Annotated in this window: 46 protein-coding genes and 2 tRNA genes; 33 read left to right on the forward strand and 15 right to left on the reverse strand. The window is 64.1% G+C overall.

Features of this window, described 5'->3' with window-relative positions; translation table 11 throughout:
* Nucleotides 1-136: 136 nt before the first annotated feature.
* The 4 genes from Q7O19_RS06600 to Q7O19_RS06615 all read left to right on the forward strand — a co-directional run bounded on the left by Q7O19_RS06600 (nucleotide 137) and on the right by Q7O19_RS06615 (nucleotide 3,874).
* Nucleotides 137-1,138, forward strand: coding sequence for a Ppx/GppA phosphatase family protein (locus Q7O19_RS06600; protein WP_303809408.1), 1,002 nt, complete (start codon nucleotides 137-139; stop codon nucleotides 1,136-1,138).
* The gene (locus Q7O19_RS06605) at nucleotides 1,135-1,839 is read left to right on the forward strand and encodes an RlmE family RNA methyltransferase (RefSeq protein WP_303809409.1); all 705 of its coding nucleotides are present in this window, start codon (nucleotides 1,135-1,137) and stop codon (nucleotides 1,837-1,839) included. The genes Q7O19_RS06600 and Q7O19_RS06605 overlap by 4 nt, the downstream gene beginning before the upstream one ends.
* Before the next feature lie 141 nt (nucleotides 1,840-1,980).
* Nucleotides 1,981-2,955, forward strand: a complete 975-nt coding sequence (locus tag Q7O19_RS06610) for an agmatine deiminase family protein (RefSeq protein WP_303809410.1) — start codon at nucleotides 1,981-1,983, stop codon at nucleotides 2,953-2,955.
* Nucleotides 2,956-3,010: 55 nt separating this feature from the next.
* Nucleotides 3,011-3,874: a nitrilase-related carbon-nitrogen hydrolase gene (locus Q7O19_RS06615; RefSeq protein WP_303809411.1), complete on the forward strand. Its 864-nt coding sequence runs from the start codon at nucleotides 3,011-3,013 to the stop codon at nucleotides 3,872-3,874.
* A gap of 12 nt (nucleotides 3,875-3,886) precedes the next feature.
* Here Q7O19_RS06615 and Q7O19_RS06620 read toward each other — a convergent pair whose 3' ends face one another.
* Nucleotides 3,887-4,513 carry a uracil-DNA glycosylase gene (locus Q7O19_RS06620; RefSeq protein WP_303809412.1) on the reverse strand — a complete coding sequence of 209 codons (627 nt, stop codon included), beginning with the start codon at nucleotides 4,511-4,513 and terminating at the stop codon, nucleotides 3,887-3,889.
* A 29-nt stretch (nucleotides 4,514-4,542) separates the two neighbouring features.
* Here Q7O19_RS06620 and folK point away from each other — a divergent pair, with 29 nt between their 5' ends.
* From folK to Q7O19_RS06675, 11 genes are all read left to right on the forward strand, one after another.
* The gene (folK, locus tag Q7O19_RS06625) at nucleotides 4,543-5,031 is read left to right on the forward strand and encodes a 2-amino-4-hydroxy-6-hydroxymethyldihydropteridine diphosphokinase (protein ID WP_303809413.1); all 489 of its coding nucleotides are present in this window, start codon (nucleotides 4,543-4,545) and stop codon (nucleotides 5,029-5,031) included.
* 30 nt (nucleotides 5,032-5,061) lie between these two features.
* A tRNA-Lys gene (locus tag Q7O19_RS06630) sits at nucleotides 5,062-5,138 on the forward strand.
* A 131-nt stretch (nucleotides 5,139-5,269) separates the two neighbouring features.
* Nucleotides 5,270-6,061, forward strand: coding sequence for a dienelactone hydrolase family protein (locus tag Q7O19_RS06635; protein ID WP_303809414.1), 792 nt, complete (start codon nucleotides 5,270-5,272; stop codon nucleotides 6,059-6,061).
* 56 nt (nucleotides 6,062-6,117) lie between these two features.
* Nucleotides 6,118-6,540, forward strand: coding sequence for an FKBP-type peptidyl-prolyl cis-trans isomerase (locus tag Q7O19_RS06640; RefSeq protein WP_303809415.1), 423 nt, complete (start codon nucleotides 6,118-6,120; stop codon nucleotides 6,538-6,540).
* Nucleotides 6,540-7,379, forward strand: coding sequence for a metal-dependent hydrolase (locus Q7O19_RS06645; RefSeq protein ID WP_303809416.1), 840 nt, complete (start codon nucleotides 6,540-6,542; stop codon nucleotides 7,377-7,379). Before Q7O19_RS06640 ends, Q7O19_RS06645 begins: the two co-directional genes overlap by 1 nt.
* Before the next feature lie 9 nt (nucleotides 7,380-7,388).
* A complete protein-coding gene (locus Q7O19_RS06650) occupies nucleotides 7,389-8,489 on the forward strand; it encodes a patatin-like phospholipase family protein (RefSeq protein ID WP_303809417.1) in 1,101 nt (366 codons plus the stop codon).
* A 121-nt stretch (nucleotides 8,490-8,610) separates the two neighbouring features.
* Nucleotides 8,611-9,969, forward strand: a complete 1,359-nt coding sequence (gene gdhA, locus Q7O19_RS06655; RefSeq protein WP_303809418.1) for an NADP-specific glutamate dehydrogenase — start codon at nucleotides 8,611-8,613, stop codon at nucleotides 9,967-9,969.
* Nucleotides 9,969-10,406, forward strand: a complete 438-nt coding sequence (locus Q7O19_RS06660) for a DUF4188 domain-containing protein (RefSeq protein ID WP_303809419.1) — start codon at nucleotides 9,969-9,971, stop codon at nucleotides 10,404-10,406. The genes gdhA and Q7O19_RS06660 overlap by 1 nt, the downstream gene beginning before the upstream one ends.
* A 3-nt stretch (nucleotides 10,407-10,409) precedes the next feature.
* The gene (locus Q7O19_RS06665) at nucleotides 10,410-12,056 is read left to right on the forward strand and encodes an acetolactate synthase large subunit (RefSeq protein ID WP_303809420.1); all 1,647 of its coding nucleotides are present in this window, start codon (nucleotides 10,410-10,412) and stop codon (nucleotides 12,054-12,056) included.
* 71 nt (nucleotides 12,057-12,127) lie between these two features.
* The gene (locus Q7O19_RS06670; protein ID WP_303809421.1) at nucleotides 12,128-12,628 is read left to right on the forward strand and encodes a hypothetical protein; all 501 of its coding nucleotides are present in this window, start codon (nucleotides 12,128-12,130) and stop codon (nucleotides 12,626-12,628) included.
* Nucleotides 12,625-12,885 carry a hypothetical protein gene (locus Q7O19_RS06675; RefSeq protein ID WP_303809422.1) on the forward strand — a complete coding sequence of 87 codons (261 nt, stop codon included), beginning with the start codon at nucleotides 12,625-12,627 and terminating at the stop codon, nucleotides 12,883-12,885. Before Q7O19_RS06670 ends, Q7O19_RS06675 begins: the two co-directional genes overlap by 4 nt.
* Here the strand turns inward: Q7O19_RS06675 and Q7O19_RS06680 are convergent.
* From Q7O19_RS06680 to pgsA, 4 genes are read right to left on the reverse strand one after another with little or no spacing between them, the layout of a single operon-like run.
* A complete protein-coding gene (locus Q7O19_RS06680; RefSeq protein WP_303809423.1) occupies nucleotides 12,882-13,463 on the reverse strand; it encodes an NAD(P)H-dependent oxidoreductase in 582 nt (193 codons plus the stop codon). The genes Q7O19_RS06675 and Q7O19_RS06680 overlap by 4 nt on opposite strands.
* A 30-nt stretch (nucleotides 13,464-13,493) precedes the next feature.
* Nucleotides 13,494-13,937, reverse strand: coding sequence for a molybdenum cofactor biosynthesis protein MoaE (locus Q7O19_RS06685; RefSeq protein WP_303809424.1), 444 nt, complete (start codon nucleotides 13,935-13,937; stop codon nucleotides 13,494-13,496).
* On the reverse strand, nucleotides 13,934-14,191 hold the full coding sequence (moaD, locus tag Q7O19_RS06690; protein WP_303809425.1) for a molybdopterin converting factor subunit 1: 258 nt from the start codon (nucleotides 14,189-14,191) through the stop codon (nucleotides 13,934-13,936). The genes Q7O19_RS06685 and moaD overlap by 4 nt, the downstream gene beginning before the upstream one ends.
* Nucleotides 14,188-14,739 (reverse strand): CDP-diacylglycerol--glycerol-3-phosphate 3-phosphatidyltransferase, encoded by a 552-nt coding sequence (pgsA, locus tag Q7O19_RS06695; RefSeq protein WP_303809452.1) that lies wholly within the window; start codon nucleotides 14,737-14,739, stop codon nucleotides 14,188-14,190. Before pgsA ends, moaD begins: the two co-directional genes overlap by 4 nt.
* A 57-nt stretch (nucleotides 14,740-14,796) precedes the next feature.
* Between pgsA and Q7O19_RS06700 the strand changes: the two genes are divergently transcribed.
* Both Q7O19_RS06700 and Q7O19_RS06705 read left to right on the forward strand, forming a co-directional pair.
* Entirely contained in the window at nucleotides 14,797-15,468 is a 672-nt protein-coding gene (locus tag Q7O19_RS06700) for a nitroreductase (RefSeq protein ID WP_273463104.1), read from the forward strand.
* Nucleotides 15,465-16,307: an EamA family transporter gene (locus tag Q7O19_RS06705; RefSeq protein ID WP_303809426.1), complete on the forward strand. Its 843-nt coding sequence runs from the start codon at nucleotides 15,465-15,467 to the stop codon at nucleotides 16,305-16,307. Before Q7O19_RS06700 ends, Q7O19_RS06705 begins: the two co-directional genes overlap by 4 nt.
* Here Q7O19_RS06705 and Q7O19_RS06710 read toward each other — a convergent pair.
* Both Q7O19_RS06710 and uvrC read right to left on the reverse strand, forming a co-directional pair.
* Nucleotides 16,304-16,990 carry a glutathione S-transferase family protein gene (locus tag Q7O19_RS06710; RefSeq protein ID WP_303809427.1) on the reverse strand — a complete coding sequence of 229 codons (687 nt, stop codon included), beginning with the start codon at nucleotides 16,988-16,990 and terminating at the stop codon, nucleotides 16,304-16,306. The genes Q7O19_RS06705 and Q7O19_RS06710 overlap by 4 nt on opposite strands.
* 17 nt (nucleotides 16,991-17,007) lie before the next feature.
* Nucleotides 17,008-18,924: an excinuclease ABC subunit UvrC gene (gene uvrC / locus Q7O19_RS06715; RefSeq protein ID WP_303809428.1), complete on the reverse strand. Its 1,917-nt coding sequence runs from the start codon at nucleotides 18,922-18,924 to the stop codon at nucleotides 17,008-17,010.
* Between the two features lie 68 nt (nucleotides 18,925-18,992).
* Here uvrC and Q7O19_RS06720 point away from each other — a divergent pair, with 68 nt between their 5' ends.
* From Q7O19_RS06720 to Q7O19_RS06730, 3 genes are read left to right on the forward strand one after another with little or no spacing between them, the layout of a single operon-like run.
* The gene (locus tag Q7O19_RS06720; protein WP_303809429.1) at nucleotides 18,993-20,240 is read left to right on the forward strand and encodes an ectonucleotide pyrophosphatase/phosphodiesterase; all 1,248 of its coding nucleotides are present in this window, start codon (nucleotides 18,993-18,995) and stop codon (nucleotides 20,238-20,240) included.
* A gap of 46 nt (nucleotides 20,241-20,286) precedes the next feature.
* The gene (locus Q7O19_RS06725; RefSeq protein WP_303809430.1) at nucleotides 20,287-21,048 is read left to right on the forward strand and encodes an SDR family oxidoreductase; all 762 of its coding nucleotides are present in this window, start codon (nucleotides 20,287-20,289) and stop codon (nucleotides 21,046-21,048) included.
* Nucleotides 21,045-21,473: a dihydroneopterin aldolase gene (locus Q7O19_RS06730; RefSeq protein WP_273434777.1), complete on the forward strand. Its 429-nt coding sequence runs from the start codon at nucleotides 21,045-21,047 to the stop codon at nucleotides 21,471-21,473. Before Q7O19_RS06725 ends, Q7O19_RS06730 begins: the two co-directional genes overlap by 4 nt.
* Here the strand turns inward: Q7O19_RS06730 and Q7O19_RS06735 are convergent.
* Entirely contained in the window at nucleotides 21,470-22,285 is an 816-nt protein-coding gene (locus Q7O19_RS06735; RefSeq protein WP_303809431.1) for a hypothetical protein, read from the reverse strand. The genes Q7O19_RS06730 and Q7O19_RS06735 overlap by 4 nt on opposite strands.
* A 291-nt stretch (nucleotides 22,286-22,576) precedes the next feature.
* Here Q7O19_RS06735 and Q7O19_RS06740 point away from each other — a divergent pair, with 291 nt between their 5' ends.
* From Q7O19_RS06740 to Q7O19_RS06760, 5 genes are all read left to right on the forward strand, one after another.
* Nucleotides 22,577-23,200, forward strand: coding sequence for an energy transducer TonB (locus tag Q7O19_RS06740; protein ID WP_303809432.1), 624 nt, complete (start codon nucleotides 22,577-22,579; stop codon nucleotides 23,198-23,200).
* Nucleotides 23,201-23,267: 67 nt separating this feature from the next.
* Nucleotides 23,268-23,993: a MotA/TolQ/ExbB proton channel family protein gene (locus Q7O19_RS06745; RefSeq protein ID WP_303809433.1), complete on the forward strand. Its 726-nt coding sequence runs from the start codon at nucleotides 23,268-23,270 to the stop codon at nucleotides 23,991-23,993.
* 32 nt (nucleotides 23,994-24,025) lie between these two features.
* Complete coding sequence (locus Q7O19_RS06750) at nucleotides 24,026-24,499, forward strand: biopolymer transporter ExbD (protein ID WP_303809434.1); 474 nt, start codon at nucleotides 24,026-24,028, stop codon at nucleotides 24,497-24,499.
* Nucleotides 24,500-24,573: 74 nt separating this feature from the next.
* Nucleotides 24,574-24,996: a biopolymer transporter ExbD gene (locus Q7O19_RS06755; protein ID WP_303809435.1), complete on the forward strand. Its 423-nt coding sequence runs from the start codon at nucleotides 24,574-24,576 to the stop codon at nucleotides 24,994-24,996.
* Between the two features lie 264 nt (nucleotides 24,997-25,260).
* Nucleotides 25,261-26,025 (forward strand): SDR family NAD(P)-dependent oxidoreductase, encoded by a 765-nt coding sequence (locus tag Q7O19_RS06760; protein ID WP_303809436.1) that lies wholly within the window; start codon nucleotides 25,261-25,263, stop codon nucleotides 26,023-26,025.
* A gap of 6 nt (nucleotides 26,026-26,031) precedes the next feature.
* Here Q7O19_RS06760 and Q7O19_RS06765 read toward each other — a convergent pair whose 3' ends face one another.
* Nucleotides 26,032-27,822 carry an ABC transporter transmembrane domain-containing protein gene (locus Q7O19_RS06765; RefSeq protein WP_303809437.1) on the reverse strand — a complete coding sequence of 597 codons (1,791 nt, stop codon included), beginning with the start codon at nucleotides 27,820-27,822 and terminating at the stop codon, nucleotides 26,032-26,034.
* Between the two features lie 196 nt (nucleotides 27,823-28,018).
* Here Q7O19_RS06765 and Q7O19_RS06770 point away from each other — a divergent pair, with 196 nt between their 5' ends.
* Nucleotides 28,019-29,314, forward strand: a complete 1,296-nt coding sequence (locus Q7O19_RS06770) for a polyhydroxyalkanoate depolymerase (RefSeq protein ID WP_303809438.1) — start codon at nucleotides 28,019-28,021, stop codon at nucleotides 29,312-29,314.
* A gap of 37 nt (nucleotides 29,315-29,351) precedes the next feature.
* Here Q7O19_RS06770 and Q7O19_RS06775 read toward each other — a convergent pair whose 3' ends face one another.
* Nucleotides 29,352-31,139, reverse strand: coding sequence for an ABC-F family ATP-binding cassette domain-containing protein (locus Q7O19_RS06775; RefSeq protein WP_303809439.1), 1,788 nt, complete (start codon nucleotides 31,137-31,139; stop codon nucleotides 29,352-29,354).
* Nucleotides 31,140-31,215: 76 nt separating this feature from the next.
* Nucleotides 31,216-31,338 carry a hypothetical protein gene (locus Q7O19_RS06780; protein WP_303809441.1) on the reverse strand — a complete coding sequence of 41 codons (123 nt, stop codon included), beginning with the start codon at nucleotides 31,336-31,338 and terminating at the stop codon, nucleotides 31,216-31,218.
* Here Q7O19_RS06780 and Q7O19_RS06785 point away from each other — a divergent pair.
* The 3 genes from Q7O19_RS06785 to Q7O19_RS06795 all read left to right on the forward strand — a co-directional run bounded on the left by Q7O19_RS06785 (nucleotide 31,337) and on the right by Q7O19_RS06795 (nucleotide 33,728).
* The gene (locus tag Q7O19_RS06785; RefSeq protein ID WP_303809443.1) at nucleotides 31,337-31,627 is read left to right on the forward strand and encodes a PepSY domain-containing protein; all 291 of its coding nucleotides are present in this window, start codon (nucleotides 31,337-31,339) and stop codon (nucleotides 31,625-31,627) included. The genes Q7O19_RS06780 and Q7O19_RS06785 overlap by 2 nt on opposite strands.
* Before the next feature lie 84 nt (nucleotides 31,628-31,711).
* Nucleotides 31,712-32,374: a response regulator transcription factor gene (locus Q7O19_RS06790; RefSeq protein WP_273462024.1), complete on the forward strand. Its 663-nt coding sequence runs from the start codon at nucleotides 31,712-31,714 to the stop codon at nucleotides 32,372-32,374.
* Nucleotides 32,375-32,414: 40 nt separating this feature from the next.
* Nucleotides 32,415-33,728, forward strand: coding sequence for a sensor histidine kinase (locus tag Q7O19_RS06795; RefSeq protein ID WP_303809445.1), 1,314 nt, complete (start codon nucleotides 32,415-32,417; stop codon nucleotides 33,726-33,728).
* Between the two features lie 7 nt (nucleotides 33,729-33,735).
* Here the strand turns inward: Q7O19_RS06795 and Q7O19_RS06800 are convergent, their stop codons facing one another.
* Entirely contained in the window at nucleotides 33,736-34,014 is a 279-nt protein-coding gene (locus Q7O19_RS06800; protein WP_022678682.1) for a chorismate mutase, read from the reverse strand.
* Nucleotides 34,015-34,124: 110 nt separating this feature from the next.
* On the opposite strand from Q7O19_RS06800, the gene Q7O19_RS06805 reads away from it, so the two are divergent.
* Nucleotides 34,125-35,132 (forward strand): polyprenyl synthetase family protein, encoded by a 1,008-nt coding sequence (locus tag Q7O19_RS06805; RefSeq protein WP_303809446.1) that lies wholly within the window; start codon nucleotides 34,125-34,127, stop codon nucleotides 35,130-35,132.
* 131 nt (nucleotides 35,133-35,263) lie between these two features.
* Here the strand turns inward: Q7O19_RS06805 and Q7O19_RS13495 are convergent, their stop codons facing one another.
* Nucleotides 35,264-35,425 carry a putative quinol monooxygenase gene (locus Q7O19_RS13495; protein WP_369692455.1) on the reverse strand — a complete coding sequence of 54 codons (162 nt, stop codon included), beginning with the start codon at nucleotides 35,423-35,425 and terminating at the stop codon, nucleotides 35,264-35,266.
* Nucleotides 35,426-35,475: 50 nt separating this feature from the next.
* On the opposite strand from Q7O19_RS13495, the gene Q7O19_RS06815 reads away from it, so the two are divergent.
* From Q7O19_RS06815 to Q7O19_RS06825, 3 genes are all read left to right on the forward strand, one after another.
* Nucleotides 35,476-35,754 carry an NADH dehydrogenase ubiquinone Fe-S protein 4 gene (locus Q7O19_RS06815; protein ID WP_303809447.1) on the forward strand — a complete coding sequence of 93 codons (279 nt, stop codon included), beginning with the start codon at nucleotides 35,476-35,478 and terminating at the stop codon, nucleotides 35,752-35,754.
* Nucleotides 35,754-35,951: a hypothetical protein gene (locus Q7O19_RS06820; RefSeq protein ID WP_303780464.1), complete on the forward strand. Its 198-nt coding sequence runs from the start codon at nucleotides 35,754-35,756 to the stop codon at nucleotides 35,949-35,951. The genes Q7O19_RS06815 and Q7O19_RS06820 overlap by 1 nt, the downstream gene beginning before the upstream one ends.
* Before the next feature lie 41 nt (nucleotides 35,952-35,992).
* A tRNA-Arg gene (locus tag Q7O19_RS06825) sits at nucleotides 35,993-36,069 on the forward strand.
* Between the two features lie 67 nt (nucleotides 36,070-36,136).
* On the opposite strand, the gene Q7O19_RS06830 is transcribed toward Q7O19_RS06825, so the two are convergent.
* The gene (locus Q7O19_RS06830) at nucleotides 36,137-37,939 is read right to left on the reverse strand and encodes a phosphodiester glycosidase family protein (RefSeq protein ID WP_303809449.1); all 1,803 of its coding nucleotides are present in this window, start codon (nucleotides 37,937-37,939) and stop codon (nucleotides 36,137-36,139) included.
* A gap of 8 nt (nucleotides 37,940-37,947) precedes the next feature.
* The gene (locus Q7O19_RS06835; protein WP_303809451.1) at nucleotides 37,948-40,485 is read right to left on the reverse strand and encodes a TonB-dependent receptor; all 2,538 of its coding nucleotides are present in this window, start codon (nucleotides 40,483-40,485) and stop codon (nucleotides 37,948-37,950) included.
* Nucleotides 40,486-41,147: the final 662 nt, after the last annotated feature.

Genomic DNA, 41,147 nt, shown 5'->3' on the forward strand with positions numbered 1-41,147 from the left:
AGTTCAGGTTCCGCTGCAGCGGCGTCCCTTGGGGGCGCATGGTCAAGGCGGTATGTGAATGTGACTGGACTTGCCGATGCCGGCCCTGCTTGAATCTGCTGACGGCCCCCGCCTCGGCACCGCCGCCCGAAGCCGGATGCACCCATCCCAGCAGCGTCGCGCGCCAGCCTATGGCGCGCTTGATCTGGGCACCAACAATTGCCGATTGCTGATCGCCCGGCCATCGCCCGATGGCTTCACCGTGGTGGATGCCTATAGCCGCGTGGTGCGGTTGGGGGAGGGGCTGCTGGAAGCCGGTCGGCTGTCCGATGCCGCGATGGACCGCACGCTGGCCGCACTTTCGGCCTGCTCCGAAAAACTGGCACGCCGTGATGTGCGGTTGACCCGTAATGTCGCCACCGAAGCCTGCCGACGCGCCAGCAATGGCCTGGCCTTCGTGGAGCGAGTCTATCAGGAAACCGGCATCGCGCTGGATGTGATCAGCGCTGCCGAAGAGGCACGGCTGGCGGTGCTGGGCTGCCATGTGCTGATTGATGGCGATGGTCCGCCTGCGCTGGTGTTCGATATCGGCGGCGGTTCGACCGAATTGATGCTGGTAGCGCCTTCGGGAGTAGGCGACGCGCCCCCGGCCATTATCGAGTGGATTTCAATGCCGTGGGGCGTGGTGTCTCTGGCCGAAACCGAACCGCAATGGCCGCAGGTTGCCGATCGCGTTGACGCCTACGACCGAATGCTGGCCGAGATGTGGCCCAGGCTTGACCGGTTTGCCGTGAAGCTGGCAGCGCGCGGCGTGAGCGAGGTGCAGTTGCTGGGCACATCTGGCACCATCACCACGCTGGCCAGCGTGCAGCTGGGCCTCCCCGGCTATGATCGGCGGCGGGTGGATGGCTGTGCGGTGGATACGGCGGCGCTGGCGGCATTGTGCCGGTCGATTGGGCACAGCAGCGTGGCTGAACGCGCCCGCATCGCCTGTGTGGGGCCGGATCGCGCCGAATTGATCGTGGCCGGCTGCGCCATATTGGAAGCCATTCTTACCCGCTGGCCGGGCGGGCAGGTGCGGGTGGCCGATCGCGGCATCCGCGAAGGCATATTGCGCACTTTGATGACGCGCGACGGCGTATGGGCGGCTGGCAAATGAGTGGTGCAGGACCCAGTGGCCCCGGCAGCCGCTCGCGTGGCGGCAAGGTGAGGGTGAAAACCGCGCGCAAGCGCACGCCGCAATCAGCGGCCTGGCTGGAACGGCACCTGAACGATCCCTATGTTGCGGCTGCCAAGGCGCAGGGCTATCGCAGCCGCGCCGCCTTCAAGCTGAAGGAACTGGATGAACAGTTCGGCCTGCTGGCCGGCGTTGATCGCGTGGTCGATCTGGGCGCCGCGCCCGGTGGCTGGTGCCAGGTGGTGAAGCAGAAACGGCCAAAGGCGCGGGTGGTGGGCATGGATCTGCTGGCCATCGAGCCGCTGGCCGGCGTCGATCTGTTCCAGAAAGACATTACCGATGACGACAGCGAAGCGCTGATCCTCAGCGTACTGGGTGGCCCAGCCGATCTGGTGATGAGCGATATGGCCGCCAATACCGTGGGGCACAAGCAGACCGACCATCTGCGTACCATGGGCTTGATCGAGGTTGGGCTGGACATGGCCACGCGGCTGTTGCGGCCAGGCGGCAGTTTCCTGGCCAAGGTGCTGGCCGGCGGCGGCGATGGCCAGTTGACCGCGCTGCTGAAACGGCATTTCACCACGGTGAAACATGTGAAGCCACCCGCCAGCCGCAAGGGATCGAGCGAATGGTATGTGGTGGCGCAGGGTTTCAAGCCGCCCACCGACGCAGGCTCTGCCTGAGGCCAAGGGTCGCACTTCGCAGTTGCCAGCACCGTAATTGGCTGGCAATCAATCGCGACAGCAACAGGTTAGGCCGGTTCATCCCCGCGAGTGAAAAGCGAGGCATGAGTGGGCTATGGCAAGTGGGAGCGTGGGAACGACATGACGGCGCGACAACCGGCAGAATGGGCTGCCCACGCCGCCACTTGGACGGCATTTCCGTCCCATGCGGAGCTGTGGGAGGATGATCTCGCCGCGGCACAAGCGGAAGTCGCCGCGATGGTGCGCGCCATTGCCAAGGGCGAGCGCGTCGAACTGCTGGTGGCCAATGATGAAGCCATGGCCGTGGCCCGCGACATGCTGGGCGATGTGGATGTGCGGCTGCATGCCTATGGTTTTGGCGATATCTGGCTGCGCGATACCGGGCCCTTGTTTCTGCAATCGCCGCACGGCATGGCGGCGGCCGGCTTCCGCTTCAATTTCTGGGGCGGCAAATATGATCTGCCCGGCGATGAGGGCGTTGCCGCCTTTGTTGCCAATATGACGAAAACGCCGCTGGCAAAACGCGGCTGGGTTCTTGAAGGCGGCGCTATCGATGTGGATGGCACTGGGCTGGTGGTGACCACCGAGCAATGCCTGTTCAATCCCAACCGCAACCCCAAGATGGACCGGGTGGAGGTGGAAAGCCATCTGCGCCGCGATCTTGGCCTGGATCGAGTGTTGTGGCTGGGCGAGGGGCTGCTGAACGATCACACCGATGGCCATGTCGACAATCTTGCGCGTTTCGTGGCGCCGGGCCGGCTGGCGCTTCCGGTGGCGGCGGGCAAGGATGACCCCAACAAGGATATCTATGAAGACGCCTGGGATCGTGCGCGCGATTTCGGGTTGGAGATCGTTCCGATCCCTTCGCCGGGCAAGGTGCTGCGCGATGGCGAGATCATCCCGGCCAGCCACATGAATTTCTACATCGCCAATGCCGTGGTGGTGGTGCCGCTTTATGGCGCCGCCAGCGATGATGACGCGGTAAAGGCGATCGCCGCGCTGTTCCCCGATCGGGAGGTGATTGGCATGCGCGCCGATCATATTCTCACCGGCGGCGGCAGTTTTCACTGCATCACCCAGCAGCAGCCGAAATAGGCCAAGACTGGAGGGCATCTTTCGCCCGCCACATTCGTGCACTAGGGGCGAAAACATGACCCGCTTGATCACCGTCGCCGGCCTGCAACTGGCCTTTTCTGGCAATCGCGATGCCGATATTGCCATGACCGCCGCTGCTGCCCGGGCCGCCGCTGACGGCGTGGACGTCGTGCTGCCGCCCGAATTGTTCGAAGGCCATTATTTCTGTCGGCACGAAGACGAAGGCCTGTTCGTCAATGCGCTGCCACTGGACAAGCATCCGGCCGTCGCCGCGATGCGCGAAGTAGCGCTGGAAACGAAGACGTACATTCCCTGTTCCTTCTTCGAGAAGGACGGCCACCATCATTACAACAGCCTGGCCATGATCGATAATGGCGGCAACGTGATGGGTGTCTATCGCAAGAGCCACATTCCCGATGGGCCGGGCTATGAGGAAAAATTCTATTTCCGCCCCGGCAACACCGGTTTCAAGGTGTGGAACACAAAGAAGGGCGTGATCGGCGTCGGCATCTGCTGGGACCAATGGTATCCCGAAACCGCCCGCGCGATGATGCTGATGGGCGCCGAAGTGCTGCTCTATCCGACCGCCATCGGCACCGAGCCGCATGATCCCGACCTCGATACCCGCCGGTTGTGGCGCCGGGCGATGGTGGGCCATGCCGTATCGAACGTCGTGCCGGTGTTGGCCTGCAACCGCATCGGCACCGAGGAGGCCGGGACACCCCACGCCCAGACCTTTTATGGCACCAGCTTCGCTTGCGATCAGCGCGGCGACATTGTCGATGATCTGGATGACGTGACGCCCGGCGTGGTGAAGGCGACCTTCAACCTCGACCTCGCCGCCCGCCTCCGCGCCGCCTTCGGCTTTTTTAGGGACCGCCGGCCCGAACTCTATGGGCGGCTGGCGCAGGACATCTGAAGCTCAGCCTCTTTAGGCGAGGGTCGATTCGAGCGCGGCCTTGAACATGTCCGGCGTCAATAGGCCGGTATTGGTGTTCAGTCGGCTGCAATGGTAGCTGTCCACGAGCACCACGCCCGAAGGCAGCTTGTGCGCCACGCCGTGGCCGAAGCGATACTTGGGCAGCTTGCCGCCGACCGCCTTGATCGCGGCCTGGTGTGCGGTTTCGCCCAAAGCCACCACCACTTTCAAGGCGGGCAGGGCGGCCAGTTGTTCGGCGAGATAGGACCGGCAGTTATGTTTCTCCGCCGTTTCGGGCAGGTTTCCTGGCGGCGCGCAGGCCACGGCGTTGGTGATGAACAGGCCCGGCGCATCCCAGCCATCGGGTGTTTCGGTGGCCAGTCCCAGTTCGGCCAGCGTGCCAAACAGCATCTTGCCGGCTTCGTCACCATGGAACGGCTTGCCGGTGCGGTTGGCGCCCTTCAGGCCGGGTGCGAGACCGACGATGGCGAGCCAAGCCGAGGCATCACCAAGCGGCGGCACTGGGGCGTTCCACCAGCCGGAATGGCGCGCCACCTGCTCGGTACGATAGGCGGCCAGGCGCGGGCACAAGGCGCAATCCTTTGGCGGGGTTCCGGGGTGCAGGGTCTCGTCAGTCATCCCCCTTGCCTGTAGGGGCTCAGGATAATATGGCAATCATACTTGTCGCGCTGGGATCGAACCGCTGCCACGGCCGCCATGGCCGGCCGGCGGGCGTGGTACGCGCGGCGCTGGTGGCATTGGCGGGGCTGGGGCTGCTGGAGCGCGTATCGCCCATCTTCATGACGGCCCCGATCGGTCCGGGCAGCCGCCGTTATGCCAATGCGGTGGCAGCTTTGGAGTGGGGTGGCAGCCTGCCTGAACTTCTGCGTGCGCTGAAAGATATCGAGCGGAACTTTGGCCGCAGGCGCGGGCAACGCTGGGGGGATCGGGTGCTGGATCTCGATATTCTTGGCGCCGGCGCTACTCAGCTGCGTCTGCCCGACCTTGCCGTGCCGCACCCGCGCCTTGCTGAACGGCGTTTCGTCCTTGATCCTCTGGTGATGGTCGCGCCTGATTGGCGGCATCCGGTGACGGGGCATAGTGCAAGACAGTTGCACGCCCGCGCGCTTCGCCCTAAAGGCCTGCCCCGCGCCTGATGCGCGCCCAATGCTGCCAGCGGCTTTTGGGGGTCCTTAGCTCAATCGGTTAGAGCGCCCGCCTTTTAAGCGGTAGGTTTCGGGTTCAAGTCCCGAAGGACCCACCAAGCCGCAGTACGGCTTGGTGGCTGTGGGAGGCGCAGGCACCAGAACTCGCGCAAGGCCGGCCGGGCCCGTCACGACCGCACCTTGCCAACCTGCAGCCCCCATCGCACTGTCCGAACAGGGGGAACCAGCCATGCCATTATCCGATTACAGCCTCACCGATTTCACCGCCGGCCCGTACACCCGCCCCGTTTATCGCCGCGGCAGCGGTCCGGCCGTGATCGTCATCCATGAAGTTCCGGCGTTGCACACCCTGGTGATTGATTTTGCCGACCGGCTGGCGGTGGCCGGCATGACCGTGATTTGCCCCAGCCTGTTCGGCACGCCCGGTTCGGTGCCCACGAAAGCCGCGGCGGTGAAGCAATTGTTCCTCAACATCTGCATCCGCCGCGAGTTTTCGGCCTGGTCCGACGGCCGCTCCAGTCCGATTGTCGATTGGCTGCGGGCGCTGGCGAAACAGGCTCATGAAGAATGCGGCGGGCCGGGCGTGGGGGCGGTGGGCATGTGCTTCACCGGCGGTTTCGCGCTGGCGATGATGACTGAACCCAGCGTCATCGCCCCGGTCTTGAGCCAGCCCAGCCTGCCCATCCGCGGCGCCAAGACTGGCGGCATCGATGCGGCTCCGGCCGAGATCGCCTGCGCGCGGGCGCGGTTCGAGAAGGAGGATCTGTCGCTCCTCGCGCTGCGCTACCGGTCTGATGCGCTGGTGCCCGATGCCCGCTTCCGCCGCTATGAGCGCGAGTTCCCCGGTCGGGTCGAAACCATCGAACTGGCTGATGAACATGCCCGAACCGGCACCGGCATGGCCCCGCACAGCGTTCTGACCGTGCATCTGCCCGACGATGGCCCCGGCAAAGCGGCGGAAACCCGGGTGATTGGCTTTCTGCGACAGCGACTTGGGATTGGTGACGCTGTGCCCTCTTGATTGCCAGCGCAACTGCGGCCACATCGCTGTTGCACTGCAACTACAGGAATTTTCCCATGTCTGCCGCCACCATTGCCGCTCTGGCTGCCTCTGTCGCTACCATGACGGCCACCACAGCCGCCGCACAACAGGCGGTGCTGCCCGGCGGCACTAAGGTGACCGAGGTCAAGGCCGGTAGCGGCGCCCTCGCCGAACCGGGCCGTGCCGTGGCGGTGCATTACACCGGCTGGCTTTATGTGGACGGCGGAAAGGGCACGAAATTCGATACCTCGCGCGATCGTGGCCAGCCCTTCATCTTCACGCTGGGCCTGGGCGAAGTGATCATGGGCTGGGATGAAGGCGTGGCCGGCATGAAGGTTGGCGGCCAGCGCACGCTGATCGTGCCTCCGGAAGCCGGCTATGGCGATCGCGGTGCCGGCGGCGTGATCCCGCCCGGCGCGACGCTGATGTTCGACGTCGAACTGCTGGCGGTGCAGTAATGGCTTTCGCAGCGCCCGCTGATCTGGCGATTACGCCGCGCAACCTGCGTTTTGGCCGCGATGAAGTGCGCGGCCGCTGGTGGCTGGGCGGCGATGCTGTTGCCACTGCCTGGCACAATGCGCTTTCGGCCAGTTTCCCGGCCGGCGAAGCCTTTTTCATCGAAACCGTGCGGCGGTTCCGGGATCAGGTGCCAGCGGAGCTTGCCGCGCAGATCGACCAGTTCGTGAAACAGGAAGCCCACCACACCCGCGAGCATGTTGCCTTCAACCGGCAGGTGACGGGTGCCGGTTACGACATCGCCGCCATCGACAAGCGCATCGCCGACAGCCTGGTCCAGGCGCGCACCACCCACCCGGTGGCACAATTACTGGTGACGGTGAGCCTGGAACATTTCACCGCTATCTTCGCCCACGCCATGTTGGCGCGCGGCGGCCAGCAGTTTGCCGGCGCGTCGGCCGAAACCCGCGCGATGTGGATCTGGCACGCCATCGAGGAGATCGAGCACAAGGGTGTCGCCTTCGATACCTATATGCACATCACCCGCAGCCTGAAGCCGGCGAAACGCTGGGCGATCCGCAGCCTGGTATTCTTTCGCGTCTCGCGCAATTTCATCGCGAACCGGGTGAATGATGCGCTGGCCTTGCTGACGCAAGACGGCATCACCGGATGGCGGGCCAAGGCGCGGCTGTGGTGGTATCTGCTGGGCACGCCCGGCGTGCTGCGCGAGGTGGCGCTGCCGTGGGCCAGCTATTTCCGCCCCGAATTTCATCCGTGGGACCATGATGATCGCGCGCTGATCGCTGCACACGAAACGGCGCCAACGCCAGTTCTGGCCTGATCCACAGGCGTGGCCACCATCCCAGCCTTGCCCGGTATGCCGGTGCTGGTGCTGCAGGGTGGCGGTGCTCTGGGGAGCTATCAGGCCGGCGTGTTCGCGGGCTTGGACGATATGGGCTATTGCCCCAAGGCTGTGGCCGGGATTTCGATCGGGGCCATCAACGGCGCGCTGATCGCCGGCAATCCGCCCGAACGCCGCCGCGAACGGCTGATGACCTTCTGGGAACGGGTGACGGGTGGCCCGGGACTCGATTTCCTGTTTCCACCCGGCATCATGATGCTCGAAATGCTGCGGCACCAATGGGCTGCGGCCGGCTCCGCACTGTGGGGTGCGCCGGGCTTTTTCCGACCACGCCGACCGTGGGACAATGCCAGCCAGACCGCGCTTTATGACACCACGCCGCTGCGTGACAGCCTTACCGAACTGGTGGATTGGGATTACCTCAATAACGGGCCGGTGCGCTTGGCAGTGGGAGCGGTGAATGTTGAAACCGGCAACTTCCGCTATTTCTGTTCAGCGCGAGAGCGGCTGGACGTGCGCCATGTGATGGCATCGGGCGCGCTGCCGCCCGGCCTGCCGCCGGTGGAGATCGACGGCCAATACTGGTGGGATGGCGGACTGGTGTCAAACACGCCGCTCGATCATGTGCTCGACGATCATGAAGATTGCGATCTGGCGATCTTCCAGGTCGATCTTTTCCCCGCCCGCGGTCAACTGCCGGCCACGTTTGCCGATGTCGAAGAACGCGCGGCAGACATCCGCTTTTCCAGCCGCACCCGCTTCACCACCGATGCCCAGGCCCGTCTGAACGGCCCGCGCGAGGCCTGGGCGCGGCTGGCGGCTAAACTGCCGCCCGAATTGCGCGACAGTGCAGAAGCGCATTTGCTTGACCGACTGGCGCGCGGGCGCCGCGCTGTGGTGGCACAGCTCGTCTATCGCGATCAGCCGTGGCAGGGCGCCGCGAAGGGCCGTGAGTTCAGCCGCGCCACCATGGAAACACACTGGCGCCACGGTGAGGCCGATGTTGCTGCCATGCTGGCGCGGGGCGGCTGGGCCGGGTTGCCTGGCGGGCCGGGTGTGTGGAGCTTTGACGCCACCGCCCAACCCTGAATCTGCGCCCTCTTTGCCGCCGCCATATTTCTGATACGATCCCCCTTGCGCGGCGAACGGCCGTGCAGGGATGGAGGTTGGCGCCACGCAGCGACCGGCCCGCACCGGGGGGAGAAGGCGCATGGGCGCAGGCGATCATGTCGATCTGAATGGCTTCATCGCAGGGGTGAAGCGCCGCAATCCGGGCCAAGATGAATTTGTGCAGGCCGTGACCGAGGTGGCCGAAGACATCTTCGACTTCATCGGCGACAAGCCGAAATATCACGAGGCCCAGATATTGCGCCGCATCGCCGAGCCGGATCGGGTCGTGTCCTTCCGCGTGTGCTGGGAGGATGACAACAACAATATCCGCGTGCAGCGCGGCTGGCGGGTGCAGAACAACAACGCCATCGGGCCGTACAAGGGTGGCATCCGTTTCCACCCGTCGGTGACGGAAAGCGTGCTGAAGTTCCTGGCGTTCGAGCAGACCTTCAAGAACGCGCTCACCGGCCTGCCGATGGGCGGCGGCAAGGGCGGCTCCAACTTCAACCCCAAGGGCAAGAGCGTGAATGAAATCATGCGCTTCTGCCAGAGTTTCATGACCGAGCTGTATCGCCATATCGGAGCGGATGTTGACGTGCCGGCCGGCGACATCGGCGTGGGCGGGCGCGAGATCGGCTTCATGTTCGGCCAGTACAAGCGCATCACCAACCATTTCACCGGCGTGCTAACCGGCAAGGGGCTGGAATGGGGCGGCAGCCTGATCCGCACCGAGGCGACCGGCTATGGCGCCGTCTATTTCCTGCAGAACATGCTGAAATCAAAAGGCATGGACGTCGCCGGCAAGACAGCGGTGATCTCCGGATCGGGCAATGTGGCGACCCATGCCGCCGAAAAGATCGTGCAATTGGGCGGCAAGGTGCTGACCCTGTCAGACAGCGAGGGCTTCATCCACGATCCCGATGGCATCACCCAGGACAAGATCGACTGGGTGAAGACCCACAAGACCCGCCGCCGCGGCCGCATTTCGGAATATGCAACCGAGTTCAAGGGCTCCACCTTCCACGGTGGCGGCGCCAGGCCGTGGGGCGTGCCCTGTGATCTGGCCTTGCCCTGCGCCACCCAGAATGAACTGAACGGCGAGGAAGCGCGGACGCTTATGCAGAATAGCTGCATCGCCGTGGCCGAAGGCGCCAACATGCCCACCGATCTGGAAGGCGTGCATATCTTCAAGGCCGCAAAGATCCTTTATGCCCCTGGCAAGGCGTCCAACGCTGGCGGTGTTGCCGTGTCTGGCCTGGAAATGAGCCAGAATTCGGCGCGCATGAGCTGGAAGGAAGAGGAATTGCAGGCGATGCTGAAGGACATCATGTCCAGCATCCATGACCGCTGCCTGGAATATGGCCGCTCCGCCGATGGCCACACCGATTATGTGAAGGGCGCCAATATCGCTGGCTTCAAGAAGGTGGCGGACGCCATGCTGGCGTTCGGCGTCGTGTAATGGCCGGCATCATCGACCGCCGCATCAACCGAGTATGGAAAGTGGGCAGTTGGTTGCCCACCTTTAGTGCGATGAGGCCAAAGATCGCTGAGCTGTCGCGCAAGCCGGAACTGGGCATGCTGCACAACCGCACCCACTTCGGTTTTCCGGCGACGATGCTGGTGCAGTATTGGCGCAGCCTCGCTCATCTGCAGGCCTTTGCGGCGTCGCGCGATCAGCTGCACCTGTCGGCCTGGACACGCTTCAACAAGGCGGTGGGCTCCAACGGTGATGTCGGAATCTGGCACGAGACCTATCTGATCGAACCCGGCCAGTATGAGAATGTCTACAACAACATGCCGGCCAATGGACTGGCGGCGGCGGGCACGATCCACGATGCCACCGGCCCACGCGCCCGTGCAGATGGCCGCCGCGAGGCACAGATTTCAGGAGTGTGAGCGATGACCAAGGCCTCTGATCTGCTGGTGCAATGCCTTGAGGCAGAGGGCTGTGAATATGTGTTCGGCGTGCCCGGCGAGGAGAATCTGGATTTTCTCGACAGCCTGCAACGTTCGACCAGGATACGCCTGATCCTGACGCGCCATGAACAGGGCGCCGGCTTCATGGCCGCCACCTATGGCCGTCATACTGGCAAGGCCGGGGTGTGCGTCGCCACGCTCGGGCCCGGCGCGACAAATTTCGTGACGGCGGCGGCCTATGCCTTTCTGGGCGGCATGCCGATGTTGATGATCACCGGCCAGAAACCGATCAAGAAGAGCAAGCAGGGCCGGTTCCAGATCCTCGATGTGGTCGACATGATGCGGCCTATCACCAAATACACCCACCAATTGGCCAGCGCCGACAACATCCCGGCCCGCACCCGCGAAGCCTTCCGGCTGGCACAGGAGGAAAAGCCCGGTGCCACCCATCTGGAGCTGCCGGAGGATATCGCCCACGATCCCACCGATGCCGTGCCCTTCAAGCCGAGCTATGCCCGCCGGCCCTTGGCGGACTCCAAAGCGGTGCTGGCCGCGGTGCGCGCCATCGAGGCGGCGAAATCGCCGATCCTGGTGATCGGCGCCGGGGCGAACCGCACCATGACCAGCAAGATGCTGCTGGAGTTCGTGGAAAAGACCGGTATCCCGTTCCTGACCACGCAACTGGGCAAGGGCGTGATTGACGAGCGCCACCCGCAGTTCCTGGGCTGTGCGGCGCTTTCGGCCGGGGATTTCGTCCACGCCGCGATCCGCCGCGCCGATGTGATCGTTAACATCGGGCATGATGTGATTGAAAAGCCGCCCTTTTTCATGAGCGGCGACGCCACCGCCGTCATCCACATGAGTTTCCGTTCGGCGGAGGTGGACCCGGTCTATTATCCGCAGATCGAGGTGATCGGTGATATTGCCAACGCGGTGTGGCAGTTGAAGGAGGCGATCCGTGTCCAGCCACACTGGGATTTTGCCGCCATGCTGGCCGCGCGTGCCGCCGAAGTGGCCCACCGTGACGCCGCTGTGGCGGATTTGCGCTTCCCGATCTACCCGCAGTATCTGGTGAGCGAGATCAGGAAGGCGATGCCAGAAGACGGCATTATTGCGCTCGATAACGGCGTCTACAAGATCTGGTTCGCCCGCAACTACACCGCCTATCGCCCCAACACCGTGCTGCTTGATAACGCGCTTGCCACGATGGGTGCCGGCCTGCCCAGCGCGATGGCGTCGAACATGGTCTATCCAGATCGCAAGGTGATGGCGATCTGCGGCGACGGCGGCTTCATGATGAACAGCCAAGAGATGGAAACAGCGGTTCGCCTCGGCCTCAACCTCACCGTGCTGGTCCTGAACGACGGCAGTTACGGCATGATCCGCTGGAAACAGGCCAACATGGGCTTCAAGGATTGGGGTCTTACCTATGGCAACCCGGATTTCGTTGCCTATGCAGAGGCTTATGGCGCCCGCGGCCACCGGGTGACCAATGCGGAGATGCTGCCGGGCCTGATGGCGCATTGCCTGAACACGCCGGGCGTCCACCTGATCGATTGCCCGGTGGATTATAGCGACAACGACCGCATATTGAACAAGGACATCAAGGAACTGAGCGCCAATCTGTAATGGCTGGGGAAATTTGCCCTGCGTAACAACACCCCGTTGACCGCTCGGCCGCCACTCGGCACGGCGGTTCAATGGAGCCCGCGCCGCACCCGCCCGAACCTGCCCGCCCATTGGGCCGGGTGTGGCTGGTGGCCAACCGCGCCAGCCGCTCGACCGATGAAGGGCGCATCGCTGCGCTGGAGGCGGCCTTACAGTCAGCTGGCGCAACCATCGCCGGCAGCAGCAATTTCCCGCTTGAGCCAGCTCCGGAAGCTGCAGCTTTGGCCGGCATCGACACGCTGGGCGCGGCCAGTGCGGCGGCCACGGGCTGGGATGGCCAGTTTCTCGCCATACCAGGCGGCACCATGAACTTGTTGCCCAAGGCGCTGCACGGAGACGCCAGCCTTGAGGCCGTCGTGGCGGTGACCGGGCAGGGGGTGCTGACCCATGTGCCGGTGGTGCGCGCCGCTGGTCACACCAGTTACTGCCGTATCATCATCGGGCCGCTCACCCGCTGGGCGCGGGCGCGCGAAAACGAACGCCATGGCCGCATCTGGCGGGCAAGCCCGGCCGCAACCCCGGCGTGCTGGTGATGCCGGGCGAACAGGGCGTGGAAGTGGCGCTGTTTTCCGGTCGCTGGCTGGCCGATGCTATGGCGGCGGCAGTGAACTGGCTGCTGAATGATTGGCGCGCCGCTGCCAGCGTGACGGCGTCCACGGCGCCTGAACTGGTGGTGGGCCGCCGCCGCACGGTGCGATGCCTGTTCGATGGCGAACTGCGCCGCCTGTCGCCGCCGATACGATCCGTGCCTGGCTGGTCCGATCTGCGCTACATCCGCACCCTGGCCTAGCCGGCCAACTTGCGCGTCACCGCGAAGAAACTTTCGGTTCGCGCCGGCGTTGCATCGCGGATGGTGCCGACCACTTTCATGTGCGTCACCTTCATGCCGACGAAATTCAGGATCTGCCGACGCAGCACATTGAGCCAGCCGTTGCGATAGCCCAGCCACAGATACCAGGGCGGTGTATCGGCGGTGATCAGCACGCGGGCGGTGCGGCCTTCAAAGAGCTTTTTGGGGAAATGCCCGTCGCCTTCATAGGCAAAGGCGATGCCTGGCAGGAAAACACGGTCGATCAGGCCCTTCAGCTTGGCCGGCGCCGCGCCCCACCACAAGGGGTGCACTAGGATGAACGTGTCGCACCAACGCACGGCATCAAGAAATTCCTGTAGGTCAGTCTCATGGTCTTGCCGTTGCTTGTAGCCGTGAGCGAGATTGGGATCGAACTGCATTGCCGACAGGTGCAGCAGCTTCACCTCCGCGCCGCGCGCCCGCGCCGTTTCGGCGGCGGCAGAGGCCAGTGCGCTGCACAAGGATGTGCCGTCGGGGTGGCCATCCAGCACCAGCACGCACGAACTTGGGGCGGCCATCAGCGATCCTTTTGAAATTGCCCGGGGTCTCTACCAGCGTTCCGCGGCGTCGTCGTCGATGCCATTTGCCTCAACCCAGCGCGTCGTCCCGTCGGCCCATTCCTCGCGCTTCCAGAACGGGGCCTTGATTTTAAGCCAGTCCATCAGGAACTGCGCGGCGGCGAAGGCGTGTGCGCGGTGGGGGGAGGCGGTGACGACCAGCACGATGCTATCGCCGGGCAAGAGGCGCCCGTGGCGATGGATGATGGTGCCAATGGTATCGGGCCAGCGGCTGGCGGCATCGGCGGCGATGGCCTGCATCTGGGCCAGCGTCATTGCCGGATAATGTTCAAGGGTCAAGGCAACAAGGCCCTCATCGGCGCGCACCAGCCCGGTGAAGGCGATAGCGGCGCCGAGATCGGTGCGGCCGGCCAGCAGCGCGGCCTGTACGATGGCGGTGTCGAAGGGCTCGCTCTGGAGCCGCGCGGCAATCATCCGCCTGTCACCGGCGGGAAGATGGCAATTTCGCGCGGGTTGTTCAGCGGCGTGGCGGAGGTGGCGAAGCCCTGATCTACCGCGATGCGGATGCGGCTGCGATCGGCCAGGGCGGCGGCATGGCCGGGGCTGCGGGCGGCGAGCCAATCCAGCAGGGCGGCGACCGTGGTGATGTCGGCGGGCAGGGTGATCGTCTCGCTGTCCGTGCCCACCATTTCGCGCACCCAGGCAAAGTACAGCAGCTGCACCATCACATGTGCTTCAGGCCGACGCGCAGATAATCATAGCCGGTGATGAGCGTGAGGATGGCGGCTATCCAAAGCGTGACAAGCCCGATTATCTCGGCCGGCAGCCAGGGCATGATCGGCACCGCGCCAACCAGGATCAGCGCCCCCAGTGCCACCAGTTGGGCCGTGGTCTTCCACTTGGCGAGCTGGCTGACCGGCACCGAGACCTGCACCCCGGCCAGATATTCGCGCAGGCCCGAAACGAACATCTCCCGCAGCAGGATGATCAGGCCTGCAATCACGCTCCAACCATGCAGGATCTGGGCATCGACCAGCATCAGGATGACGGCGGCGACCATGATCTTGTCCGCAACCGGATCAAGAAACTGGCCGATTTTCGAGACCGTGCCCCACGACCGCGCCAGATAGCCATCGAAATAATCCGTGATCGCCGCCAGCGTGTAAAGGCCGAACGCCACCAGCCATTGCCAAGGGTTGGGCCCCCACATCAAGGCAACAAGGCCTGGCACCGCAAGGATGCGCGAAAGGGTGAGCAGATTGGGGAGGCTGGACAACACCAGCCCTTCATAGGCAATCCAGCGCCAAGTGCAAAGTTACCGAAAGGCTTGCTCATGAAGGTTTCTGATGCCGTGCTGTCGCGCCGTTCGGTGCGGGGCTTTTTGCCGACGCCAGTCGATGGTGACGTGATCCGCCGCGTGGTGGAAAAGGCGGCGTGGGCGCCTTCGGGTGGCAATCTGCAGCCCTGGCACATCGATGTGGTGGGCGGCGAAAAACTGGATGAACTGAAACGTATCATGCTGGGCAAGCTGATGGGCGGCGGCCAAATGGAGCCGACCGAGTATGACATCTATCCCAAGGAACTGCCCGAACCGCACAACTCTTACCGGTTTGCCGTGGGCGAGGAGCTCTACAGCCGGCTCGGCATCCCACGTGAGGACAAGGCCGGGCGCCGCATGTGGTTTGCGCGCAATTTTCAGTTCTTTGGTGCGCCGGTTGCCTTGTTCTGCTCGGTCGATCGCCGCATGGGGCCGCCGCAGTGGAGCGACCTTGGCATGTATCTGCAGTCGCTGATGCTGCTGCTGAAGGAAGAAGGGCTGGATAGCTGCCCGCAGGAATGCTGGGCGATCTATCCGAAAACCATCGGGGAGTTCATCGGCATTCCGGAAGAACGCATGTTGTTCACCGGCATGGCGATCGGTTTCATCGATCCGGATGACAAGGCCAATCTCTCCCGCCCGAGCCGCGCACCGATGAGCGACTGGGCCGCTTTCCACGGCCTTTGATTCCCGCATCGGCCCTTGCCGCCACCTTGCTGTCGGCGCTGATCCACGCCGGGTGGAATCTGTTCCTGAAGGGCAGCGCCGGGGATCGGCTGGTGGACTTGGCAGTTCTGGGTCTGGGCGGCTCGCTGTTCGGCTGTGTGCTGATCGCCCTGTTCGGCGCTCCGGTGGCCGGGGCATGGCCGTTCATTCTCGCTTCCAGCGCCATTTACCTCGTCTATTGGACGGCGCTCACCAAGGGTTATGCCGACGGCGACATGAGCCATGTTTATACGATTGCCCGCGGGATCGCTCCGGCGCTGGTGACGCTGGGGGCTGTGATCTTCGCCGCTGAAATGCCGGGCGTGTGGCAGGGGCTGGGGGTCGCAGCCATCAGCATCGGTGTGATGCTGGTCGGCGTGAACCGTCACGCGCCGTTGGCGGCGACAGCCTGGGCACTGCTCACCGGAGCCATGATTGCCGGCTATTCTTTGGTTGATGCGATGGGCGTGCGGGTAAATGGCGACGTGTTCAGTTACAAGGGCTGGGGCGCGGTATTCACCTTCCTGCCGATCAGCCTGTTTGTCATCGCCCGGCGCGGCCCGGCGGGCTTTGCAGCGGCCGCAGCCGGACGCTGGCGGCAGGGGGTGTTCGCCGGCGGTCTTTCCAGCGCGGGCTTCATGCTGGTGCTGTGGGCCCAACTGCGCGCGCCCATCGGCCCGATCACGGCGCTGCGCGAAACCAGTGTGCTCTTCGGCGCAGCACTGGCGGCGCTGTTGTTGAAGGAAAGGGTAACGCCCAGGCGCTGGGCCGGCGCGCTTGTGGTGTGTGCCGGGGCGATGCTGATCGGCTTTTCGGGTTAAGCTTCCCTGGCCCCCAGCCCGAGCAATTTCTTCGTCCGTGCGATGAAGGCGGTGTTGTCGCCGCCGTCCTGCACCGGCGAGACTTCCGGTACCTTCAGCCCGCGCTGTACGGCGGGGCGGGCGGCGATGGCGTCGACCCAGCGGGACAGGTGCGGTAAGGGCGCCAGGTCCACCCCGGTCCAACCCGCGGTGCGCACCCAGCAGAAATGCGCGATGTCGGCGATGCTGTAGTCCCCGGCCAGATAGTCGCGATCCGAAAGCCTGGCATCGAGGATGGTGAACAGCCGCTTCACCTCGCCCAGGTAACGCGCCTGCACCGCCGGCAGTTTTTCCGGCCAATAATGGCCGAAGAGATTGGCCTGGCCCATCATCGGCCCCAGTCCGCCCACCTGCAGCATCAGCCATTGCAAAGCTTCCGAACGGCCTTGGCGGTGGCTGGGTAGCAATTGCCCGGATTTTTCCGCCAGCCAGAGCAGAATGGCGCCCGATTCCATCACGGCAAAGTCATCGTCGATCAGGCACGGGACCTTGCCGTTGGGGTTCAATTTCAGGAACTCCGCCCGCTTCTGCTCCCCCTTGGTCAGATCGAGCGGCTGCACGGTATAGCCCAGGCCCATCTCCTCCAGCGCGATGGAAACCTTGTAACCATCGGGCGTGGGCGCGGTGAAGAGGATCAGGCACATGGACGCAGCCTACGCCGCTAACCGTTCGGGTGGAAGTGCTGCCAGATCGCCAGTGCCATGTGGCTGGAAATGCCGGGCGCGCGTTCCAGATCCTCCAGCGTGGCGCCCTTCACGGCGCGGCTGGTGCCGAAGTGCATCAGCAGCGCCTTCTTGCGGGCCGGGCCGATGCCGGGCACTTCGTCCAGTGGGCTTTGCGTGACGGATTTGGCGCGCTTCGCCCGGTGTGCGCCGATGGCAAATCTGTGCGCCTCGTCGCGCAGGCGCTGCAGGAAGAACATCACCGGGGCATTTGGCGGCAGCGTGAACTCGCGGCCCGACGGCAGATAGAAGGTCTCGCGGCCAGCGTTGCGGTCCGGCCCCTTGGCGACGCCGACGATCGGCACATCCACGCCCAGCTCAGCCAATGCGCTCATCACCGCCGAAACCTGGCCCTTGCCGCCATCGATCAGGCACAGATCGGGCCATGTGCCGCTCTCGCGGTCAGGGTCTTCGGCTTCCAGTCGGGCAAAGCGCCGGTGCAGCATCGCCTTCATCATGGCGAAATCGTCGCCGGGCGTGATGCTTTCATCCTTCATGTTGAACTTGCGATACTGGCTCTTCTGGAAACCGTCCGGTCCGGCGACGACCATGGCGCCCAGCGCATTCGTGCCCTGGATATGGCTGTTGTCGTAAATTTCGATTCGCGCCGGCGGGGCATCGAGTTCGAAGATCTCCGCCAGTTCTCGCAGCAGCTTGCCCTGCGTCGTCGTTTCGGCGCGGCGGCGCTGGATGGCTTCCTCGGCATTGCGCTGCGCCTGTTCCACCAGCCTCTTTGCCGGCCCGCGCTGGGCGTGGCGCAGGCTGACCTTGCGCCCGGCCTTCACGCTGAGCGCCAGCGCCAGCAGTTCCGCTTCCGGCAAAGTCCGATCGAGCAACAGCTCGCGCGGCGGCGGCAGCTCCTCGTACAACTGGGCGAGGAAGCTCTGGAGCACTTCGGCCTCATCCACGCCTTCGGTGTGGCCGGGGAAGAAGCTGCGGTGGCCCCAGTTCTGGCCGCCGCGGATGAAGAAGATCTGCACGCACATGGCGCCGCCATCGGTGGCCATGGCGATCACGTCGGCTTCGCTGGTGGCGCCTTCGGCATTGATGGCCTGGCTGCCCTGAATGAAGGTCAGCGCCTTCAGCCGGTCACGCAGCACCGCCGCTGTCTCGAAGTCCATGGCTTCCGCCGCCGATTGCATCGCCTCGGCCAGCTTCTTCTGAGCCTCTTGCGTGCGGCCCGACAGGAAGCCCTTGGCGTCCTCCACCAGTTCTGCGTAGCCGACGTCATCGATGCGGCCCACACACGGCGCCGAGCAGCGCTTGATCTGGTAGAGCAGGCAGGGCCGCGAACGATTGGTGAAGAAGCTGTCCGTACAGCTCCTGAGCAGGAACACCTTCTGCAGCGCGTTCAGCGTGGCATTCACCGCGCCGGCGCTGGCGAACGGGCCATAATAGCTGCCCTTGGCCGCCCGCGCGCCGCGATGCTTGGAAATGCGAGGGAAATCATGATCTTCGCGCAGCAGGATGAAGGGGAAACTCTTGTCGTCGCGCAGCAGCACGTTGTACGCCGGGCGATAGCGCTTGATCAGCTGGGCTTCCAGCAACAGCGCTTCGGCCTCGCTGTTGGTGGTCACGATCTCCATGGCGCGGGTCTGCGCCACCATGCGCTGCAAGCGGCGGGGCAGGCGGGTGACCTGGGTATAGTTGGTCACCCGCTGCTTCAGCGTGCGCGCCTTGCCAATATAGAGCACGTCGCCACTGGCATCGAGCATGCGATAGACGCCGGGCTTCAGTGGCAGGGTCTTCACCACGCGCCTTATGGTGGCGACACCCAGATCAAGATCAGGCGCCTCCGTACCGCGCACCGTGTAGGTCTGCGCTTCCTCGGAAAAACGGTCGGGCGTATCGGTCATGCTGTGCAGCCGATAGCCGCGGCGGGCCTGTCATGGCAAATGCCCACAAGGCTGCTATCGATCAGCTCATGCCGATTCTACGCCTCTTCGCCGGCCTCCTGGCCCTTGCTCTGTCTGCCTGCGCGTCGAACACCCCGCCGCCGGCAACCGCCGCCGCCGTGAGACGGCTCGCGCACCCGGTCATCCTCATCTCCGTTGATGGCCTGCGCGCCGATTATCTGCGCCGCGGGGTGAGCCCCAACATCACGGCGCTGGCTGCGCGCGGTGTCACTACCAACGCGATGCGACCAAGCTTCCCGTCGCTCACCTTCCCCAATCACTATACGCTAGTGACAGGCCTGCGGCCGGATCGCCACGGCGTCGTCAACAACACGATGCGGGACGCCGAGCTTGGCGCCTTTTCGATGGGGATCCGCAGCGCGGTGGAGGATGGCCGCTGGTGGAACGATGCCGAACCGATCTGGGTGACCGCTGAACAGGCCGGCATCCCCACCGCCACCATGTTCTGGCCGGGCAGCGAAGCGGCGGTGCGCGGCGTGCGCCCGTGCCGCTGGCTGAAGTTCGATGGCGACATGCCGGAAGCGGCGCGAGTCGATCAGCTGCTGGCCTGGCTGGATGAACGGCCCCAAGAACGGCCAAGCCTCGGCTTTGCCACGCTCTATTTCGACACTGTTGATCACGATGGCCATGAATTTGGTCCGGATTCGCCGCAGGTGAACACGGCACTGGCCCGGGTTGATGCCCAGATCGGCCGGCTGCTGGCTGGCCTGCAGCAGCGCGGGATCGAAGCCAACATCGTGCTGGTGGCCGATCATGGCATGGCTCAGGTGAGCAATGATCGCCGTATCCTGCTGGATACGCTGCTCGATCCGGCCTCGGTGCAACTCGTGGTCGGCGGCGCCATCGCCAGCCTGAACCCGCAGCCGGGGCAAGAGGTGGCCGTGAAGGCCGCCCTGCTGCGGCCGCACCCGCACATGGCCTGCCACGAAAAGGCCAATCTGCCCGCCCGTCTGCATTATGGCCGCCACCGCCGGGTACCGGCGATCATCTGCATTGCCGAAGTCGGCTGGATGATCTGGCTGTCGGCGCCGCCGGCCAGCCAGACGCAGCGGCCGCTGGGCGGTATGCACGGCTATGATCCAGCCCATCCCGATATGGCCGCCAGCTTCGTCGCCGCCGGGCCGGCCTTCCGCGCCGGGGTGGTCATGCCGCCGTTCGACAATGTCGATGTCCACCCGCTGCTGCTGCGCCTGCTCGGCCTGCCGGCGATGGCAACCGACGGCGACGGCAAAGTGCTGGCAAAGGCCCTGCGCTGAACTGCACGTTGCGCAGCCGCCCGCAAAGGCTTAGGCGGCGCGCACCATGACGGCACAGCCAACACGAACTGCCATCATCACCGGCGGTGCCAAGCGCATTGGCGGCGCCATCACGCGCGCACTCGCCGCCGATGGCTGGTACGTGCTGATCCACTGCAACCAGAGCCGCGCCGAAGCCGAGGCGCTGGCGACGGAGCTGGGAAATGCCAGCGTGGTCGCGGCCGATCTGGCCAATCCGGCTGCGGCAGACATCATCATGGCGGCCTGCGCCGGCTTGCCGCCGGCCCGACTGCTGGTGAACAGCGCCAGCCGTTTCGTTTATGACCGGATCGCGGATTTCAGCCCCGCCGAATTCGACATCCACATGGCGGTGAACCTGCGCGCGCCGGCGCTGCTCAGCCGCGCCTTTGCCGCCGCATTGCCCGATACGCTCGATGATCCGGCACTGGTGGTCAACCTGCTCGATGCCAAGCTGGCCAGCCTCAACCCGGATTACTTCACCTACACATTGTCCAAGATCGGATTCGAGGGGCTGACCGAGCTGACCGCGCGCTCCTATGCGCCGCGCTTGCGCTGTGTGGGCATCGCGCCAGCGGTGACGCTGGTATCGGGGCCACAGGCGCGCGAGAATTTCGAAGCCGTGCACGGGCTCAACCCGCTGGGCCGCGGCGTTACGGTGGATGATATCCTCACCGCGCTGCGCTTCATCATCGCCACCCCCACCTTCAACGCGCAAACCATCGTCCTGGATGGTGGGCAGCGCCTGCTTGGCCTGCCCCGCGACGTTGCCCACATGGTAGAAAAATGATGCCCGATAACGTGCCGCCGCCCACCTTCATCGAACCGATGGCGCCCGGCATGGTGCCGCGTCATCTGGCGATCCGCTCCCGCAAGCTGTTTCTGCAGGATTTCGATCTGCCAGTGGATATCGGCTTCCACGCATTTGAGGTTGGCAGCCCGCAAACACTGCGCCTGAACATCGAAGTGTGGGTGGATGCCGATCATTTCCCGCGCTGCGATACGGTGGCCGAAGCCTGGGACTATGACTTCCTGCGCAATGCCGTGCTTGGCCTGGTGGAGGGCCGTCGCTTCAACCTGCAGGAAACCGTGGCGCACGCCATTTACGATATGGTGGCCGCACGCGCCGGCGTCGTGGGCCTGCGCGTTTCGACGCGCAAGCCGGACGTCTATCCCGATTGCGAAGCTGTCGGCGTGGAGCTGTCCAGCTACTAGTTGGTCTTGCCGCAAGGGCCCAGGCTGGTGAGCGCATCGCGCCAGTCCTTGGCCAGCGCCGGATCAGCGCCGCCGGCTGAGGCGGGCAGGCGGGCGGGGAGGAAGCAGGCCAGGCGGTACCAGAGCAGGGTGCCCGGCCGCACCCGCTCAGCTGATTCGTCGATGATGTCGCCGCGCGCCACCAGCACCCGCTGCACCTCGCCGGGCCGTTTCTGCACCACCAGAGCCGCGGGCTTGCCATCGGTCGTGGCAAGGAAGAACTGGCTCTCGCTTTCACCCGGCACCGTGCCATCGGCGCGAAAGCCATTGGAAACGCTGCGGATAATCGGCACCTTGCCGGATCGCTGCTCGGCCACGACGGCGCGCACCGTGTCAGCCAGCGCCGAATCCCATGGCTGCTGGGCGCGGCGCGAGATCAGCCTGGTGCTACCGGTTTCTTTCGTCGAATCAAGAAAGGCCAATATATCCAGTCCCTTGGCCTGAGGTGCCCGCCCGCGCGAATCCAGTGGTGCATCCCACAGATATTGCAAGGTGCCGCCCAAAGCGCCAGGAGCAACCAGCACATTGGACACGCTGGCGGTCACCAACAGCCGTGCCCGGCCGGCCGCGACATCAGGTGCAGCCTTGCTAGAAAGTCGGGTGGCGCGGGTGATGGTGGCGCGCACGATCACCGGGGCAGCCAGGGCCAGTTCGGCGGTATCGGCAAAGCCTGTAAGGCGGTCGTTCGGGATCGTTGTTGGAGCCGGTGCCTGTGCAGCAGCCGGCGCAATAACTACCAGAATCAGGCAGATGGTCAGAATCGAACGCGTCATGGCCATTATCGTACGGGCGAGGGGCCCGTGCCGGCAACCCGCTGTAGGGTCACACGGCAATCCCCAGCAAAATGGCAGGGAACAAACCCGGATTCTGAGGTGGTGAAACAACGTATCAAAACCGAATTCGGCGGGATTGTGGCAAAAAGCCGGTTGCGGCGCCAAGCGGCTTGCGGCTAGAGGAGCACTCATAGGGTTCGGCGCAGGGTTTGAGGGGGGTCCTCTGCTCGCGGCGTTCCACAGATTTTAGGGAGTGCCAAACCAGCCATGTCTTACATGGACGCACCTGCGATGAGCAAGAATCGGCAGATCGCGCTGGTCTCGGTCGCCATTCTGCACGTCCTGCTCGGCTATGCCATCGTGTCCGGTTTCGCCATTTCGGTGGTGAAGAAGATCGTTGAGCCACTCGAAGCGGTGAACGTGAAGGAAGAGGCACCGCCGCCGGACGAACCGCCGCCGCCGCCGCCAAAGGAAATCGAGATCCCGCCGTACGTGCCGCCGCCCGAAGTCTCGGTCGCGTCGGATGCGCCCACGAACTCGATCACCACGCAGTCGACCGTGGCTCGGCCGGACCCGCCCGTCGTGGCTCCCCCGGCGCCAGCCCCGCCGGCCCCGCCGGCTGTGGCACCGTCGCCGGCAACGCCGCGCGGCCGCAACAACGTGTTCTCGGATGATGATTATCCCAGCGCTTCTCGCGCTGCCGAGGAAGAAGGCTCGACCCGTGTGTCCTACGTGGTGGGCACGGATGGCCGCGTAACCCAGTGCGAGGTCGTGCAGTCTAGCGGCTTCAAGCGACTTGATGATGCGACCTGCTCCATCATCCAGCGCCGCTACCGGTTCAATCCGGCGACCCGTGACGGGCAGCCGGTGCCGGAACGCAAGACCCAGCCGGTGCGCTGGCGCCTGACCAACTGATCAACTCATCAATCTGGGTCTGGCCTTGGTGCCGGGGTCCCGCAACGATCACCGAGGGAAAAAGACAATGCAGACCGAAGCCGCAGAAAACCCCTATGGCCTGATGGCCGCTCTGGAGCAGGGGGGCATCATCGCCTGGGCCGTGTTCGGCCTCCTAGTATTCATGTCGCTGTACAGCTGGTTCATCATCATCACCAAGTATCTGGATCAGAGGAAAGTTTTGGCGGAAGCCGCTGAACTGGAAAACAAATTCTGGAACGCCAGCGACCTGAAGACCGGTGCCGCGAAGCTGGAAAAGAACTCGCCGTTCCGTCAGATCGTCGATGACGGCCTGCGCGCCTCGGATCACCACGAAGGCCGCCTTACTGACAAGATCGATCAGCACGAGTGGGTGACGATGGCTCTGAACCGCTCGGTCGGCCTGATCAACGGCAAGCTGACCACCGGTTTCTCGTTCCTCGCCTCGGTCGGTTCGACATCGCCGTTCGTCGGCCTGTTCGGCACCGTCGTCGGCATCTATCGTGCTTTGATCAACATCGGCCTCGCTGGCCAGGCGTCGATCGACAAGGTTGCTGGTCCGGTCGGCGAAGCACTGATTATGACCGCGCTGGGTCTGGCCGTGGCCGTGCCCGCCGTGCTTGGCTACAACTGGCTGATCAGCCGCAACAAGGACATTGCCACCCGCCTGAACAACTTCTCGTCTGATGTGCATGGTGCTCTGGTATCCGGCGCCCGCATCCAGCGTCCAGTTGCTGCTGCCCCGGCCGCTTCTGTTCCTGCCGCCAAGAAGTGATCGGTTTCATCGCCGCACAGGGAGATTGACCGATGGCAATGAGTATCGGTAAGGACACGTCGGACGAAAATGCGCCGATGAACGAAATCAACACGACGCCGCTCGTCGACGTCATGTTGGTGCTGCTCATCATCTTCCTGATCACGGTGCCTGTTGTCATCCAGACCGTGCCGCTCACGCTGCCGACGGTGACCAACCTCCCCACCACCACCAAGCCGGAAAACGTGCTGATCTCGGTGGATGGGAATTGCGACACTTACTGGGCTCAGACCCGGGTCGACACAAAGCAGGAACTGCTCGACCGCGGCGTGAAGGCACTGAAGGATGAGATCAAGCGCCAGGAAGCCCTGGGCGGCAAGATCGAGCTGCCGGAAGTGCATATCCGTGGCGACAAGGACGTGGCCTATCGTTGTATTGGTGGGGTTGTATTCACCATGCAGCGGGCTGGGTTCCTGAAGGTTGGGTTCATTTCCGAGCCCATCCCGGGCTTCGTCTCGCGCGATTGATCAGGCAATGATGGCGGCCGGTTTTTCCCCGCAGGAGAACGAACCGGCCGCATCCTATAACGGGAGTTTGGCCGATGGCCATGTCAGTTGGTAAAGAGGGTAGTGACGACAACCCGATGGTGGAAATGAATACGACGCCGTTGATCGACGTCATGCTCGTTCTGCTCATCATGTTCATCATCACCATCCCGGTGCAGACCCACGCTGTGAAGCTGGATCTGCCGCCGCCGAATCCGAACCCGAGCAATGTTGATCCGGTGTTCAACCAGATCGATATCGATTTTCTCGGCAACATCTACTGGAACAAGACCGAAGTCGATCTGCCAACGCTGAAGGGGTACCTGAAGCAGGCCTCGGCGTTGCCGGAACAGCCGGAGCTGCGCATGCGACCGGAAGCGGAAGCCAAGTATGTCATCGTCGACCAAGTGATGGCTGCGGCCCAGCAGGCTCGCATAGAGAAAATGGGCTTTGTCGGGAACGAGGCTTACGCGAACTGATCGCAGCGGGGCGCGTGGATAACGCTGAGCGTTATTCCCCAGCTCCGGAAAGATCGGCCAGCAGGTAGAAAAGGGCGGCCTCAACAGGCCGCCCTTTTCTTGCCTGTCTGACGGCGTGGCTCCGCCGCTGGCCGCGCCCAATGGGCTACCGCCTCAGACCGCCCGGCGCCTCGACAAACGAGACATTCCACACCCCGCAATCCCCCCAGTATCGCTGCCCCCTGAACCAGCCTAGCCTCTTCGCAATCAGGAGAGGATCACGACATGGCACGACTTTCAGGCAAGGTGGCTCTGGTTACAGGTGCGGCTTCGGGATTGGGCGCGGCAACCGCGCGGCGGCTGGCCAAGGATGGCGCGGCGGTATTGTTGACCGATCGTGATCTGGCCGGCGAGGATATTGCTGCCAGCATCACGGCCGCTGGCGGTCAGGCCGCATTCCGCCTGCACGACGTGACCAGCCATCCCGATTGGGCCGCCGCTGTTGAGCATGCCGTTCATGATTTCGGCCGGCTTGATATCCTGGTCAACAATGCCGGTGTGGCCGGCGGCCGTTACGAACTGATGGACCACAGCTATGATGCCTGGCGTCAGATCCTCGCCGTCAATCTCGATGGCGTGTTCCTCGGCCTGCGCCACGCCGGCCCGCGCATTGCCGCGTCAGGCGGTGGCAGCGTGATCAACCTCAGTTCCATCCTTGGCAAGGTCGGGATGGCCGGGGCCGCGGCCTATTGTGCGTCAAAGGGTGGGGTAACGTTGCTCACCAAGGCGGCGGCGTTGGAATGGGCGCCGCTGGGCATCAGGGTGAACAGCGTGCATCCCGGCTTCATCGACACGCCGATGGTGAGCAATGCGCTGGCCGATCGGGAAGATGGCAACGAGATGCGCGTGGCGCTGATGAACGCCCATCCGATCGGCCGCTTTGGCGTGCCGCGCGAGATTGCCGATGCCATCGCTTTCCTGGCCAGCGATGATGCCAGTTTCATCACCGGCGCCGAACTGGTGGTGGACGGCGGCTTTACCGCCCAATAACGCGCCTCAAGCCGCCAACTGGTCGAACTGCAGCCGGGCAAGGCGGGCATAGAGCCCGCCGCCGGCCATCAGGCTGTCGTGCGTGCCCTCGGCCACGATCCTGCCCTTGTCGAGCACAACGATGCGATCGGCATCGCGCACGGTGGCGAGACGGTGGGCAATCACCAACGTAGTTCGCTGCTTCATAAGTCCGTCGAGCGCTTCCTGGACCAGCTGCTCGCTTTCGGCATCGAGCGCGCTGGTGGCTTCATCGAGCAGCAGGATTGGCGCGTTGCGCAAGATGGCGCGCGCGATCGCCACGCGCTGGCGCTGGCCGCCGGAAAGCCTGGTACCGCTTTCGCCCAGGAAGCTGTGGATGCCTTCGGGCAGGTCTTTCAGGAAGCCATCGGCATGGGCGGCTTCGGCCGCGGCCCACACTTCGGCTTCGGTCGCCTCCGGGCGGCCATAGCGGATATTTTCCAGTGCGCTGGTGGCAAAGATCACCGTCTCCTGGGGGACCACGGCGATGCGTTCGCGGATCTGGTGCGGATCAGCGTCGCGATAGGCAACGCCGTCGATCCGCAACTCGCCGGCTTCCGGATCATAGAAACGCTGCACCAGCTGAAACAGGGTGGATTTGCCTGCGCCCGACGGTCCGACGACGGCCACCGTTTCGCCCGGCGCCACCTTAAGGGTGAAGCCATTCAGCGCCGGGGCATCGGGTTTGGACGGATAATGGAAATGCACATCCACCAGTTCCAGTTCGCCCCGCGATGCGGGCAGGGCGACCGGATCGGCCGGGGCGCGGACCAGCGGCCGCGCGGCGAGCAGTTCCTCCATGCGGCCGGATGCGCCGGCCGCGCGCATGAAATCGCCATACACCTCGGTGAGTGTGCCGAACGCGCCGGCAACGATGGCGGCAGCGAACACGAAGGCGGCGATGGCGCCGCCCGAAAGCCGGCCCGAAATCACGTCGAGCGCGCCTTGCCACAGCACCAGCGTGATGGCGCCGAACACGAGGGTGATTACCAGCGCCGTCATCACCGCACGCAGGCGGATGCGGCGCTTGGCGGTATCGAAGCTGCTTTCCACCGCGGCGCCGAAGCGCTTCGCTTCGCGGCCTTCCTGGGTGAAGGCCTGCACGATACGGATGGCGCCCAGCACTTCGGAAACCATAGTGCCCATATCGGCGACCCGATCCTGGCTGGTGCGGCTGATTTCGCGCACCTTGCGGCCGAGCACGAAGATCGGAACGATGGTGAGCGGGATCACCAGCAGCATCATCAAGGTGAGGCGCGGGCTGACCCAGAACATATAACCAATGCCGCCGATGCCCATCACCGTGTTGCGCAGCGCCAGGCTGGCCGAGGTGCCGACCACCTGTTCGATGATCGCGGTGTCAGACGTGATGCGGCTGGCGATTTCGGCTGGGCGGTTTTCTTCGAAGAACACCGGATCAAGGGTGACGAGGTGGCGCTGCACGGCGGTGCGCAGATCGGCCACCACGCGCTCGCCGATCCACGAGACGAAGAAGAAACGCACGGCCGTGGCCAGCCCGAGCAGCAGGACGAGCCCGAGGAAGCCCACGAAGAAGGGCGCGATATCGGTGGGATCACTGCCGCGGGCGAAGCCATTGTCCACCACGGTTTTCAGCCCCTGGGGGATGGCCAGCGTGGTCAGCGCGGCGACGCACAGCGCGGCGAGCGCTGCCGATAGCTGCAGCGGATAGGCGCGGGCAAACCGCCACAGCAAGGCGAGGCGGGAAAGCTTGCGCTCGGCGGGCGGGGGCAGTGGCGGTTTGGGCGGTCTGGAAGCCATGCGGGCTGATAGCAGGGCCTTGAGCCGCACTCAATGGCAAGCACTTGCCAGCACCTGCGACAGTTCCGGGGGCTGCGGCCGTTACAATAATGTTGCACTGCAGCATAATAATTCACCGCGACGCTCATTTCCGGTTTATGCTGCATGTGCGATATGGCAGTGCATTGAATGCGCAGCCGCGCCGGAAGGATGTTTGATGCTGTACACTGCCTTTGAGATGCAGAAAGCCTGGTTGGCAGGGGTGGGCTTGGCGGCCCAATCCAGTTCCGATTGGTTGCTCAGCTTTGCCAACCCGGTGGCCTGGTCGCGCACGGCGCCATCGATGGCGCGGGCTCTGGAAGTGTTTGCCCACACCGTGGAAGTGCGCGGCAAGCCGGCATTTGATCTGCATACCACCATCGTTGATGGCGTATCGGTGTCGGTGAGTGAAACCGTGGTGTTGAGGAAGCCCTTTGGCCAGCTCAAGTATTTTCAGCGCGACGTGACCGGAAGGCGTGATCCGCGCATCCTGATTGTGGCGCCAATGTCGGGCCATTATGCCACGCTGCTGCGCGGCACGGTGGAGCGGTTGCTGCCCGATCACGAGGTATACATCACCGATTGGCGCGACGCCCGCCTGGTGCCGACCAGTGAAGGCCGCTTCGACCTCAACGACTATGTCGATTATCTGATCGAGTTCCTCGAAGCACTGGGCCAGGATACGCACATGCTGGCGGTGTGCCAGCCGTCGGTGCCGGCGCTGGCCGCTGTGGCGTTGATGAACGAGGATGATCATCCCTGCACCCCGCCGAGCCTGACGATGATGGGCGGGCCTGTGGACACGCGCAAGGCGCCGACATCGGTGAATGATCTGGCCTTCAAACGGCCCTACGCGTGGTTTGAACACACGGTGATCCAGGATGTGCCGCCAATCTATCCGGGTGCGGGCCGCAAGGTGTATCCCGGCTATCTGCAATTGTCGGGTTTCATGTCCATGAACCTCGCCAACCACATGAAATCGCACTGGGAAATGTTCAAGCATCTGGTGGATGGCGACGAGGAGTCAGCGGATTCCACCAAGGCTTTCTATGACGAATATCGTGCCGTCTGCGACATGACCGCGGAATTCTACCTGCAGACTATCGATCTGGTATTCCAGCGCCAGGCACTGGCCACGGGCCAGTTCGAACATCGAGGCCGCATTGCCGATCCGGCCAAGATCACCCACACGGCGCTGCTGGCCATCGAAGGCGAGCGCGACGATATCTCGGGCATCGGCCAGACGCGGGCGGCGCTGGATCTGGCGGTGAACCTGCCCGACGCCAAGAAGCAATATCACATGGCTGTTGGCGCCGGCCATTATGGCATCTTCAACGGCCGCAAGTGGCGCGAGGTGGTTGCGCCGGTGATGGAGCAGTTCGTGCGCGCGCACGATACCCGCCGTGTGGCCCCGGCCCCCCCTGCGGGTTGTGCTGCCCAGCCATATCGAGCCGGACGTGCCGCCGGGCGTTGAAGTCGCCTGAGATGGAGCTTGCTGGCCGGCTGCCGCTTCAGCCTGCCAGTTGCTCTTCCATCTGCGCCAATTCCAGCCAGCGCAGTTCCGCGGCTTCCAGTGTTTCGCGTAAGGAATCCAGTTCGGTGGTGAGCGCGGCAAAACGCGGCGGGTTCTTCGCGTAGAGATCGGGATCGGCCAGCGCCGTCTCGTGAGCGGCGATATCCTTGCCCAACGCAGCGATGCGGGCAGGCAGTTCGGCCAGTTCGCGGGCATCCTTGTAACTGAGCTTGCCGGCCTTGCGGGGCGCGCTGGCTGGGGTTGCGGCGCTGATCCGGCCGCCCTTGGTTGCTGCCGCTGTCGGTGCCTGACGTGCCACCCAGTCGCTCCAGCCGCCCACGCTCACTTCGACCTTGCCGGTGCCATCGAGCGCAACAATCATGGTCACCACCCGATCAAGGAAAGCGCGATCGTGGCTGACCAGCACCACGGTGCCGGCATAATCGCCGATCACCTCCTCGATCAGATCGAGCGTTTCCATGTCGAGATCGTTGGTCGGCTCATCCAGCACCATCAGGTTCGATGGCGTGGCGAACTCGCGTGCCAGCAAAAGGCGGGACTGTTCGCCGCCTGACAGGGTTTCGGCCGCCGCATCAATCACGCCGGGATCGAACAGATATTCCTTCAGATAGCCGGCGATATGCTTTTTGGAACCGTTCACCTCGATCCACTCGCCGCCATCGGCCAGCACTTCGCGCACGGTGCGGCCTTTCAACCGCTTGCGATGCTGATCGATGATGGTGGGAGCCAGCGCGGCGCTGCGGGTTATGGTGCCGCTGTCGGGTGCGATCTGCCCGAGCAGCAGCTTGATCAGTGTCGATTTGCCGGCACCATTGGGGCCGACGATGCCGATGCGATCACCCTTGCGGATGCGCAAGGAGAAATCATTGAGGATGGCGCGATCACCGAACGCCAGCGATATGCCCTTGGCGTCGATCAGGATCTTTGAGCCGGGATCGCTGGATTCGGTGGCGATCCGCGCTGATGTCGGCCCACGATCCAGGCTGCGGCGGGTTTCGCGCAGGTCCATCAGCTTGGAAAGCCGGCCCATGTTGCGCTTGCGCCGGGCGGTCACGCCGCGCTGCAGCCAATGTTCTTCGGCGCGCAATTTCGTGTCGAGCCGCTGGGCGGTGCGCTCTTCCTCGGCGGCCACCGCTTCGGACCAGGCATCGAACCCACCAAAACCCACTTCGGCGCGGCGCAGCATGCCGCGATCAAGCCACAGGCAATTCTTCGTCAACCGGGTGAGGAAGGCGCGATCATGGCTGATGACGACCAGTGCGCAACGGCTGCGATCAAGCCAGTTCTCGAGCCATTCGATGGCGCCGATATCCAGATGGTTGGTTGGCTCATCCAGCAGCAGCAGGTCGGGCGCTTCGGCCAGCACACGCACCAGCGCGGCGCGGCGACGTTCGCCGCCCGATGCCGTAGCAGCGGGGCGGGCGAGATCGAGCCCGATCTGATCGGCCAGCGCCGCCACTTCGTGCGGCTGCGCGCCGCCGGCCAACACATAGTCTTCCAGAGCTTCGAAGTCGCCCATCGGCGGATCCTGTTCCAGCCGGCCGATCTTCAGGCGGCCGGCGAGGGCGCGCCGGCCCTGATCAGGCTCGATACTGCCGTCGATGATCTTCAGCAGCGTGGATTTGCCGGCGCCGTTGCGGCCGATCAGGGCGACACGGTCGCGTGCATCAAGGGTGAGCGACAGGCCCTGGAACAGCCAACCGGCGCCGTTCTTCAGTCCGATCGATTCAAGAGTGAAAATGGGTTCGGGCCGGGGAGGGGACATGGGGGAGGCAGTGGCCTGTCCCGCTGCGGCTGGCAATAGGCAGCGGTTGCACTGATGGCGGCGATGCGGCACTAGATCACCAGATGCGGTCGGCCAAAATCCTGTTCATGTTCAGGGCGGGTTCAATCGGCAGCGGGCAGATGGGTGTTGTCGGAACCGGCGCTGAAGCCTGTTCAGCGCGGTTGATAAACGGGATCATGCGTGTGCGTAACCTCTTGTTCTTCTTGTCAGGCTTGGCCCTGTTGACTGCGGCACCGGCCTTCGCTGGCCCCAATGACGTGCACAACATGGTGCGGGCTGGGGAGATCATGCCGCTGGAAGCGATCCAGCACCGTGTGATGCAGGAAAACCGGGGTGATTATGTTGGCGTGCAGTTTGATCAGTCCAGCCGCACGTACCGGTTTCGGTTCTTGAAGGATGGCAATCTGATCAATGTTGATGTGGATGCCCGTACTGGCGCCCCCGTTCGGCGCCGGCAGAGTTTTTGAGAACCGCCAGGGAGGCGCGGGCAGCGCCGCCAACCGGACAGGAGCCGGTTTGATCGTGCCAAGCATTTTCGTGGACAGGGGCCAATGCGAATACTGATCGTCGAAGACGAACCCAATCTGCGTCGCCAGCTGAAGAATGCGCTGGAACAGGCAGGCTATGCCGTGGACGCCGCCGGTGATGGCGAAGAGGGCCATTATTTGGGCGCCAACGAAGCCTATGACGCGGTGATCCTCGATCTCGGCCTGCCGGGCCTTGACGGGTTGACTGTGCTTGACCGCTGGCGCCGCGAAGGCCGGGTGATGCCCGTTCTGGTGCTGACCGCGCGCGACAGCTGGTCAGACAAGGTGGCCGGGCTGGATGCCGGCGCCGATGACTATCTGGCCAAGCCCTTCCAGATCGAGGAACTGGTCGCCCGGCTGCGGGCCATCATTCGGCGGGCGGCAGGGCAGGCGACGTCGGAATTGACCGCCGGCGGCGTGCGCCTGGATGGCCGCTCGGGTCGGGTGACGCTGAACGGCGAACCGGTGAAGTTGACCGCGCAGGAGTTCAAGCTGCTGTCCTACCTGATGCACCACAAGGGCAAGGTGGTGAGCCGCACCGAACTGATCGAACATATCTATGACCAGGATTTCGATCGCGATTCCAATATTATCGAAGTGTTCATCACCCGCATCCGCAAGAAATTGGGTGCCGATCTGATCATGACCACGCGCGGCCTTGGCTACAGTCTCAACGATCAGCTCTGAGCCGGCAGCGGTAAGCACGCGCCGCTCGTTGCAGCGGCGCATGGTGCTGATCGCTGCGGTGTGGATCACCATGTTGTTGGGTGTGGGCGGCCTGGCACTGGTGCAGGTGCTGGATGAGACGCTCACCGCCAGCTTCGACGAGCAGCTGGCCAATAACCTCAATGCGATGATCAATGCGGCCGAGCTGGACGAAGTGGGCGATGTGCGCCTGCTGCGTCCGCTGGGCGATCAGCGGTTTGCGGAGCCTTATTCCGGGCTCTACTGGCAGGTATCGGGCGGCGGCCATGCGCCGTTTCCATCGCGCAGCCTGTGGGATCGCCAGCTGGCGCTGCCGCCGGGCAATCAGGATTGCCGCACGCCCTGCAAGTTTGAAAGCACGCAGTTCCCCAGCGAGACGCTGCGGGTAATTGCGCGCAGCGTGCGTCTGCCCGGCGCCGCGCAACCCTTTCTGTTCCAAGTGGCCCAGTCCAGCCGCGATCTTGATCGGCAGAAGGCGCGCACCCGCACCGTTGTCGGCTGGAGCTTGGGGGTGCTGGGCATCGGCCTGATCGTCATGGTCGGCATCCAATCCATCTATGGCCTGGCGCCGCTCCGGCGGGTGTCAAAGGCGATTGCCGCCATCCGTTCCGGCGAGGCGCGGCGGGTTGAAGCGCAATTCCCGGTGGAGGTGGAACCGCTGGTGGCGGAAATCAACGAGTTGCTGGCGCATGGCGAAGCCCAGTCGGAAGCGGCGCGCCGCCATGCCGGCAATCTTGCCCATGCGCTGAAAACGCCCATGAGCGTGCTGATCGGCGAAGCGCGTGGCCGCGACGATCCGCTGGCCCGCACCATCGAAGCCCAGGTGCAGGTGATGCGCCGCCATGTTGATCATCAGCTGGCCCGCGCCCGCGCCGCTGGCCGCCGGGCGGCCTCCACCGCCCGCACGCCCGTGTGGCCGTCGCTGGAAGCCATCGCGCGCACCGTGGGGCGCATCCACCAGGGCAAGGTGCTGATCGATCTGGCCGGCGACCGCGAGGCATCCTTTCGCGGTGAACAGCAGGATCTTGAGGAAATGCTGGGCAATCTGATCGACAATGCCGCCCTGCATGGCGGCGGCCGGGTGTTCATCACCGTGGAGGCCGACGCCGATCAGGTGCGGGTGCTGGTGGAAGATGACGGCAAGGGCATCGCACCCGACCAGCGCAGCCGGCTGTTCGAGCGCGGCGAGCGGCTGGACACCGACAAGCCGGGCACCGGCTTGGGCCTTGCCATCGTCAAGGATGTCGCCGAACTTTATGGCGGCAGCGTTGCGCTCGACAGTTCGGAGGATCTGGGCGGTCTGTTAATGACGCTCACCCTGCCGCTTGTCGCCTGAGCCGGCGTCAGGCCCGCGCCGCCTGATGGTGGCGGATCACCTCGTCGATGACGAAGCGCAGGAATTTCTCGGAAAACTCTGGATCCAGATTGGCGCTGGCGGCGAGCGCACGCAGGCGGGCAATCTGCTCGGTCTCGCGGCCGGGATCGGCGGGCGGCAAGCCGGTTTCCGCCTTGTAGCGACCTACTGACTGGGTGATCTTGAAGCGTTCGGCCAGCATGAACACCAGGGCGGCATCGATATTGTCGATGCTTTCACGATAAGCCTGCAACACCGGATCGCTCACGCTGTGTCCCCCATCTGGCCCGTAATGGCCACATTGTCCTTTTGCGGCACAGCAGCGCGGGGAGCAAGGCCGCGCTTGCACGAGCCGTTACTTGCGTTAAGAAAAACGTCGTGACAGCTACCGTCCATACCCTCCGCCGCGAGCCGTCGATCCAGGCGTTGATGAACCTGACCGCGCCGGGTCTCAAAGCGGTAAATCATGTGATCCTCGATCGCATGCAATCGCCAGTGGCGCTGATTCCGGAACTGGCCGGCCACCTGATTGCCGGCGGGGGCAAGCGGCTGCGGCCGATGCTCACCCTGGGCTGCGCCAGCCTGCTGGGTTATGAAGGCACCCGCCATTACAAGCTGGCGGCCGCTGTCGAGTTCATCCACACCGCAACGTTGCTGCATGATGATGTGGTTGATGCGTCAGGGCTTCGGCGCGGCAAGGTCACGGCCAATTCGCTCTATGGCAATCCGGCCAGCGTGCTGGTGGGCGATTTCCTGTTCAGCCGCGCGTTTGAACTCATGGTCGAAGATGGGTCGCTCAGGGTGCTCAAGATCCTTTCGCGTGCATCAGCCGTGATTGCGGAAGGCGAGGTGGCCCAGCTCACCGCCGCGCGCGATGTGACCACCACCGAAGATCGTTACCTCGACATCATCAGTGCCAAGACGGCCGCGTTGTTCGCCGCCGCCTGTCAGATTGCCGGCGTGGTTGCCGAGCGTGATGAAAAGGGCGAGGAGGCACTGGCCAGCTATGGCCGCTATCTCGGCATCGCCTTCCAGCTGGTGGACGACGCCATCGATTATGTGTCGGACGCCGAAACCATGGGCAAGAATGCCGGCGATGATTTCCGCGATGGCAAGATCACCCTGCCGGTGATCCTGGCCTACGCCCGCGGCAACGAGGATGATCGCGAATTCTGGCGCCGTGCAATGACCGGTAGAGCCAATGGTGATGCGGAACTGGCCCGCGCCGGCGAATTGCTGCGCACCACCAACGCCGTGGCCGATACCATGGCCCGCGCCCGCCATTATGGCCAGCGCGCCATCGATGTGCTGGGCAGTTTTGCCAAGGGCCCGGCGCGCGACGCGCTCACCGAAACGGTCGAGTTCGCGATCGCCCGCGCCTACTGACCTCAGGTCGATTCGGCCTCGCCTTCCACCAGGCCCACGTTCCGTTCCGTGATGCCGAGTACCACAAACTGCGCCCGCCATTGCGCCAGGTGCGGCGTCGCGAAATGCGCTGTCAGCGCCGCGCGGTCGCGCTAGCGTTCGACAACATGGATCAGCGTTGGATCAAGCAGGTCCTGCGCATAGGCGTAGGCGATGCAGCCTGGCTCGGCGCGGCTGGCGGCCACCATCGCAGACATGGCAGGCAGGGCGCGGGCTAGGCCATCGGCGGGCAATCTGAAGGTTCCAGTCAGCATGATCATTCTTCCCTCTTGCCTGCGGCTGCTGCTCGCGGCAAGGGGGGGGCATGCACGCTCGCCTCTATCAGCGCCCTAAGCCTGCCACCCAGTCCGGCCGTGCCCATACCGGTGAATGGCTGCTGGAATTCGAACGCGATGATCGCATGCGCGCTGATCCGCTGACCGGCTGGACCGGCAGCGGCTTCACCGCCGGTCAGGTGCAACTGCGCTTTGCCAGCCAAGAGGCGGCAATGGCCTATGCCACGGCCAACGGGCTTGAGGTGGAGATCCTGCCGCTGGGTCCGCGCCGGCTGAAGATCCAGGCCTACGCCGACAATTTCCGCTGATGCGTTCGACCTTCGCCACGGCGACGGTGCGACTCTATCGGCTTGATGACGGCGATCCGGTGGCTGAAACCCTGTTTTATGGCCCGCTTGATGAAGCACTGGCCATCGCTGCCGCCCAGAGCGACGACGTGCAGGCCAGCCTGTGGATCGCCACCGATAACGACGTCGCCCCCTATCTTGATCTGGCGGACGAGTAACGCTGGATTTTCCCGGATTTCCGCTGCATTTGCAGCGCCACGCGCCCGTAGCTCAACTGGATAGAGCACGTGATTTCTACTCTCGGGGTTGCAGGTTCGAGTCCTGCCGGGCGCGCCATTATAATTATCGATGTATACGGATCTCAATCGGAAAGGGTTCTTGGCATTTCCCACAAGAAAATAGATCAGCGGGGCCGAGAAAAGCGGCGCGTATCGGCAGGCAGCGGGCCAGTGTCTGGCAGGGTGAAAATGCGCACCGTGCCGGTCGGGCGATCAATGGCGAAGATGCGCTTTGCATGGCTGGGATCAAAGGCGAAGGCTTGGCCCGCCGCATCGAGCGCGATGGTGGCGACATGCACCAGTTCCGCCCCCGATGCGGGCCGCGCCAGCACGTAAAGCTCCGGCAGCGTGTGGCCGAAAAGATAGAGCAGGCCATCCGGGCCGATGGCGCCGCCGGACGCGGCTTGCGGTGCCATGCGCGCGCGGATCGATGGCGGAATCACCCAGGCCTCGCGCCGCCGCCATTCGGCATCGACGGCGATCAGTTGCGAGAAATCATGGCCCTTGAACGGCACGCCGGTTTCATCGGAATAATGCGCAAAGCCCAGCAACCAGCCATCGGCTATCGGCTCGACGATGGTGAGCGAGCCTTCGTCGCGGTTGCCCAAGCTGATGCTGGCCTTGTGGGCGAGCGTTGCGCTGTCCCAGATCTCTACCGACGATGCGTGCGGTACTTCGGGGTGGTTGCTGTGGGCGCAGACGAGATCGGCGCGGACGATGGTGCAGCTGTTGAGATGGCGGATGAAGCCACCACGCGGCCCCGCCCAGCGCGTCACCAGTTTGCCGGTGTCACGGGCATATTTGCCGATCACGGTGTTGACGATGGCATAGAAATGCATGGCATCGGCGGCAACGCCCTGGCGGGCTTCTTGCGCGGTGTAGATGCGTTCAAGGCTGGCTTTCAATTGGGCAACCGGACGCTTGGCCAGCGCCGGCATCACGCCGTCCGGGCGGCCGCTAATGCCATCCACGAACACGCCGACATGATTGGCCACCGGGCGTTCGCGCCCCGGCACGCCGGTGTGGATCGGCCGGCTGAGCAGCAGCGGCCCGGCCGGACCACGTGCCGCCATGGTGGCCGAGCCGCCGCCATCTAGGCTGATGGCGTCACTGGCGCCGAGATTGCGGAACAGATCGATCAGCGCTTCGTGGCCAAGGCCCATGCTCCAGTCCGGCTGGCGGCCGTCGGCCACGACGATCCACAGCTTGGTGCCGGTGGCATCGATGCCCAATGCGGTGCGCGGGCCGCCGCCCCCTGCTGCTGCTCCAGGCGGAGGGGCAATCGCGGGAGGGGCTTCAGCCGGCCGTGTCGCACCGCGGAACGGGCCATCGGGGCCGAGGCGCGGGCGCGGCAGCACCGTTCCGGCGGCGATCAAGCGCGGGCCGGCGGCGACGCCTTCGGCAAAGCCATCCGGGCAGCTTTGGCCCGGCACGATTTGTGCGCGGCTGGCGCCGAAACAGGCCATGCCATCAACCCGGGCGTCGATGTCGTCGGCCGGTGAGGCCAGCGCGCCGCCGGACAGCACCGCGCCCGATGCCGCTGCGGCACCGCCGGCCACCGGCACGAAGTCATTGCCGCCGCGGCTACCGCCGACGAACGGCAGGAAATAGCTGGCGTTCACCGCCAGCACGGCCCCGCTGTGCGCTAGATAGTAGCTGGTGGTTTGCGCGCGATATTCAAGGCCCCCGCTGCGATCCGGCGGCGTGGTGCGCACGGCCAGCCCCGGCGTGGCGAGATCGATCTCGGCGACATGCACCACCAGCGGCTTGTCCCCGGCCTTGCGAATCATCCGGTAGCGCGTGCCCGGCGCGATCTGGCACGGCTCCACGCTGGCGACACAGGCCTCTGCCCCCACCGGCCCGGTCGGCTGGATCGTTTCGGGAACGCCGACCGCAGCTTGCAGGGCAAAGGCGAGAGCAATCAGCATGAGCTTCCTTACATCGTAAACGCAGCACCCAGCCAGAATTGCCGGCCAAAGCGGTTGATGTCGCGGGCGATATCCTGGTTGGGGCCGGTCAGCACCAGGCGGGCAGCGTTGGTGAGGTTGCGCGCTTCGGCGATGATTTCCACCTGGCGGCCAAGCTTCAGGCGTGCCTGGAAATCCAGCTGATTGTAAGGCGCCGTCGTCTGGTCGGACGCCGGGGTGGCTGCGTTGACCGTGCTGCGGAAGCGGCCGACATGCGAATAGGTGAGGCGGGCGCGCACACCGCCGCTTTCATAAAAGACTGCGGCATTGGCCAGGAAGCTGGCCTGGCCGGGCAATTCATCGAGCGCACGGCGTACGGTGCCGTTCGTGACGGTGATGCGGCCTTCCAGCACGGTGATGTTGCCGGAAATCCCGAAATCCGCCAGCGGCCCCGGCAGGAACGCCAGTCGGTTCAACACGACATTGGCTTCGAGGCCGGCGATGGTGGCGCCTTCGGCGTTGCGCGGCTGGTTGACCACCCGGTTGACGCCGTCGACCACTTCGTTGGCCGAGAAGGTGTAGATTTCGCCGCGGACCCATTTCTTGAAGCTGCCGACCGACAATATGCCCAGATCTTCGGGCAGATAATATTCCAGCGCGGCTTCGATACTGTCGGCGCGGCGCGGTGCCAGATCGGGATTGGACCGGCTGATTGATTCATCGGCGTTGATCAGTTCCTGGCCGGCCACCTGGTTGGGATTGGGGCGGCCCACCGCCTGGAAGAAGGCGCCGCGCAGCCGCACGCCGGTGGCCAAATCATAATATCCGGTGGCCGACAGCAACCAATCATCATAGCGGTCGGCGCGCGCCACCGGGGTGAAGCGGTCGACCCCGGCCGTGGTGCGGCGCTGGATGCCTTTGGTTGCGACGCTGGTGTTTTCATAGCGCACACCGGCGATGAAATTGTGGCGCGGGCCATGGTGGCGCAGCAAGGCATAGCCAGCCCCGACATCTTCCTGGAAGCGCCAGTCGCCGCCGATCGACTGGCGATCGGTGTTGACCGCGTCGCGGGTGAAGCTGTTGGGATTGGCAGTGAAGAAATCCTGGAACTTCTGGAAATCGATGAAGATCTGGTTGAAATTGGCCAGGATCGGTTGATACTGCACGCCCTGATCGAACGGCGTCAGGCGCAGATCGACGCCGGTGGCCGGGTTGAAGAAGGTCTGCGTGCGCCCGTTGTCACGCGTGGTGCGGCGGAATTTGGCACCACTGCCAAAGCCGATGCCGTCATCGCCGCGCTGGTTGTTCCAGCCATAATCCAGCTGGGCTTCCTTCACGGTGTCGGTAGAATCATCCTCATAGGGCCGGTACTGGGTGAAGCGATACTCGGCCGGGTTGGCTATGCGCGGCGTGACATTGCTCAATGCCGGATTGACGCCATCGAGCGCCAGATCGAAGGTCGCTGCCGGCGCGATCAGGTTGAACACCAGTTCGTTCGACGGCTCAAGGAAAGTGGCTTCAGACCAGGACCCACGCAGCGCCAGATGATGCCCGCTGTCGCCATCCCAGCGCAACCCGGCCTGGCCATAATGCAGCGGCTTGCGGATCGGGAAATCGTTGAAGCGCACGAAGCTGCCACCCGACGTATTGAGCAGTTGCAGCGAATGGCGCAGCTCCTGATCATCCTGCGCGAAATAGGTGTAGGCGACAAAGGCCTCGACGCCGGGGGCCGGGCGCGCTTCCAGCTTGACGGTGCCGCCATAGCGATCGACTGAGTTGGGATAGGTCGACCACAACAGATTGGTGCCCGCTCCGGCCGGTGCCGGCGTGGCGGTGGTGGTCACCGGCACGGATTGCGGCAACAGGCGTTCCTGATCGCGGCGCTTGCGGCTGAAGCTGCCCGACACCATGATGCCGAACATGTCGTCAGGGCCAAAGCGCGTGCTCAGCGTCAGGTCGGCGCGGACATTCGGGCCGTTGTCGCTGTTGCGGCCAAAGCCCCGGCCCGGCACGGCTTGCGAATCCGAAATACCCAGCAGCGCACTGCCGAACAGAAACAGGCCCGGCTTGTCGAAGGCCGAACGGGTGACGAGGTTGATCGAGCCGCCGATGGCATTGCCTTCGATATCCGGCGTGCGCGATTTCAGCACTTCCAGGCTGGACACCGCGGTCGACGGAATCGCCTCCAGATTGAGCTGGCGGTTGCCGCGTTCGGCGGTCGCCATGGTGCCGCCATCCAGGCTGCCGATCGTGTAGCTGGGGTTGAGCCCGCGCACGGCAATGTAGCGGCCTTCATCTTCATCGAACACCGTCTGCACGCCGGGCAGGCGGCGGAAGCTGTCGGCGATGTTGTAATCCGGCTGCTGGCCGATATCGTCGGATTTCAGAAAGTCGGCGATGATTTCCGATTGGCGCTTGGCATCGATGGCAAGCCGGTTCTGGGCGCGAAAGCCGGTGACGACAATTTCTCCATCTTCGGCTGCAACAACTGCGATCTTGCCAGACTGCCCAGACGATTGGGCCAAAGCGGCAAAAGGATGTGCCGAGGCAACCAGCGCGGCAATCATAGCCGCGCCCGACCGTAGTCGCCGATGAACGATCATCATTCCAATCATATAGCCCTCGCCTGTCGGATGTCCGCTAGTGGGTGACCACCAAGTGCGAAATTTTGGTAGAGCCCCTCCGTGACAGTCATGTGTCAGTTATACGAAATAGGAATGAAATCGACCAAGGTGCCGGGCAACTCTGACGTGCACCCCAGGTTGATACCGTTGAAAAGCATAGTGCTTTGCATTGATAACCGATGGTTAGCTTGAAGCTGTGGAGAGTGGGGTATGCCTCTGACCCCGATAGGCGGTGATATTAGTGGCTATCCATGGGAATAACTTCACTTGCGGGCAGTGATGACTGCAATCAGCTGCAGGGCTACACGAGGGGAGTTCATTAAAACATAGATAAATCAATTTCATAAGTGTTATCGCCTTCATTCTGTCCGGCGCACCACAAATCCCCGCTTAGTCTCAACGACTTGGTGGGGATTTCTGTTTCTGGCGACAACGATGGGCTTGGCCTAGGTTGGCCGCTGGGTCTCAGATAGGCATCAGGCGACTCTAATTCGTGGCCATGGATGGGGATCATACCATCCCGCTAGAAGGCGCAAACAAAGGGCCCAGTTGGCCTTCCCAAGCAGCCGCCAAGCATATTCAGCAGCGCGCCTGCTACCCCCCCC

Origin of the sequence: Sandarakinorhabdus limnophila DSM 17366, assembly GCF_945882885.1 — a bacterium.
GTDB lineage: Bacteria > Pseudomonadota > Alphaproteobacteria > Sphingomonadales > Sphingomonadaceae > Sandarakinorhabdus > Sandarakinorhabdus limnophila_A.

What these genes read in the sequence shown, in the direction of transcription:
- Q7O19_RS06680 (WP_303809423.1), bottom strand. Translation starts at nt 13,463, where the DNA reads ATGGCCGCCCCAAGTTCGTGCGTGCTGGTGCTGGATGGCCACCCCGAC.
- Q7O19_RS06790 (WP_273462024.1), top strand. Translation starts at nt 31,712, where the DNA reads ATGCGAATACTGATCGTCGAAGACGAACCCAATCTGCGTCGCCAGCTG.
- Q7O19_RS06755 (WP_303809435.1), top strand. Translation starts at nt 24,574, where the DNA reads ATGGCCATGTCAGTTGGTAAAGAGGGTAGTGACGACAACCCGATGGTG.
- Q7O19_RS06685 (WP_303809424.1), bottom strand. Translation starts at nt 13,937, where the DNA reads ATGATTGCCGCGCGGCTCCAGAGCGAGCCCTTCGACACCGCCATCGTA.
- Q7O19_RS06720 (WP_303809429.1), top strand. Translation starts at nt 18,993, where the DNA reads ATGCCGATTCTACGCCTCTTCGCCGGCCTCCTGGCCCTTGCTCTGTCT.
- Q7O19_RS06780 (WP_303809441.1), bottom strand. Translation starts at nt 31,338, where the DNA reads ATGATCCCGTTTATCAACCGCGCTGAACAGGCTTCAGCGCCGGTTCCG.
- Q7O19_RS06830 (WP_303809449.1), bottom strand. Translation starts at nt 37,939, where the DNA reads ATGCTGATTGCTCTCGCCTTTGCCCTGCAAGCTGCGGTCGGCGTTCCC.
- Q7O19_RS06615 (WP_303809411.1), top strand. Translation starts at nt 3,011, where the DNA reads ATGACCCGCTTGATCACCGTCGCCGGCCTGCAACTGGCCTTTTCTGGC.
- Q7O19_RS06725 (WP_303809430.1), top strand. Translation starts at nt 20,287, where the DNA reads ATGACGGCACAGCCAACACGAACTGCCATCATCACCGGCGGTGCCAAG.
- Q7O19_RS06710 (WP_303809427.1), bottom strand. Translation starts at nt 16,990, where the DNA reads ATGTGCCTGATCCTCTTCACCGCGCCCACGCCCGATGGTTACAAGGTT.
- Q7O19_RS06645 (WP_303809416.1), top strand. Translation starts at nt 6,540, where the DNA reads ATGGCTTTCGCAGCGCCCGCTGATCTGGCGATTACGCCGCGCAACCTG.
- Q7O19_RS06700 (WP_273463104.1), top strand. Translation starts at nt 14,797, where the DNA reads ATGAAGGTTTCTGATGCCGTGCTGTCGCGCCGTTCGGTGCGGGGCTTT.
- Q7O19_RS06600 (WP_303809408.1), top strand. Translation starts at nt 137, where the DNA reads ATGCACCCATCCCAGCAGCGTCGCGCGCCAGCCTATGGCGCGCTTGAT.
- Q7O19_RS06765 (WP_303809437.1), bottom strand. Translation starts at nt 27,822, where the DNA reads ATGGCTTCCAGACCGCCCAAACCGCCACTGCCCCCGCCCGCCGAGCGC.
- Q7O19_RS06605 (WP_303809409.1), top strand. Translation starts at nt 1,135, where the DNA reads ATGAGTGGTGCAGGACCCAGTGGCCCCGGCAGCCGCTCGCGTGGCGGC.
- Q7O19_RS06785 (WP_303809443.1), top strand. Translation starts at nt 31,337, where the DNA reads ATGCGTGTGCGTAACCTCTTGTTCTTCTTGTCAGGCTTGGCCCTGTTG.
- Q7O19_RS13495 (WP_369692455.1), bottom strand. Translation starts at nt 35,425, where the DNA reads ATGCTGACTGGAACCTTCAGATTGCCCGCCGATGGCCTAGCCCGCGCC.
- Q7O19_RS06740 (WP_303809432.1), top strand. Translation starts at nt 22,577, where the DNA reads ATGAGCAAGAATCGGCAGATCGCGCTGGTCTCGGTCGCCATTCTGCAC.
- Q7O19_RS06835 (WP_303809451.1), bottom strand. Translation starts at nt 40,485, where the DNA reads ATGATTGCCGCGCTGGTTGCCTCGGCACATCCTTTTGCCGCTTTGGCC.
- Q7O19_RS06730 (WP_273434777.1), top strand. Translation starts at nt 21,045, where the DNA reads ATGATGCCCGATAACGTGCCGCCGCCCACCTTCATCGAACCGATGGCG.
- Q7O19_RS06660 (WP_303809419.1), top strand. Translation starts at nt 9,969, where the DNA reads ATGGCCGGCATCATCGACCGCCGCATCAACCGAGTATGGAAAGTGGGC.
- Q7O19_RS06775 (WP_303809439.1), bottom strand. Translation starts at nt 31,139, where the DNA reads ATGTCCCCTCCCCGGCCCGAACCCATTTTCACTCTTGAATCGATCGGA.
- gdhA (WP_303809418.1), top strand. Translation starts at nt 8,611, where the DNA reads ATGGGCGCAGGCGATCATGTCGATCTGAATGGCTTCATCGCAGGGGTG.
- Q7O19_RS06750 (WP_303809434.1), top strand. Translation starts at nt 24,026, where the DNA reads ATGGCAATGAGTATCGGTAAGGACACGTCGGACGAAAATGCGCCGATG.
- Q7O19_RS06635 (WP_303809414.1), top strand. Translation starts at nt 5,270, where the DNA reads ATGCCATTATCCGATTACAGCCTCACCGATTTCACCGCCGGCCCGTAC.
- uvrC (WP_303809428.1), bottom strand. Translation starts at nt 18,924, where the DNA reads ATGACCGATACGCCCGACCGTTTTTCCGAGGAAGCGCAGACCTACACG.
- Q7O19_RS06620 (WP_303809412.1), bottom strand. Translation starts at nt 4,513, where the DNA reads ATGACTGACGAGACCCTGCACCCCGGAACCCCGCCAAAGGATTGCGCC.
- Q7O19_RS06610 (WP_303809410.1), top strand. Translation starts at nt 1,981, where the DNA reads ATGACGGCGCGACAACCGGCAGAATGGGCTGCCCACGCCGCCACTTGG.
- Q7O19_RS06760 (WP_303809436.1), top strand. Translation starts at nt 25,261, where the DNA reads ATGGCACGACTTTCAGGCAAGGTGGCTCTGGTTACAGGTGCGGCTTCG.
- Q7O19_RS06735 (WP_303809431.1), bottom strand. Translation starts at nt 22,285, where the DNA reads ATGACGCGTTCGATTCTGACCATCTGCCTGATTCTGGTAGTTATTGCG.
- Q7O19_RS06770 (WP_303809438.1), top strand. Translation starts at nt 28,019, where the DNA reads ATGCTGTACACTGCCTTTGAGATGCAGAAAGCCTGGTTGGCAGGGGTG.
- Q7O19_RS06815 (WP_303809447.1), top strand. Translation starts at nt 35,476, where the DNA reads ATGCACGCTCGCCTCTATCAGCGCCCTAAGCCTGCCACCCAGTCCGGC.
- Q7O19_RS06670 (WP_303809421.1), top strand. Translation starts at nt 12,128, where the DNA reads ATGGAGCCCGCGCCGCACCCGCCCGAACCTGCCCGCCCATTGGGCCGG.
- Q7O19_RS06745 (WP_303809433.1), top strand. Translation starts at nt 23,268, where the DNA reads ATGCAGACCGAAGCCGCAGAAAACCCCTATGGCCTGATGGCCGCTCTG.
- Q7O19_RS06820 (WP_303780464.1), top strand. Translation starts at nt 35,754, where the DNA reads ATGCGTTCGACCTTCGCCACGGCGACGGTGCGACTCTATCGGCTTGAT.
- Q7O19_RS06665 (WP_303809420.1), top strand. Translation starts at nt 10,410, where the DNA reads ATGACCAAGGCCTCTGATCTGCTGGTGCAATGCCTTGAGGCAGAGGGC.
- folK (WP_303809413.1), top strand. Translation starts at nt 4,543, where the DNA reads ATGGCAATCATACTTGTCGCGCTGGGATCGAACCGCTGCCACGGCCGC.
- Q7O19_RS06795 (WP_303809445.1), top strand. Translation starts at nt 32,415, where the DNA reads ATGGTGCTGATCGCTGCGGTGTGGATCACCATGTTGTTGGGTGTGGGC.
- Q7O19_RS06640 (WP_303809415.1), top strand. Translation starts at nt 6,118, where the DNA reads ATGTCTGCCGCCACCATTGCCGCTCTGGCTGCCTCTGTCGCTACCATG.